Source organism: Embleya sp. NPDC005971 (assembly GCF_040629175.1).
Lineage (GTDB): Bacteria > Actinomycetota > Actinomycetes > Streptomycetales > Streptomycetaceae > Embleya.
Genome location: NZ_JBEXUX010000006.1, coordinates 1 through 56,355 on the forward strand (window position 1 = coordinate 1; position 56,355 = coordinate 56,355).

The window sequence follows — 56,355 nt, forward strand, 5'->3', positions numbered from 1 at the left end:
TCGCAGATGATGTCCCAGCTCGACGGCCAGCAGGCCGCCAAGCTGAAGCAGATCGCGGCGCAGGCCCGCGTCCTCCAGCAGGACCGCACCGAGGCGTCCGCGCAGCTCGCCGATCTGGAGAAGCTGCGCACCGAGCTGAACAAGAACAAGACCGACATCCAGGCCAAGCTGGCCGAGGCGAACCGACTTCTGAACACGCTCACCGAGCAGCAGAAGAAGGACGTCCTGGACTCGGACGAGCACGCGAACGACTCCACCTCGCGGAGCAACGACCGCAGCTCGCGGGACAAGGACAAGGAAACGCCGCCGGCGACCAACATCCCGGCCTCCGGCCGGGCCCAGGCCGCGATCAACTTCGCGTTGGCGCAGATCGGCAAGCCGTACGTCTCCGGCGCCGAGGGCCCCGGCTCGTACGACTGCTCGGGCCTGACCCAGGCGTCGTGGAAGGCCGCGAACGTCTCGCTCACCCGCACCACCTGGACCCAGATCAACGACGGTCCGCGGATCGCCAAGAGCGCCCTGCAGCCGGGCGACCTGGTCTTCTTCTACTCGGACAACCGGCACGTGGGCATGTACATCGGCAACGGCCAGATCGTGCACGCCCCGCGACCGGGCAAGACCGTGACCAAGGCCCCGCTCGACTCGATGCCGTTCCTCGCGGCCATTCGACCCGGCTAGGTCCATCGGTCGCCCGTACCATCACGACGGCGCCCTCCCGCGGATTCGTTCGCGGGAGGGCGCCGTCGTGTGTACCGGGTGTCGGTGCTCGCTCAGACCAGCCGACGGTCGGTCGCCCAGCGGGTCAGTTCGTGCCGGTTGGACAACTGCAACTTGCGCAGTACGGCGGACACATGGGTCTCCACCGTCTTGACCGAGATGACCAACCGCCGGGCGATCTCCTTGTACGCGTAGCCGCGGGCGATCAGCCGCAACACCTCGCGCTCGCGCTGGGTGAGCCGGTCCAGGTCCTCGTCGATCGGCGGTACGTCGGTGGCCGCGAAGGCGTCCAGCACGAAGCCCGCCAGGCGCGGCGAGAACACCGCGTCGCCCTCGCCGACCCGGCCGATCGCCCGGATCAGCTCGTCGCCGGTGATCGACTTGGTCACGTAGCCCCGGGCCCCGCCGCGAATCACCCCGATCACGTCGTCGGCGGCGTCCGACACCGACAGCGCGAGGAAGCGCACGGCCGGGATCAGCGACGCGCACTGGCGCAGCACCTCGACCCCGCCGCCGCCGGGCAGGTGCACGTCCAGGAGCACCACCTCGGGGCGGGTCTCGGTGACCACGGCCACCGCGCTCGCCACGTCGTCGGCCTCGCCGACCACCTCGACGGCCTCGCCGATCTCGGCGCGCACGCCGGTCCGGAACATCCGGTGGTCGTCGACCAGGACCACCCGGGTGCGGGCCGTCCCCTCGGGGTGCTCGGTGCTGCTCTCGGTGGCGTTCACGTGTTCGTCCTTCCCACAGCGGCCCGGCCGGCCTCGGCGCGGCGCATCTCCAGCTCGACCTCGGTGCCCTCGCCGGGTTCGCTGCGGATGTGTGCGGCGCCCCCGTTGCGGCGCATGCGCCCGAGCACGGACTCTCGCACACCCAGCCGGTCGGCGGGCACGGTGTCCGGGTCGAATCCGGGTCCGCGGTCTCGAACGAAGACCGTCACCGTGTCCTCGTCGGCCTCGCCGAACACCGAGATCGCCGCGCCGCCCGCGTACTTCGCCGCGTTGACCATCGCCTCGCGGGCGGCGGCCACCAGCGCGGCCAGCTTGTCCTCCACCGGACAGTCGCCGACGCAGACCACCTCGATCGACACGCCGTGCGCGTCCTCGACCTCGGCGGCCGTCGAGCGCAGCGCGGCGGCGAAGGTGCGGTCCGGCTCCTCGCCGTCGGGGCGGTACAACCACGCCCGCAGCTCGCGCTCCTGGGCCCGGGCCAACCGGGCCACCTCGCGCGGATCCTCGACCTGGCGCTGGATCAGGGTCAGCGTGTGCAGCACCGAGTCGTGCACGTGCGCGGCCACCTCGGCCCGCTCCTGGGCCCGGATCCGGGCCCGGCGCTCGGCGCCCAGCTCGCGGGTCTGGCGCAGCAGATACGGGCCGAAGATGACCAGCAGGCCGACCAGGAGCAGGCCGGCCCCGCGCATCGCGGCCAGCGCGTCGCCGATGCCGCCCCGCCCGAGCGAGAAGAACACCAGACCGGCCAGCACCAGCGCGGCGCCGACGAAGGTGCGCAGCGCGCCCGCCACCCGGCTGCGGCCGTCCAGCGAGAACCACCGGTCGCGCTGCGACTCGTCGGCCTGGCGCCACAACAGGATCACGCCGGGACCGGCCACCAGCAGCGGCCAGATCCAGTCGCCGACCTTGGTCCCGCTCGTGGTCGCGCCCACGCCGGTGAGCATGGTCGCCGCGATCAACACGATGATCAGCGCGAGCGCCTGGTGCCGCTCCCGCCCGCGTTCGCGGATCGGCGGGGCGGGAGTCGCCCGACCCTGGGGTACGAAGATCCAGAACGCCGCGTAGAGCGCGATCCCCAGCCCGGCGAAGAAGGCCAGTGCGACGAAGGCGATCCGCAACAGCAGCGCGTCGACGCCCAGATGATCGGACAGGCCGCGCGCGACGCCGCCGGCGAGCCGGTGCGACGAGGCGCGCCGGAGCCGGGGAATCGGCTGCGCGGGCCGAACGGGCGCGGCGGGCGGTGGATATACGGCGGTCACACGACCGATCGTCACACGCGGACGAGCCCGGACGCATCAGGGCCCGACCCTGATTCGTTCTCAGGGTGGAACCAGGGGTACGCCAGGGCGGAGCCCGATGGGAAGCGGACTTCGCGGGCGCCACGATGTACTCATGAACGACGACATGAAACCCGGTACCACGGCCGGCGACCGGGCCGGCGACGTCCCGGGCGGCCCTGCGGGGTCGTCCGCGGCGCCCACGACGACGATTCGTCCCCAACTCCTGCGCAGCACCGAGGACCGGATGGTCTCGGGCGTGTGCGGCGGCCTCGGTGAGCATTTCGGCCTCGACCCGGTGATCTTCCGCATCGTGTTCGCGGTGCTGTCGCTCTTCGGCGGGGTTGGCGTACTGGTGTACAGCCTGGGCTGGCTGTTGATCCCGGCCCGCGGTGAGGAGCAACCGGTGTTGCGCCGGGTGCTCTCCGGGAAGTTCGACCGTGGGGCGTCGGCAGCCACCGTGGTCGCGGTCATGGGGGTCGCCTTGTTCTTCACCTACCTGGACTCCGGCTTCGGCCCGTCCATTCCACTGCTGATGATCACCGCCGTGGTGCTGTTCATGGTGTGGTCCGACACGAAGAAGAAGCAGCAGGCCGCCGTCGGCGCGGCCGGCGTCGCGGCGATGGCGCCGGCGCCGACCCAGGTCGACGTGCGGCCGGACGGCGCGACGGTGCCCGGGCCGCCGATGTGGTGGCAGGTGCCGGGGGCCGAATCGCCGGCCGAGGGCGACGGTCGACCCGTGCCGCCGCCGGCGCCGCAGCGGCCCAGGTGTCCGCGCTCGTACGTCTCCCTGGCCACGCTGTCGGTGGCCACCATGGCCGGTGGTCTGCTGTGGGTGCTCGACCACGTCGGGGCCGTGGACGTGTCGTTCGTCGTCGCGCTCGCGATCCTGCTCGGCATCGTGGGCCTGGGTCTGCTCGTGGGCACCTGGTTCGGCCGGGCCCGGTTGTTGATCCTGCCCGCCCTCGGGCTCACCGCGTTGTTGGCCGCGATCACCGCGATCGGCGTGCCGTTGACCGGACCCTCGGGCGAGCGCACCTACACGCCCACCACGGTCGCCGCGCTGCCCGCCTCGTACCACCTGGGCATGGGCGCGATGGACATCGACCTGCGTCGGCTCGACCTCGGGCCGGGCGGCACCGCGCGGGTCCAGGCCCGGATCGGCGCCGGACAGATCCAGGTCTGGGTGCCCAAGGACGTCACGGTGGTGTTCGAGGGTTCGGCCGACCTCGGCCAGGTGCGCACGCCGGTCGGTCGGGACGACGGCTATCGGCCCAAGCGGGTGGAGACCTCGGGTGCGCAGGGCGGTGGGCCCGGACGGGGCACGATCACCCTCGACCTGAAGGTCGGCGTCGGCGACGTCGAGTTGCTGACCGGGGACGACGGGCGGGAGCCGCGATGAGCGCGTCGGTCGACCCCCGAACGACCCGGCACCGGAGTGCGATGTGGATGGAGGGCGATTCCCGATGAGGCCGAACAGGTACCGCTTCGACCCGATGGCGCTGATCGCGGGTGCGGTCTTCGTCGGCCTCGCGATCGCCTACCTGCTGCGCGCGTCCGGCACGCTGACGGTGCGTCCCGAGTGGGCCCTGGCGGCGGCGGCGATCGGCGTGGGCACGGCCGGGCTGGCCGGAGCGCTGTGGGCGATGCTGCCCGCGCGCGAGGCCGTGCCGACGGCGCCGATGGGGCGGATGGCGTTCGCGCCGACCGCGCCCCACCGCGCGGAGGAGGCCGAGGCCGAGCCGGGTACGGCGGTCGAGGAGCGGCTCACCCCGGGCGCGTCGATCGAGGGCGAGGACGAGCAGCACGCGGTCGCGGTGGTCGACGCCGAGGTCGACGCGCCGGCCGAATCGCCGGCCGGGGACGAGCGCCCGGATCGGGACCCGCCGACCGTCGACCCGACCAAGTAGCCGACGGGGGAAGGGCGGAGGGCGGGTGGGCCGACGGCCCACCCGCCCTCCGCCCGTTCAGCCCCGCCCGTGCGGGGTGAGCCACAGCGCCGGGTCCGGCCCCTTGGGCACGATGCCGGTCGGATTGATCCGGTCGTGGGTGACGTAGTAGTGCCGCTTGATGTGGTCGAAGTCGACGGTGTCGCCGAACCCCTCGGTCTGGAACAGGTCGCGGGCGTAGGCCCACAGGACCGGATACTCGGTCAACTTGCGCAGGTTGGTCTTGAAGTGACCGTGGTAGACCGCGTCGAACCGGACCAGCGTGGTGAACAGCCGGATGTCCGCCTCGGTGATCGTGTCGCCGACCAGGTAGCGCTGCCCGGTCAGCCGCTTCTCCAGCGCGTCCAGCCGGGCGAACAGCGCGTCGAACGCGGCCTCGTAGGCTCCCTGCGTGGTGGCGAACCCGCAGCGGTACACGCCGTTGTTCACGTCCCGGAACACGTCCGCGGCGACCGCGTCGATCTCGGCGCGCAGCGCTTGTGGATACAACTCCGGCGCGCCGGCGCGGTGCAGCGCGGTCCAGCGGGTGGACAGGTCGAGGGTGATCTGCGGGTAGTCGTTGGTGACGACGTGGCCGGTGGTCAGGTCGATGATCGCGGGGACGGTGACCCGGCCCGCGTAGGTGGGATCACTGGCCCGGTAGGCGTCGGCCAGGAAGGCCAGGCCGGTGACCGGGTCGCGCCCGTCCGGGTGATTGGTGAACCGCCACCCGGTCTCGTCCCGGATCGGGTCCACGATCGACAGCCCGAGTGCGTCCTCCAACCCGAGCAACCGCCGGACGATCACCGCCCGATGCGCCCAGGGACACGCGAGCGACACCACGAGCTGGTAGCGGCCGGCCTCCGCCTCGGGTCGTCCGGTGAAGCGATTGGCCTGTCGGACGAACTCGCCGCCCCGGCCCGACTCGGCGCTGAACTGCGGCTCGGATGTGGTCATGCGTCCACGGTAGATCGCCGAGTCCCGGGACGGGGGCCGCCGAGCCGAGGCCGGCTCGATCCGTCCGCCGGATCGGCCGCGCCGACCGTGCCCACCGTCAGGTCGGCTCCAGGCCCTTCGAGCGCAGCCAGGGGAGCGGGTTGATCGGTGCGCCGCCGTCGGGGCGGACCTCGAAGTGCAGGTGCGGGCCGGTGCTGTTGCCGGTGTCGCCGCTGTAGGCGATCACGTCGCCCGCCTTGACCGGTCCGGAGCGCACCTTGGCCCGGGTCAGGTGGCAGTACCAGAACTCGGTGCCGTCCTTGGCGGTCAGGATCACCATGTTGCCGTAGGCGCTGTTCACCTCGGTGCGAACCACGCCGTCCATGACCGCGTAGACCGAGGTGCTCAGATCGACCGGGAAGTCGATGCCGGTGTGGGTGTGCGACCAGCGGGAGCCGGACGAGCCGAAATAGGCGCTGAGGCCGCGCTGGGTGACCGGGAGCACGTACTTGGGCCTGAGGGACTCCTTGCGCTTGCGCTCGGCTTCCTGGGCCCGCTGAGCCTCTTCCTGGCGCTCCTGGAGCGAGATCCGGCTCTGCGCGCGACTGGCCCGCTCGGCGAAGTCCTCGGCGCCGACCTGGAGGTCCAGCAACTGCTTGTCCATCGACGACATCAGCGGCAGGTCCTCGCCGCCCGCCACCGGATCCGCGTCCTTGGTCTCGGCGCCCGCCGTGTGCAGGCCGCCGACCGCGGCGACGGCCATCGCGGCCGCGCCCATCACCGCGAGCGGTGCGCCGGCGGTGAGCGGGAACCCGCGTTTGCGCTTGACCCGGACCTTGTCGGCGGCTTCCTTGGGCTTGGGCGCCTTGGCGGGCCGGCCCTTCTGCCCGACACGTTCGGCCGGCTCGACCCGCACCTCGGCCGGCGCGGCCTCGTTGTCGGTGGGGGCCGGCACGCTGTCGTCGTGGTCACCGGGATCGAATGCGGGCTCGACCGGCGCGCGGGTCGCGCCGTCGTCGAACAGGTTCGTCGTGGAGCGATTGCCGCCGGACCACATGTTCGCGTCGTCGCGCGCCGGGGCGGGGGCGAACCAGGTGTCGGATTCCCATGCGGCGGTGTCCGAAGCGGCGTACCACATACCGGTGTTCGAGCCGCTGTCCCAGGACGGGTCGACGTACGGCGCGGTCTGCACCGCGGTGTCGGTGCCGGCCCGGTTCCCGGCCTGCGCGCCGTAGGCGTCGTACACACCGCTGTCGGCCCCGTCCGCGTAGCCGACGGCCGGGTAGCCGTACGTGCCGGTCGCGTCGTAGCCGCCCGTGACCGCGGTGTGCGCCCCGCTGTCGTATCCGGTCGGCGACCCGTAGCCGTACGCGTCGTAGGCCGGAACGGCGGTGTATCCCGAGGAGTCGTAGGCGGGTTGATACCCGGAGGCGTCGTAACCCGAGGAGCCGTGGCCCGGCGCGTCGTAGCCGACGGCGGTGTGGTTCGAGGTGCCGTGGTCGACAACGGCGTAGGTCCCGCTCGCGTCGTAGCCGTCGTAGGACGGCGTCGGCACGCCCCACCCGCCCGAGGAGTCGACCGCCTGGTAGCCGGAACCGCTCGCGTATGCGTTCGCGTCGTAGCCGGCGACTTGGCCGTACCCCTGGTCGTAGCCGCCCTGGATCGAACCGGACGAGCCGTAAGGGGAGTACGCACCCTCGGCGTCCGGCACGTAGCGACCCTGCTGATCCTCGCTCGGATAGCGAACGTCCGTCACCTACGTCGCCTTCGTCTCGGGGGCTGGTCGGAATCGGACTGTAGTGCTCTTGACGTTCACAGGACAATCCTCGCGAGAAGAACCGCAGGTCGGGCCGCCGAGCGGGTGACGGGCCCGGGCGGCCCGCGGCGGGCGCGGCGCAGGCGCCCGGGCCGGGCGGGGACCACCTTCGGCGAGCCGTCCCGAGCGCGGGTTACGCTCCCGGCGAGGGCTTCGCTAGGTACATGGAGGCAGTGATGGGTGTTTCCGGACCGATCCGGATCGTGGTGGCCAAGCCCGGACTCGACGGGCACGACCGGGGCGTCAAGGTGGTCGCGCGCGCACTGCGCGACGCGGGCTTCGAGGTGGTCTACACCGGCCTGCACCAGACGCCGATCCAGATCGTCGAGACGGCCATCCAGGAGGACGCCGACGCGATCGGTCTGTCGGTGCTCTCCGGCGCGCACATGACGCTGTTCGCGAAGGTCATCGAACTGCTCAAGGAGCGCGAGGCCGAGGACATCCTGGTGTTCGGCGGCGGCATCATTCCGGAGGAGGACGTCCCGGAGCTGAAGCGGATCGGCGTCGCGGCGGTCTTCACCCCGGGCGCGCCGACCACGGACATCGTCGACTGGGTGCACGCGCACGTGGCGACCACCCCTGCCTGAGCGGGCACTTCGCCCGGTTTCGGACAACCGGCGGGCGGGCTCGGCCGGCTCGTACACACGTGTCGGTGTCGGCCCGTACCGTGACCGTCATGCTGGAACGGTGGACCGCGGAACAGGTGCTGGCACTCGCGCCCGACGCCGCCTCACGCAAGGCCGGGAGCAGGTTGGCGGTGCCCCGACCGTGGTCGGCCGCGGGCAGCGCGGAGCTCGCCGGCGGGACCGCGGTGTGGGGGGTGTGCGCGGGTGGCGGCGCGACGCCGTACCGCACCGTGGTCGACCTCACCGGCCCCGCGTCGCAATGCTCGTGTCCCAGCCGCAAGTTCCCCTGTAAGCACGCGCTGGGTCTGCTGCTCCTGTGGGCCGCCGACCCGGTGGCCGTGCCGGTCGGCGGGACCGCCCCCGACTGGGCCGACGCTTGGCTGACCGGGCGCCGCGAGCGGGCCGACAAGGCCGCGTCGGCCTTGTCCGCGCCGGCCGACCCGATCGCGGCCCGGCGGCGGGCCGAGCGGCGCGAGGCCCAGGTGGCCGAGGGCGCCGAGCGGTTGCGCCGCTGGCTGGCCGACCGGGTCCAGCAGGGCCTGGCGGGCACCGAGCGCGAGGGATACGCCATGTGGGACGGCATCGCCGAGCGCATGGTCGACGCCAAGGCGCCGGGCTTGGCGGCCCGGCTGCGGGCGGCCGGGGCGATACCCGCGTCCGGGGCCGAGGGTTGGCCCGGCCGGCTGCTGGAGGACTACGCCGAGTTGTGGCTGCTCCTGCGCGCCCACGAACACGCCGACGATCTGGACCCGTCCCTGGTGGCCGGGTTGCGGGCCCGGATCGGCTGGACCGTGGACGCGGAGGACGTGCTGCGCAGGGCACGCGACGCGGGCACCGTGGTGCACGACCGGTGGCTGGTGCTGGGCAGCCGGGACAGTACGGACGGCAATCTGACCGAGCGGCGGATCTGGCTGCGCGGCGCGCGGTCCGGCCGGCCGGCGCTCGTGCTGGCCTTCGGGCCGCAGGGGCGCGCGCCACAACTGGCCCTGCCGGTGGGCCGATCGATCGAGGCGGACGCGGCCTTCCACGACGACGCGGTGCCGCTGCGGGCCGCGCTCGGCGAGCGCACCGGCGCGCCGATGCCGGGCGAGGAGCCGGTGGGGGTCGGCCCGGAGGAGGCCACCCTGGGCTACGCCGAGGCGCTGCGCAGCGAACCGTGGTTGGAAGCCTGGCCGGTGGTGCTGGCCGGCGTGGTCGCGGTGCCGGAACCGATGGGATGGCGGATCGCCGGCGCGGACGGGTTCTGGCTGCCGGTGGATCGGGCGCGGACCGGTGAGCAGGCGTTGTGGCGGTTGTCCGCGATGTCCGGGGGCGCCGGGCTGACCGTGTTCGGCGAGTACGGCGCGCGCGGATTCGTCCCGGTGACCGCGTGGCACGAGGGACAGGCCGTGCAGCTCTAGCCGGAGCCCGGGCCGCTCGCCCCGCCTCGGCGTGGGGCGGGATCGGCCGTCGGCCCGGAAGGGCCCGAAAACCATCACCGGCGCCGGTCGACACCATCGATCGGCCCGTGCGGAAAGGGAGTTCGGATGCGGGTGGCGGATCCGGTATGGGACGACCTGGTCTCGGCGGCGTTGGTGGGTACCGGCCGGCGGCCGGCCGCGGAGGTGCCCGCGCGGGACGCGCTGGGGGCGCTGGCCGCGCGGGTGGACCGGGCGGACGAGGCGGTGCGCTTGCTCGACCTGGCCGCGATCGTGATGGTGCACCGGCGGGCGGGCCGGCGGGCCCCGGCGGGTGCGCCGCCGGCGCCGTGCGGCGAGGTGGACTCCCGGCCGTCGGTGCCGGAACGGGCCCGGGTGCGGTTGCGGATCCTGCTTGAGGGCGACGGGATGGACTTCCTGCCCGAATGGCTCGCGCTGGCCCACGCGGCCGGACTGCGGGCGCCCGAGTCGGAGTTGCCCGCGTTGTTGACGGCGGCGCGCTCACGGACCGATCTGCGCGAGATCGTGGCCGACCTGGCCGGCCCGCGCGGCCGTTGGCTGGCCGGGCTCAACCCGGAGTGGGCGTGGCTGACCCGGGTCGCGGTGCCGGGCCCGGAGGATCCGGTCGAGTTGTGGCGGCACGGGCGCTTCGGCGAACGGCTGGCCGCGTTCGAGGCGTTGCGCACCGGCGATCCGGACGCGGCGCGGGGGCTGCTGGCCCGGGTCTGGAGTGCCGAGCCCGCGGAGGATCGGGCGGTGTGGGTGGCGGCGCTGCGCACCGGGTTGGCGGCGGGCGACGAGCCGTTCCTGGAGGAGGCGCTGGACGATCGGGCCAAGGTGGTCCGGGTGGCCGCCGCGCGGCTGTTGACCGAACTGCCCGGCTCGGCCTTCGCGGCCCGGATGCGCGAGCGGGCCCTGGCCTGCCTGCGGCCCGGCGCCGCGGGACGGGTGCTGGTGGTGCCGCCGAGCGGGTGCGATCCGGCGATGCGGCGGGACGGCATCGCGGAGACGTCGCCGACCGGGCGCGAGGACCACTCGTGGTGGCTGGGCGAGATCGTCGCGGCGACGCCGCTCGCGGTGTGGCGGGAGGTGTTCGGGGCCGGCCCCGAGGAGATCGTGGCGCGGGTGCTGCCGCGCCGATTCGCCGAGGACGTCCGGGAGGGCTGGGCCCGTGCGGCGGTGCTCCAGCGCGATGTCGACTGGGCCCGGGCGCTGGCCGGGCGGGGCGCGCCCACCCGGCTGCTGACCGTGCTGCCGGCGGCCGAGTGCGCCGAGCACGTGGCCCGGCACATCGCCGCGCACGGGCTGTCCGAGGCACTGCAACTGCTGACCAACTGCCCGGTACCGTGGCCGACGGCGCTGGGCGACGCGGTCCTGGACGCGCTCGCGGCGGCGGCCGAGGGCGGCGGCTACCCGTGGAGCTTCAGCGGCGCCCGGGACGTGGCCGGCCGCGGTCTGCACCCGGCCGTGGTCGACCGCGTGGAGCACCTGGCGCAGGGCGAGGGCGAATGGCCCAAAGCCTTCCGCGCCCTCGCCGACACCCTGCACTACCGGGCGACGATGCGCGCGGAGCTCCTGGGCGGCTGAACCCGGGTGCCCTCGGGCCGGACGGCCGGGCGGTCGATCGGGTGGTCCAATCATCCGTCCGGGTGGACCACCGGATGTCCCCCGCCCGGCGGACCTCGGCGCGCGAGAATGGGCGGATGGCCGACCACGCGGATCGGGACGATCCACTGGCGAGCCTGCGCCTGACCGCCCTGCGGATGTTGCGCGACTGCGGCGAGTTCCCCGAGAGCGTGTGGTGGGAGGCTTCTCCGGCCGGCCTGGTCATGCGGGCGTCGCCGGACTGGAAGCATGCCCGGATCCTCACCGGCCTGCGCCATCTGCTCGAACCCTCGCTGCCGGCCGAGATCCCGGTGTTGGAGGGCGTTGCTTTCGTGGTGGGCGTCGGCACCAACGCACGCCCGACCTCGTCGTCCTCGATCCCCGAAAGAAGGCCGAATTCCGGGACGGGCACGCGACGTCCGCGTCCGGCGTCCGGATGTTCGTCGAGATGACCTCGAACAGCACGCGCCGCGTCGACCTGCGGGAGAAGCCCGGCGAGTACGCCCGAGCCGAGGTGCCGGTGATGCTGATCGTGGACCGGGAAAAGCACGAGGTGATCGTGCACTTCGAGCCGGTCGACGGGCGTTACACGTTCACCGGGCGAGTACGGGCCGGCGCCCCGGTGCGCCTGCCCGAGCCGTTCGACGCGACCGTCGATACCGGGTTCCTGCTCGATCACCTGTGAGATCGGCACCCCCGAACGTGTCGGACCCGGGCGGCAGGATGGGTTCTGTTCGGGTTTGTTCGAGCCTTGGGGGAGCGCCGTGACTGTGTCCGCTGAACCGGTTGAGCAGAGTGTGCTCCGGGCGCATGCCGAGGACGCCTTCGCCGACGAACTGGCCGCGCTCGCCGCCGCCGACGAGCGTCCCCGACCGCCGCACTGGAAGCTTTCGCCCTGGGCGGTGGCCACCTACCTGCTGGGCGGCACGCTGGCCGACGGCACGGTGATCTCGCCCAAGTACATCGGCCCCCGGCGGATCATCGAGGTCGCCGTCACCACGTTGGCCACCGACCGCGCGCTGCTGCTCCTCGGCGTGCCGGGCACGGCCAAGACGTGGGTGTCCGAGCATCTGGCCGCCGCCGTGTGCGGTGACTCCACGCTGCTGGTCCAGGGCACCGCCGGCACTCCCGAGGAAGCCATTCGCTACGGGTGGAACTACGCGCAACTGCTCGCGCACGGCCCCAGCCGCGCGGCCATGGTGGCCGGTCCGGTGATGCGCGCGATGAGCCGCGGCCTGGTGGCCCGGGTCGAGGAACTGACCCGGATCCCGGCCGACGTGCAGGACTCGTTGATCACCATCCTGTCCGAAAAGACGCTGCCGGTACCGGAGTTGAACGACGAGGTCCAGGCCGTGCGCGGGTTCAACCTGATCGCCACCGCCAACGACCGCGACCGCGGGGTCAACGATCTGTCCTCCGCGTTGCGCCGCCGGTTCAACACCGTGGTGCTCCCGCTGCCGGCGACCGCGGACGCCGAGGTGGACATCGTCAGCCGCCGAGTGGCCCAGCTCGGCTCCTCGCTCGACCTGCCGCCGGTGGCCGCCGCCGAGGCCGAACTGCGGCGCGTGGTGACGGTGTTCCGCGAACTGCGGGCCGGTCTGACCGAGGACGGGCGGACCAAGCTGAAGACCCCGTCCGGGACGTTGTCCACCGCCGAGGCGATTTCCGTGGTCACCGGCGGCCTGGCGCTGGCCGCACACTTCGGCGACGGCGTGCTGCGCTCGGCGGACGTGGCCGCGGGCATCCTGGGCGCGGTGGTCAAGGACCCGGCGGCGGACACCCTGGTCTGGCGCGAATACCTGGAGACCGCGGTGCGTCCGCGCGCCGACTGGCAGGACTTCTACCGGGCCTGCCGCGACGCGGACCGGGCCTGATGGCGCCCCCCGCGGTCGACCCGCCGATCCTGCTCGGCGTGCGGCACCACGGCCCGGGGTCGGCCCGGGCGGTGGCCGCCGCGCTCGCGCAGGTCGCGCCGGACATCGTGTTGGTCGAGGGCCCGCCCGAGGCGGACGTGCTGCTGTCCTTCGCCGCCGATCCCGACATGCGACCCCCCGTCGCGCTGCTCGCGCACGCGGCCGACGATCCCGCGCAGGCGGGCTTTTGGCCGTACGCCGACTTCAGCCCCGAGTGGGTGGCGATCCGGTACGCGGGCGCACACGGCGTGCCGATCCGCTTCGTCGACCTGCCGGTCGCGGTGTCCTTCACGCTCGACCGGGCCCGCAGGGAGCGCGCCGAGACCGACCCGCCCCGGGACGAGGAGGCCGCGCCCGCGCCGTCGCGCGTCGACCCGATCGCGGAACTCGCCGGGCTGGCCGGCCAGGACGACCCGGAGCGCTGGTGGGAGGACGTGATCGAGCACCGGCTGCCCACCGGCGGCGACGCGCTGACCCCGTTCGCCGCGCTCGCCGAGGCGATGGCCGCGCTGCGCGAGGACGAGCCCGCGCCCGACCCGGCGGCCGAACCCGACGTCGAGCGGCTGCGTGAGGCACACATGCGCCAGGGCATCCGGTCCGCGCGCCGCGCCGGCCACCGGCGGATCGCCGTGGTGTGCGGTGCCTGGCACCTGCCCGCGCTCGCCCGGCTCCCCTCGGCCGCCGCCGACCGCGCGCTGCTGGCGCCGCACCGGGCCAGGGTCAAGGTGGAGACCACCTGGGTGCCCTGGACGCACCGCCGACTCGCGCAGAGCTCCGGCTACGGCGCGGGCGTCGCCTCGCCCGGGTGGTACCGACACCTGTACACGAACACCGACGAACACGAGTTGTTGCCCCGCTGGTTCGTCCGGATCGCCGCGCTGCTGCGTGACGCGGGTCATCCGGTGTCCTCCGCCCACGTGATCGAGGCGACCCGGCACGCGAGTGCGCTGGCCGCGCTGCGCGGGCGCCCGCTGGCGGGCCTGGACGAGACGATCGAGGCGGTCCGCGCGGTGATGTGCGACGGGGTGACCGGCCCGCTCGCACTGGTGCACGACGCCCTCGTGGTGGGCGACGTGATCGGCGAGGTGCCCGACACGGTGCCCGCCGTACCGCTCCAGCGCGACCTGTCCCGCGAGCAGCGCCGACTGCGCCTGAAGCCCGAGCCCGCGCCCCGCGAACTCGAACTCGACCTGCGCAAGGAGTCGCACGCCGACCGCAGCCGGCTGCTCAACCGACTCGCCCTGCTGGACGTCCCGTGGGGTGTGCCGGCCCGGGCCCGGGAGAGCAAGGGCACCTTTCGCGAGACCTGGCGCCTGGACTGGCAGCCCGAGCTGGCCATCCGGGTCGCCGAGGCGGGCGTGTGGGGGACCACCGTGCTCGCCGCCGCCGCGGCGCGCACGGCCGATCTGGCGATCCGGGCCGAATCGCTGGCCGATGTCACCGACGTGGCCGAGCGCTGCCTGCGTGCCGACCTGCCCGACGCGCTGCCGCTGATCATGCGCGTCCTGGACCGGCGCGCCGCACTGGACACCGACGTGGGCAAACTCGCCGAGGCGCTGCCGGGGCTGGTGCGCGCGCTGCGCTACGGCGACGTGCGCGGCACCGACACCTCCGCGCTGGGCACCGTGGTGGCCGGCCTGGTGGTCCGGATCTGCGTCGGACTGCTGCCCGCCTGCGCGGGCCTGGACGACGACGGCGCCAAGGCGATGCGCCGACACCTGGACGCCGTGCACGCCGCCGTGCAACTGCTCGGCGACGAGCAACAGCAGGACTGGTACACGGCCCTGGACCGGCTCGCCGACCGGGAAAACCTGCCCGGCCTGCTCACCGGCCGGGCCACCCGGCTGCTGCTCGACCTGGGCCGGCTCGACCCGCGGGAGGCCGCCCCGAAGCTGGCCCGGGCGCTGACCCGAGGCGTTTCGCATCGCGAATCGGCCGCCTGGATCGAGGGATTCCTGGCCGGCGGCGGCATGCTGCTCGTGCACGACGAACGGCTGATGGCGCTGGTCGACGAGTGGCTCACCGACACCCCCGCCGACCTTTTCACCGAGATCCTGCCGCTGCTGCGACGCACCTTTTCCACCTTCGCGGCGGCCGAGCGGCGGATGCTCGGCGAGCGGGTGCGCACCCCCGCACAGCCGGCCGCCGCGGCCGCGACCGCGGATTTGTTCGACGGCGGGCGGGCGGACGCCACGCTGCCGCTGCTGGCCGACATCCTCGGCCTGCGACACCCGAAGGTGGCCATCGGATGAGCGAGAGCACGACCGAGGAACGTCTGCGCCGCTGGCGACTGGTGCTGGGCGGCGACGCGGACGGCACCGGCTACGGCCCCACCGGCGAAGACCTGCGGATCGACCAGGCCCTGGCCGCGCTGTACCGCCCGGAGACGCCGGCCCCGCGCGGCAGCAGGCGCGGCAGCGGCCCGCGCGCGGCCGGCCTGGGTGCCTCCGCGCCCTCGGTGGCCCGCTGGCTCGGTGACATCCGCGAGCACTTCCCGGCGGGCGTCGTACAGATCCTCCAGCAGGACGCGATCGAGCGGCTCGACCTGACCCGGCTGCTCCTGGAGCCGGAGATGCTGGCCGCCGTCGAGCCGGACGTGCACCTGGTCGGCACCCTGCTCGCGCTCAACAAGCTGATGCCCGAGGCCACCAAGGAGGCGGCCCGCGCGGTGGTCCGCACGGTGGTCGACGACCTGGAGCGCCGGGTCGCGCAACGCACCACGAGCCTGGTCCAGGGCGCGCTGGACCGGGCCACCCGGATCAACCGCCCGCGCCACCACGACATCGACTGGAACGCCACGATCAAGGCCAACCTCAAGCACTATCAGGCCGAGCACCGCACGATCGTGCCGGAGCGCCTGGTCGGCTACGGCCGGCAGCGGCACGGGGTGCAAAAGGACGTGATCCTGTGCATCGACCAGTCCGGCTCGATGGCGGCGTCGGTGGTCTACGCGTCGGTCTTCGGCGCGGTGCTGGGCTCGATGCGCTCGCTCCGGACCTCGCTGGTCGTCTTCGACACGAGCGTGGTCGACCTCACCGAACGACTGAGCGATCCGGTGGACGTGCTGTTCGGCACCCAACTCGGCGGCGGCACCGACATCAACCGCGCCCTGGCCTACTGCCAATCGCTGATCACCCGACCCGCGGAGACGGTCGTCGTGCTGATCAGCGACCTGTACGAGGGGGGCGTCCGGGACGAGATGCTCCGCCGCGCGGCGGCCATGCAGGCGGCCGGCACCACCTTCGTCACCCTGCTCGCCCTCTCCGACGAGGGCGCTCCGGCCTACGACCACACCAACGCGGCCGCCCTCGCCGCCCTCGGCAGCCCGGCCTTCGCCTGCACCCCCGACCTGTTCCCGGAGGTGATGGCGGCGGCGGTCCAGGGCCTGCCACTACCGGTACCGGAGTCGTGACGGATCAGGTGAACGCGGCCGTGTCGATCGCGGGGAGGTCGTCGGGAAGTTCGAGCTTTGTTCCCAGGCCGACCTGGTGGGCGATGTTGTATCGGGGGTCCTCGCCGTTGTCGACCGGCTCGGAGTAGGCGATTGCCACCCCCTTTTGACGGTCGATCAGCAGGTAGACGGGGATCCCTGCTCGGGCGTACGTCCGATACTTTCCCCCCGGTCGACATCGGCGTCACCTGGCGAAGTGATCTCGCCGACGAGACGAAGCATGGTCGAGGGGTACCAGCCGTCGTGGTTCCTGCGGAACTCGATGTCCGAAGCGTCGGCAAGGCGATGTTGCACCGCGAAATCCGGGACGAACGCGCCGGTCACATGGGCGTCGCCGACCGCTTCGGGACAGTAACCGACTCCCGCCACCGCGTGTGGGACGCCTGCGTTGCGCAACATGACCAGGATGTCGATCGCCCAGAAATTGTGCTGCTCGTCGGCGGGCGGTGCCATGCGGTAGATCCCCTCGATGAACTCCACGCGGATTCCCCGGGGAGCCGGTAGCGAGGCGATGAACTTCGTCGGGTCGCCGAAAGCGCCCGTGACCGTGGTCGGCGGAGCCTCCTTCCTTCGTCGGGACCGGGTTGCGTGACCATCGTGACCGTCCGTTCGTTCGTGCGCCGGGAATCCGGATAAGTGTGATTGTCGAGCGCGGCTGCTGGCGTGGGATCGGCCACATCGAGGCATCACGGTCTGTGCGGGTGTGTTCCCTGTGTCACGGTGGAACAGGCGTAAACGGGCGGATCTCGGCGCGCGGTGACGGCGTGTCCGGGGAACGACCCGGGGCGGGAGCGAGACCCTGATTCGGGGTCGGCACTCCTGCCCGATAGCCTGCAAGGCGGATCAGCTACGCGTGCGGACGCCGTCCACCAGAACTGGGGGCGAGCCTGCCGGACCTGTGCGACGACGGACGCGGCTGCGCATCTTCCGCATATCCGATCGCGATCACAAGGACGGACCCGCGTGGACCTGTTCGAGTACCAGGCGAGGGATCTCTTCGCTAAGCACGGTGTGCCGGTTCTGCCCGGTGAAGTCGTCTTCACGCCGGAGGAGGCACGGGCCGCCGCCGAGCGCATGGGCGGCAAGGCCGTCGTCAAGGCCCAGGTGAAGGTCGGTGGCCGCGGCAAGGCCGGCGGCGTGAAGCTGGCCTTCAGCACCGACGAGGTCGTCGAGAAGACCGAGCAGATTCTCGGCCTCGACATCAAGGGCCACATCGTCAAGAAGGTCATGCTGGCCGGTCTGGCCAAGCCGGTGGACGAGTACTACGTCTCGTTCCTGCTCGACCGCACCAACCGCACCTTCCTGGCGATGGCGTCGGTCGAGGGCGGCGTCGAGATCGAGGTCGTCGCCGAGGAGAACCCCGACGCGCTCGCCAAGATCCCGGTCGACGCGATCGAGGGCGTGACCGAGGCCAAGGCCCGCGAGATCGTCGAGGCGGCGAAGTTCCCGGCCGAGCTGCACGACCAGATCGTCGCGACCCTCAAGACGCTGTGGACCGTCTTCGTCGAAGAGGACGCCACGCTCGTCGAGGTCAACCCGCTGATCAAGTCCGAAGAGGGCAAGATCATCGCGCTGGACGGCAAGGTCTCGCTGGACGAGAACGCCGACTTCCGGCACCCCGACCACGCGGAGCTCGAGGACAAGGACGCGGCCGACCCGCTGGAGGCGGCGGCCAAGGCCAAGGGCCTCAACTACGTCAAGCTCGACGGTTCGGTCGGCATCATCGGCAACGGCGCGGGTCTGGTCATGTCCACGCTCGACGTGGTCGCGTACGCCGGCGAGAACCACGGCGGCGTGAAGCCGGCCAACTTCCTCGACATCGGCGGCGGCGCGTCCGCCGAGGTGATGGCGAACGGCCTGGAGATCATCCTGGGCGACGCCGACGTCAAGTCGGTGTTCGTCAACGTCTTCGGCGGCATCACCGCGTGCGACGCGGTCGCGAACGGCATCGTGCAGGCGCTCGAACTGCTGAAGCAGAAGGGCGAGGCGGTCACCAAGCCGCTCGTCGTGCGTCTGGACGGCAACAACGCGGAGCTGGGTCGGCAGATCCTCACCGACGCGAACCACCCGCTGGTCCAGCAGGTGGACACCATGGATGGCGCGGCCGAGCGGGCCGCCGAGCTCGCTGCCGCGAAGTAAGGGAGACCGACCCAACATGGCTATCTTCCTGACCAAGGACAGCAAGGTCATCGTCCAGGGCATGACCGGCTCCGAGGGGATGAAGCACACCCACCGGATGCTCGCCTCCGGGACGAACATCGTCGGTGGCGTGAACCCGCGCAAGGCCGGCACCACGGTCGACGTGGACGGCACCGAGGTACCGGTATTCGGCACCGTGGCCGAGGCCATGGCGGCCACCGGCGCGGACGTCACCGTGGTCTTCGTGCCGCCGAAGTTCACCAAGGACGCCGTGGTCGAGGCCATCGAGGCCGAGATCGGCCTCGCCGTGGTGATCACCGAGGGCGTGCCGGTGCACGACACCGCGCAGTTCTGGGCGCTCGCCGGCGCCAAGGGCAACAAGACCCGGATCATCGGGCCGAACTGTCCCGGCCTGATCACCCCGGGTCAGTCCAACGCGGGCATCATCCCGGCCAGCATCACCAAGCCGGGCCGGATCGGTCTGGTGTCCAAGTCGGGCACGCTGACCTACCAGATGATGTACGAGCTGGCCGACATCGGCTTCTCGACCGCCGTCGGCATCGGTGGCGACCCGATCATCGGCACCACGCACATCGACTGCCTCCAGGCGTTCCAGGACGACCCGGACACCGACGCGATCGTGATGATCGGCGAGATCGGCGGCGACGCCGAGGAGCGTGCCGCGGCCTACATCGCCGAGCACATCACCAAGCCGGTCGTCGGCTACGTCGCGGGCTTCACCGCCCCCGAGGGCAAGACCATGGGCCACGCCGGCGCCATCGTCTCGGGCTCCTCGGGCACCGCGCAGGCCAAGCAGGACGCGCTCGAGGCCGTCGGGGTCAAGGTCGGCAAGACGCCGTCCGAGACCGCGCGGCTGATGCGCGAGATCATGGCGGGCTGACCTCCCGGTCACCCGTGACCCACGACGCCCCGCGAGCCGCCGTCCAGGCGGCCCGCGGGGCGTCGTGGTTTTCCGGTGTGGGCGCACCGGCTCGTCGGCGCTACGACGTGCGGGGCAGCCCGTTGTCCACGCAGCTCGTGTCCAGGGTGAAGCCGGTCTCCGGGGCCAGCAGCGCGGCCGGACCGTGCGCGAGCGTGCCCCGAGGCGGCGAGGAGGGACCCCACCGCCGGTCGGCGGCGGGCGCCACCGGCCGTACCAGCGGCGTGATCGGCTCGGGGTGCGCGGCGGTGGGCTTCGGCGCGGGTGGTTGCCCGGCCGCCGGGGTCGGCTCGGCGGTCTCGGGGGCGGCCTCGGGGGTGGTCGAGGGCGGCTTTGCGGCGACGGTCTCCGGAGCGGGCGGGGCCGCGGCCGGTGCCGGCGGGGTCTCGAGGTCGGCGGGTACCGGCGGCACCCTGCGGGCCGCCTCGGACCCGGTGATCGGTCGGATCCGGTCGCCGCCCCGCGAGTCGCGCGAGGTGCCCGGAACGAGCAGCCGCGGCAGCGCGGCGATCAGCAGCGCGAGGATCGCCGCCGCGACCACCGTGATCAGTACCGCGGTCCGGGCCCGGCTGCCCACCCGGGAGGCGTGCGGACCGGGCACGCGCGGTTCGTGGCGGGCCGCGAGGTCGCGGGTGAGCGTGGTCAGGAAGTCGTGCGCCTCGGGGCAGTTCGGCGACGGGCCGGTCAACGCGGGCACCAGCTCGGCGAGGTCCTCGTGCGCGTGCAGGAGCCGGACCCGGGTGGCGTCGGTGGTCGCCTCGGTCTCGACCGCGACCTGCTCCGGCGACATCCCGAACAGGTGGCGCATCACGAACACCCGCCGACGATGGCTCGGCACCCGCTGGAGCGCGCGCAGGAGCGCGATGTCCTGGTCGCGACGCGCGTCGTCCTCGGCGTGCGGGACGACCCGGTCGGTGTGATCCGGATGCGGCACCAGCCGCCAGAGGGCGCGCCGCAGCAGGAACCGGCGACCCAGCGCGAGATCACCCGCAAGGGTGCGTACATAGGCGGCGTCGGCGGGGGTGTCGCCGACCTCCGGCAGGTCCCGCCAGACCAGCGCGAACGCGTGCCGGGTCACGTGTGCGGCCCGGGCCGGGCTCGCGGTCAACACATACGCGTAGCGCGCGATGTCGGGGGCGATCGCCGCGTACAGGGCGTCGAAGCCCGGGGTGGGTTCGCGCGGGTCGATCCGCTCGTCATCGAGGCCCATGGGGGCGTGAGGTACCCGAGGGTCGATCGATAATGCATATTAAATGTGTTCAATCGATCAAATGGGGTGTTCTGTCACGTCTGGTGGTCATATGCGGCTCGGATCGTAGCCACGTGGGCAGCATGGGAATCGTGACCGAAACGCCGGAAACCGAGCACGGCCCGTCGGCGCCCTGGACGGTGGTCGGGTCCACTCCGTGGGCGGGAGTCGAGCGTTTTCCGGCTCTGCCGCCCGGGTCCCTCGGCGAGGCCCTGGGCCGGACCCCCGCGCCCGGGACTCCACAGCCCGAGACCCCTGAGCCCGACATCCCCGAGCCCGACAGCCCCGAGTCCGACAGCCCCGAGTCCGAGACCCCTGAGCCCAAGACCCCTGAGCCCGAGTCCGTCGAGCCCTATGTGCCCGAGCCCGAGTCGGTCGAGCCCGAGACTTCCCAGGCCGAGTCCCTCGAGTGCGAGAGCCCCGAGGCCGAGTCCGTCGAGTCGCCGGCCGCGCCGCCTTGCCCCGACGCACCGCCGATCGTCGTTCCGCCCAGGCCCGATCGTCCGCCCGTCGCGCTCCCGGCGTCGAACCCGGTCGAGACCGCGGGTCGACCCGCTCCGGGCGCAGGGCGGCCGTGGGGACCGCCGCCGCCCGGTCGTCCGCCGCTCGCCGTCCTGGCCGCGCTGCCGGGTCGGGCCGCCTTGGCCGGCTTCGCCCGTCGCCGTCCCGACACCGCCCGGATCGCGCAGGCCCTCGCCCGAGGCGTGGCGTCCGCGCTGCTCGCGGTCGGCGCGGGGCTCGGCACGGTGGCGATGCTCGTACTGATCGTGGCCATGTGCGGGGCCACCTCGGGCGGCTTCGATCACCCGCAGGCGCTGCTGCGGGTGATCGGCGGCATCTGGCTCGCGGTGCACCACGTCGGCTTCGAGTTCGTCGAGATCAGCCACACCGCGACCGGCTCGGTGGAACCGATCGTGACCGTCGTACCGCTGCGGCTGGCCCCGCTCGGCCTGACCGTGCCGTTGATCTGGCTGCTGTGCCGGCTCGGCCGCCGGCTCGCGGACGGCCTCGCCGGGACCGCGATCGTGCTCGGGTCGCAGGTACTGGTCTACACCGGGCTGATGTACACGGTGGCCGCCGGCGTCGGCACCGCGAGCGTGCGGCCGGTGTCCGGCACCGTCGCGACGGCCGCACTCGGTGTCCTGGCCGCGGGGGTGCTGGGCGCGTTCGGACCCGCGCTGGTGCGGATGCCGGCCGTGCGGGCCGGTCTGGCCTCGGCGGCGGTGCTCGCGGCGGGCGGGGCGCTCCTGGTGCTCGCGTGTCTGTTCGCGCACGCCGGCCAGGTCCGCGTGGCGCTGGCGCTGACCACGCACGACGCGGTCGGCTTCGCGGCGCTGGCCGTGTTGTGCGCGGTGCTGGTGCCCAACGCGATCGTGTGGGCGGTGTCCTACGCGGCCGGCACCGGGTTCGCGCTCGGCGCGGCCACCACGCTCGCGCCGACCGGCAGCACGTTCGGCCCGTTGCCCACCCTGCCCCTGTTCGCCGCGCTGCCCGGGCCCGCCACGGTGCCCTCGACCGCGTGGGCGCCCGCCGTGCTCCCGTTGCTCGCGGGCATCGCGGCGGGCCTGTTCGCGGCCCGGGCCGAGCCGCCCCGGGCCTGGCTCGCGGTCACCTCGCACGCGGCCGGCGCGGGTCTGGGCGTCGGCCTGCTCACCCTCGCCTCGACCCGCCTGGCCTCGGGCACCGCGGGCCTGGCCAATCTCGCCGAACTGGGCCCGAACGTGTGGCGCACCGCCGCCGCGCTGACCGTCGAGATCGCGCTGATCGCCGCCCCGACCGCGCTGATCACCACCTGGTGGCGCGGCCGGGACAACGCGAAGGCCGCCTCCGCCGAAGCGGAGACGGCCTTGGGGACGACCGGACCGACCTAGATCGTGCCGTCCACGAGGAAGTGGTAGCGCTCGGGCAGCTTGTCCAGGCAGCGCTGCTCGCCGGTCTTGGTGAGCGCGCTGTCCATGCAGTCGTAGTAGTCCTTGTTGGCCGCCTCGAACGTCCACACGCCCAGCACGTAGACCACCGCGATGGCGCCGGTGACCAGGCCCGCGAGCGCGGCGCCGGAGCGGGCGCCCGCCGGTCGGCGCACCCGCGGCCGGTGGGCCGGCCCACCCGGGGCGTGCCCCGGGTGCCGGGCGGTGCCGCCCGGACCCTCCTCGATCCGCGGCCCGGCCGTGGCCGGCGTCGACCCGCGCACCGTGCGGATGCCGAGCACCAGGGCGACCACACCCAGCACCACGCCCAGCACCAGACCCAGGTCGGACGGCAGGAACAGCGCGAAGAACACCGCCCACACCCCCGACCACAGCGCCAGTCGGCCATTGCGGACCCGGATGTCCTTCGGGTCGGGCTGTTCCCGCGGCTCGCGCGGTGCCCGCTGCGGCCGGTCCTCGCGGCCGTGCCGATCGCCCCCGTCGCCGCCGTCCCCTCGCCCGTTGCCGGGCACGTTCCACGGGGCGGCCGGCGGGCGATCGGGCGTACCCTCCGGCGGCGGGGCGTAGGGATCCCGCTCGTCGGTCTCGTTGCCGGTACTCATCCTCTGCCTGCCCTCGTCGTGCCGGATCGCGGGATTCCCTTCCCAGGATCGTACGTGTGCGGGGTGCACCGTAGTCGGGCGGCGGCGCCGTGTGGCCCCAAGGGCCTGCCGCCGGCCCCGTCGCCGGCATCCCACCCCGCCGGTTCGGTACTGCCTACCCCCTGACGCTATCGTTGCCGACGTACGGGCGCCGCTCCGTGTTCCCGCCTCCTGTCGGGGAACGCCCGCCGGACCCGTGCGAGATCCCGGCGAGAGCCCGAATGCATTCGGTGCCCCTCCCGCCCTTCCCTTCCGGAAAGAGCCGAAAAGCAGTGGCCGTTCACGCCCCGCGTACCCCTGGGCCGGCCCGGCTCGTCGTGCTGGTCTCCGGCTCCGGTACCAACCTCCAAGCCCTGCTCGACGCGTGCGCGGATCCCGCGTACGGCGCGCGGGTGGTGGCCGTGGGCGCCGATCGTGAGCGGATCGCCGGGCTGACCCGGGCCGAGCAGGCCGATGTCCCCACCTTCGTGGAGCGGGTCGGCGACCACCCGGACCGGGCAAGCTGGGACGCCGCGCTCGCCGACGCGGTCGCCGCGTACGAGCCCGACCTGGTGGTCTCGGCCGGCTTCATGAAGATCCTGGGCCCGCGTTTCCTGGCCCGGTTCGAGGGACGCACCGTCAACACCCACCCCGCACTGCTGCCCTCGTTCCCCGGCGCGCACGGCGTCCGGGACGCGCTCGCGTACGGCGCCAAGGTGACCGGTTGCACGGTCCACCTGGTGGACGCCGGCGTGGACACCGGGCCGATCATCGCTCAGGGCGTCGTCACGGTCGAGGACGGCGATCACGCCGACGGCGGCGAGGCGTTGCACGAGCGCATCAAGACTGTCGAGCGCACCCTGCTCGTCGAGGTCGTGGGCCGGCTGGCCCGCGAGGGCTACCGCATCGAAGGAAGAAAGGTCCGGATCCCCGCATGACTTCCGCCGCCCCCACCCCCACCGCCACCGAGGACGAGGCACGCCGCCCGATCCGTCGCGCGTTGATCAGCGTGTACGACAAGACCGGCCTGGAGGAGCTGGCCCAGGGCCTGCACGCGGCCGGCGTCGAGCTGGTCTCCACCGGCTCCACCGCCGGGCGGATCGCCGCCGCCGGTGTTCCGGTGACCAAGGTCGAGGAACTGACCGGATTCCCGGAGTGCCTGGACGGCCGGGTCAAGACCCTGCACCCGCGCGTGCACGCCGGCATCCTGGCCGACCTGCGCCTGGAGTCGCACCGCGCGCAGCTCGAAGAGCTGGACGTACGGCCGTTCGACCTGGTCGTGGTCAACCTGTATCCGTTCTCCGCCACCGTCGAGTCGGGCGCGTCCGACGACGAGTGTGTCGAGCAGATCGACATCGGCGGCCCGTCGATGGTCCGCGCCGCGGCCAAGAACCACCCGTCCGTCGCGGTGGTGACCAGCCCGGACCGCTACGCCGACGTGCTCGCCGCGATCGAGGTCGGCGGCTTCGACCTCGCGCAGCGCAAGCGGCTCGCGGGCGAGGCCTTCGGGCACACCGCCGCCTACGACGTCGCGGTCGCCTCCTGGTTCTCGAACGGCTACGCGCCGGCCGACCAGGAGAGCTTCCCGGCCTTCCTCGGCTCGGTCCGCCGCCGGGAGAACGTGCTCCGCTACGGCGAGAACCCGCACCAGGCCGCGGCCCTGTACGTGGACGGCACCGGCGGCCTCGCGGGCGCCGAGCAGTTCCACGGCAAGGAGATGTCCTACAACAACTACATGGACACCGACGCGGCCCGGCGCGCCGCGTACGACCACGAGCAGCCGTGCGTGGCGATCATCAAGCACGCCAACCCGTGCGGGATCGCGATCGGCGCCGATGTCGCCGAGGCGCACCGCAGGGCGCACGCGAGCGACCCGGTCTCCGCCTACGGCGGCGTGATCGCGGTCAACCGCCCGGTGAGCGTGGCGATGGCCGAGCAGGTCGCGGAGATCTTCACCGAGGTGATCGTCGCGCCCGACTACGAGGACGGCGCGGTCGAGGTGCTCGCCCGCAAGAAGAACATCCGGGTGCTGCGCGCTCCCGAGGCGCCGCGCACGCCCGCCGAGTTCCGCCAGATCGACGGCGGGCTGCTGCTGCAGAACGCGGACCGCTACCAGGCGCCCGGCGACGACTCGGCGGCCTGGACGTTGGCCACCGGCGAGCCCGTCGACGCCGAGACGCTGCGCGACCTGGTGTTCGCCTGGCGCTCGGTGCGCGCGGTCAAGTCCAACGCGATCCTGCTCGCGTCCGGCGGCGCCACCGTGGGCGTGGGCATGGGGCAGGTCAACCGGGTCGACTCGGCCAAGCTGGCCGTGCAGCGCGCCGGCGAGCGGGCGGCCGGCTCGGTGGCCGCGTCCGACGCGTTCTTCCCGTTCGCCGACGGCCTGGAGGTGCTGATCGCGGGCGGCGTGCGCGCGGTGGTCCAGCCCGGCGGTTCGGTCCGCGACGAACAGGTGATCGAGGCGGCGCGGGCGGCCGGGATCACCATGTACTTCACCGGAACCCGGCACTTCTTCCACTGAGTCCGCACCTTCCACCGAGCCGCACCGGGCCGACGGCCCGGACCCGAAACACACGCGAGGCGCGACCCCGACGGGGTCGCGCCTCGCGCGCTCGGTGCGGTGGTGCTCAGACCTTGACCACGACCGTCGAGCAGACCTTGTCCGCGAACGTCTGCTTCTTCGAGTCCCACAGCGGCCACAACCAGCCGACGTAGCAGGCGATCGAGTCCAGGAAGTGCGCTATCTGGCGGACGAAGGCCATGCCGAAGCCGGTGGGCATGCCGTCGCGCTCGCGCAGCACCTTGATGCCCACGGCGCCCTTGCCGATGGTCTGGCCGGTCTTGCCCTGGCGGTAGAGCTGCCAGAGCCCGAAGACCAACAACCCCAGGCCGCCGACGACCATCACCACGATCGGGCCGGCCCCGCCGTCGTAACTGGTCGTCTCGCTGCCGTCGAGGTGCTCGGTGACGGTGCTCTGGCTCAGGAACCAGAAGAACCCGCCGTAGAACGGGATCGCGGCCAGCATCATGACGAGCCCGTCGAGCAGGGTCGCGCCCACGCGGCGGCCCCAACTCGCGCAGTAGTCGCCCAGATTCTGCGGCGGCCCGTAGCCGTAGGGCTGGCCGTAACCGGCCTGCGGACCGTAGCCGGGCTCGCCGTACGCCGGCTGGCCGTAGGCGGGCTGGCCATAGCCCTGACCCTGGCCCTCGGCGCCGTAGCCGGGCGGCGGGCCGTACGGGCCCGGAGGTTGGGACATGCGGAACTCTCCCCTGAGAACGCGCACACACCTGGTGCACGACGCCGATGACCCCGGGTTTCGTCGACACGCGAGCGCCGTGACGGGCCCGGCGTCGCCCCCACCACCCGAGAGCCTGTTGGAGGCGGCACCCTATCCCGAGGCGGTTGGCGCTCGGTAGGTCTTTATCGGACTGGTGATCGGGATCATGCGGCAGGACCCGGCGAGCGGGCCGGGCGTCGCGGCGCAGGCGGGACTTGGCATTCCCGGTGAAAGGTGCGTTGCATAGGAGGATGCAGGATCAGGCGACTCCGGGACCCCAGGGCCAACGCACACCACTCGCGTTGCCGCCGGGGCCCTCGGCGGCCTCCGCCGACCCGCCCACGCTGCCCCCGTTCCCGGCGGTGCACCCGGCCGAGCTGGGCCCGCAGAACCAGATCAAGCCGCTGGTCACGCTCAGCGGCAAACGTTTCACCTGGGCGGCCGGGGTGCGTGCCGCGCTCGGCGTGGGCATCCCGTTCGCGATCGTCACCGCGGCGCTCGGCGTCGGCTACGGCACGTTCGCCGCGCTGGGCGGCTACACCGTCCTGTACGCGGCCAAGGAGCCGTACGCGCGCCGGGCGATCACCCTCGCGCTGGTCGGCCTGGGCCTGGCCCTGTCGCTGGCGCTGGGCTCGCTCGCGGCCGGCACCGCGCTCCTGTACGTCCCGGTGATCACCCTGGTCGCCACCGTCGCCACCTTCCTGTGCGGCGCGTTGCAGGTGGACCGCCCGGGCGGGTACATGTTCACCCTGGTCTGCGCGATGGGCGCCTTCCTGCCGCACCAACCCGACCTGGTCCCGCAGCGGGCCGCGCTCGTGCTCGTGGGCGCCGCCGGCGCGTGGCTGGTGTCGATGTCCGGCTGGCTGGTGCGACCGCGCCACCCCGAGCACATGGCGCTCGCGGCCTGCTTCGAGGCGCTCGCCGACTTCTTCGCCTCGATCGGCGACCAACCCAGCGACGCCGCCCGGCACCGCGCGTCCGAGGCCGTGCACACCGCGTGGGTGACCGTGTTGCGCGCGGACACCAAGCGCAATCGACGCACCGGTGAGGCCCGTCGGCTGCGGGTGTTGTGCCGGCGCGCGCTCGACCTGTTCCAGGCCGCGCAACTGCTCGCCGTCGAGCGCACCCGGCCGCTGCCGCCGGAGATCACCGACACCGTGCGCGCGCTGGCCGGCGCGGTCGGGCAGCCGCGGCTGGTCCCGGTGATGCCCGCGGTGCTCGCCGACACCGAGACCGCCGCCGAACGGCTGCTGCGCACGGTGCTGCGGTCCGCCGCCGAGGCGGCCGGCCGGCCGGCGGTCAAGGAGGGCGAGATCATCCCGGGCCGCCGGCCCACCGCCGGCGAGCGCCTGCGCGCCGCGTTCGACCGCTCGTCCCTGGTCCCGCCGACCGCGCTGCGCACCGGCCTGGGGGTCGGCTCGGCGACGCTGGCCGCCGTGCTGCTGCCGGTGGTGCACCCGGTGTGGGTGGCCATCGCGGCCGGCGCCGCACTCCAGGGCGGCAATGTCGTGCTCGACTTCGGCCGGGTGTTGCAACGGGCGATCGGCACCCTCGTGGGCGTCGCGGTGATCGCGCTGTTCTTCCACGACCTGATGCCCAACCAGTGGCTCGTGGTGATCGCCGTCGCGCTGCTGTTCGGCGCGACGCAGACGGTGATCGCCCGCAACCTGGCCGTGGGCGCCGCGTGCGTGACCCCGGTCGGCCTGTTCCTGGCCGCCACCGGCCAACCCGGTGCGCACGTGGGCGATCTGGCCGCCACCCGGGTGATCGACACCGTCCTGGGTCTGGCCGTCGGCCTGACCGCGAGCCTGGTGTTGTGGCCGCGGGCGTCCGCGACCCGACTGCCGCGCCAACTCGGCCGGGCCGTCCGCGCCGAGGCGATGTTGCTGCGGGCCACGGTCACCGGGCAGATCGTGGACGATCCCGCGTGGGGCAGCACCCGCCGGGCGGCCCGGCGCGAACTGCTCGATTTGTGGAGCGTGTACGAGGCGGCCCTGGGCGAGTTCACCGGCCGTCGACTGGACGCCGAGCGCCTGTGGCCCGCGATCGTGACCGCCCAGCGGCTCGGCTACCGGCTGATGACCACCCCCGAGACCTACCGCGCCGAGCCACCCGAACCGATCCCCGCCGACGACCTCGACCGGCTGGACGCCTACCTGGCCGAATCGGCCTCGGCCGCCGAGGACCGACGCCCCCCGACGCTGCCCGAGCTGCCGGACCTGTGGGGGTATCCGGTGCTGCGCCAACACCTGAAGCGCCTGGGTCGCACCATCGCCCGGGCGAATGAACCACTGCCCGCCCGGCAGTTGCCCGCGTTCGTCCAGCGGCGCATCCTGGCCCCACCCGCCCGGTTCCTGTACGGGGCCCGCCGCGCGTCCGTCGCGGATACGGAACAATCGCAGCCGGGACAATCGCAGCGACCGGCCCCAAACCGCGGACCAGGAGACAGAACTTGAAGGCGCAGATCCTCGACGGCAAGGCCACCGCCACCGCCATCAAAGCCGAACTGGCCGTTCGGGCCGAGGCACTGAAGGCCCGCGGCATCACGCCGGGTCTGGGCACCGTGCTCGTCGGCGACGACCCCGGCAGCCACTCGTACGTGCGCGGCAAGCACCGCGACTGCGCCCAGGTGGGCATCGCCAGCATCCAGCGCAACCTGCCCGCGGACGCGACGCAGCAGCAGGTCGAGGACGTGGTCCGCGAGCTCAACGCGGATCCGGCCTGTACCGGCTACATCGTCCAGCTCCCGCTGCCCAGGCACCTGGACGCCAACCGGGTCCTGGAGCTGATGGACCCGGACAAGGACGCCGACGGCCTGCACCCGATGAACCTGGGCCGGCTGGTGCTGGGCCAGGAGGCGCCGCTGCCGTGCACCCCGCGCGGCATCGTCGAACTGCTGCGCCGGCACGACATCGAGATCAACGGCGCCGAGGTGTGCGTGATCGGCCGAGGCGTCACCGTCGGCCGCCCGATCGGCCTGCTGCTCACCCGCCGCACCGAGAACGCCACGGTGACCCTGTGCCACACAGGCACCAAGGAACTGCCGTTCCACGTGCTCCAGGCGGACATCGTGGTCGCCGCCGCCGGCGTGCCCGGCCTGATCAGCGCGGACATGGTCAAGCCCGGCGCGGTGCTGCTGGACGTGGGCATCACCCGCACCGACCAGGGTCTGGTCGGCGACGTGCACCCGGAGGCGTACGAGAAGGCCGCCTGGGTGGCGCCGATGCCCGGCGGCGTGGGTCCGATGACCCGCGCGATGTTGCTCACCAACGTCATCGAGGCCGCCGAGCGGCAGGTCACCAGCCTGTGATCGAACCGCGTCGGGCCGCGGGCCGCGCGTTCGTGGGCGCCCGCCGGCGACCCGCGCTCGCCGGGCCCGGGCCCGGCGCGGTGTCGCTCGTGCCGGGATGAGGAGAGGTGGGACCTGTGGCAACCGCTCGGGGGCGACGCAAGGACGGCAGGAAGAAGGAGCCGGGCACCTACCTGCCCGAGGGTGGTGCCTCGCCGGCCGGACCGGGGCCGCTGCGGGAGTGGCCCGCGATGGTGGTCTTCGGCTGCCTGATCGCGGCCCTGCTGACCGCCGCGCTCGATGGCTTCCGGATCGCCGCGGTCCTGATCGCGGGCACCTTCCTGATCGCCGCGATACTGCGGCTGTTCGTAGCCGACGTGGGGGTGCTGGCGGTTCGCAGCCGGTTCACCGACGTGGGTGTGCTGCTGTTCTTCGGCGCCGCGGTACTGCTTCTGGGGCTGAGCATCCCCGAACCGCTCGTCGATCTGCCGTGGGTGCCCAAACGCACCGGTTCGTAGGCGCGCGGGCCGAGGGGAGGTCGCCTCCCCTCGGCCCGCGTCACATCCGTACCAGCGGCCTCAGTACAACCGGCGCGCCTCGGCGGCGATCTCGGCCGGGGTCATCTCGGCGGCGCGGGCGATCTCGGCCCGGCGGACCGCGGTGATCGCGTCGAACAGCGTCTCGCCGAGGGCCTCGCGCAGCACCTCGCTCGCCTCCAGGGCGGCCAGCGCGGCGGCCGGCGAATCCGGCAGCCGGGGCACGCCGGCCACGGCCGACGGATCGCCCGGCACCTCCGCCGGCAGCCGCAGGCCGTCCTCGAGGCCGGCCAGCCCGGCCGCGATCACCGTGCCGACCACCAGGTACGGATTGGCGGTCGCGTCGAAGCACTTGAGCTCCGCGTTCGCCGTGTGTTGCCGCTCGCCGGTCATCCCGGTGACCAGCCGCAACGCCGCCTCCCGGTTCTCCAGACCCCAACAGTGGTACACGCCCGCCCACCGGTCCGGCTCCAGCCGCAGGTGACTGGCCGCGCCCGGCGCGCCGATGGCCAGCAGCGCGGGCAACTCGCGCAGGACGCCCGCCAGGAACGCCTCGCCCTCGTGGGTCAGTCCCTGGGGCCCCTCGCCGCCGTGGCACAGGTTCGTCCCGTCCCGCCACGGCGAGAAGTGCAGGTGGGCGCCGTTGCCCACCTCGCCGGGCAGCACGCACGGCGCGAAGCTGACGGTGTGCCCGTGCCGGGCGGCGACCGCGCGGATCGTCTCGCGCACCAGGATCGTGGTGTCCGCCGCGCCGACCGGATCCTCCGGCGCCACGGACACCTCCAACTGGCCCGCCGCGTATTCGGGGTGCACCTGCAACACACTCACGTGCTGGGCGGCCAGCGCGCGGACCAGCTCGCGCAGTTGGCCGGACACCCGGACCACCCGGGTCATCCCGTACGCGGCCTTGTGGAAGGCGGGCAGGAAGCGGCCGGCCGGGTCCTCGGTGCCGGTGATCCACTCCACCTCGAAGCCCATCCGCAGCGACAACCCGCGCAGCCCGGCGCGGGCGGTCATCCGCCGGGCGAAGGTGCGCTGGCAGCCCGCGTACGCCACGCCGTCCTGGGTGTAGCGGTCGCCGGGCGCCCAGGCCCAGCCCGGTTGCGCGGCCAGCGGACGCAGCGCCGCCAGGTCGGGGATCAGCCGCAGATCGCCGGTCGGCCCGCCGACCAGCGTGCCGGCGGTGATCGAGTCGTCGGCCAGGAACACGTCGAACACGGGGGAGAAGCCCACGCCGTGCGTGGCGGCCGCGTCCAGGCGCCCGTACGGGATCGTCTTGACCCGGGTGATGCCGGCGTTGTCCACCCAGCCGAGGGCGATCACGTCGATCGCCTGGGGCGCGGCGGCATCGGCCGACACCGACGCGCCCAGCGGGTCGAGGGTGGGCCGGTGGGTCGACTCGGTCGGGACCGACGCGAACATGTAGTCACCCTCCGGGGTCAATCGACTTCGACAAGTGACGAACCTACCGGTCGGTTCCGCCGAAACGAAAACCCGGCGGACGGAAACCGGTTCGGGGCGAACCTCACACCGGTGGTTGGCCGAGCGGCCCCGGGGGCGGGAGTAATGTGGCGGCGAAAAGTATCTCGATGCCGAGCTACCGGCACACTGCCATCGGCGTCGGATCCCGCCGCAGCAGAGGAGACCCGCGCGCAATGTCCCGTACCCCCGTCAACGTCACCGTCACGGGCGCGGCCGGTCAGATCGGCTACGCGCTGCTGTTCCGCATCGCCTCCGGTCACCTGCTCGGCCCCGACACCCCCGTGCGCCTGCGCCTTCTGGAGATTCCGCAGGCGGTCAAGGCCGCCGAGGGCACCGCGATGGAGCTCGACGACTGCGCGTTCCCGCTGCTCGACGGGATCGACATCTTCGACAACCCGACCGACGGCTTCGCGGGTGCGAACGTGGCCCTGCTGGTCGGCGCCCGTCCGCGTACCAAGGGCATGGAGCGAGGCGACCTGCTGGCCGCCAACGGTGGCATCTTCAAGCCGCAGGGCGAGGCGATCAACGCCGGCGCCGCGGACGACATCAAGGTGCTCGTGGTCGGCAACCCGGCCAACACCAACGCGCTGATCGCGCAGCAGCACGCGCCGGACGTACCGGCCGAGCGCTTCACCGCGATGACCCGCCTGGACCACAACCGCGCGCTGACCCAGCTCGCGAAGAAGACCGGCGTCGCGGTCACCGAGATCGCCAAGCTGACCATCTGGGGCAACCACTCGGCCACCCAGTACCCGGACATCTTCCACGCGCAGATCGCCGGCAAGAACGCCGCCGAGGTGGTCGACGACCAGACCTGGCTCGCGGACACCTTCATCCCGACCGTCGCCAAGCGCGGCGCGGCGATCATCGAGGCGCGCGGCGCGTCCTCGGCGGCGTCCGCGGCCAACGCGGCGATCGACCACGTGCACACCTGGGTCAACGGCACCGCCGACGGCGACTGGACCTCGATGGGTGTCGTCTCGGACGGCTCCTACGGTGTGCCCGAGGGCCTCATCTCGTCCTTCCCGGTCGTCTGCAAGGACGGCACGTGGGAGATCGTCCAGGGCCTGGACGTCAACGAGTTCTCCCGCGGCCGGATCGACGCGTCGGTGCGGGAGCTGGCCGAGGAGCGCGACGCGGTGCGCGAGCTGGGCCTGATCTGATCCCGAGCCGGGCGCCGTCGATCGGCGCCCGGTGCCGATCAGTCGGTGCCGACCGGGGGCGGGCCGAACGGCCCGCCCCCGGCGTGTTCCAGGAGCCTGCTCGGCACGATGGTGGTGCGGGTGCCGAGCACCAGGGGTTCGTCCCGGAGCCGGTCCAACACTTCCTCCAGGTGCCGTACGTCGGTCGCGGTTGTCCGCAGCACCGCGTCCGTGTCGCCGGCCACGCTGTCCGCGCCGATCACCTCGGGATGCCCGCGCAGGCAGGCGAGCAGTCGGCCGGGAGAGGTGCGCGGCGCGCAGGTGATCCGCACGAGTGCCTCGGTGGTCCAGCCCAGTGCGTGCGGATCCACCCGCGCGTGGAAGCCCCGGATCACCCCCGCCGCCCGCAGCCGGTCCACCCGGCGCTTGACCGCGGGGGCGGACAAGCCGATCTCGGCCCCGATCCCGGCGAAGCTCGCCCGGGCGTCGAGGACGAGGTGAGCCACGATTTGTTTGTCCAGGCCGTCCAGTCGCACGCCCCCATCGTGGCCCGCGGGCGCGGGGTTACGGGCGGGTTTGCTCGTGCTGCCTGATTCGACCGGATCATCCGACCCCTCGCCACGATCGACACCCTCGACCGGGTCGGCATCGCCACCCGCGCCCGGACGGGTCGGCACCCGACGCCCGGACCCGGTCCGCCGACGGGGTCGGCGGACCCGCCGTCACGTCGGTCGGCCCGGTGCGAGGCCGCCCGTGTGGACCCAGTTCGGAAGGGGTTCGCGGGCGGCGAGCCAGGAGGCGGGGATGTCGGTCGGGTCGGTGCGGGCGGCCACCACGCCGGCCGTGATCGCGCAGGTGGTGTCGACGTCGCCCAGACCGCGGGCGGTTTCCCACAGCGCGTCGTGGAGGCTGTCCGGGTGGTGGGCCGCGGTCCACAGGGCGAACGGGACCGTGTCGGGGGCGCTGATCCGCGATCCGTTGCCCAGCACGCTCACCGCGTGCCGGACCGAGCTGCCGGGGGGCAGCCGGGAGGCGGTGCGCAGGCCGGCGGCCACGTCGCTTTCCGGGGTGTGCCCGGCCACCTCGGTCAGGAACTCGACCGGATCCGGGGCCGGTTCGTCCCGCCCCCGGGTCGCCAGGGCCGCCGCGACGGCCACCGCGACCGCGCCCGCGATCGCCTCCGGGTGGGCGTGCGTGGTCGCGGCGGAGCGCTCGGCCTCGGTCACGACGTGGGTGAGGTCCCGGTCCGCGTGCCAGGCGCCCAGCGGCGCGACCCGCATCGCGGCGCCGTTGCCCCACGAACCCTGGCCCCCGAATTGGCGGCGCGTCACCTCGCGCCACGACTCGCCCTCGTGGATCGCGCGCAGCACGCCATGCATCGACGGGCCGTAGCCGCGATGCGGGTCGGCCGTGTAGGACGCGGCGAAGTGGGTGGCCAGCGCGTCCTGGTCCACGTCGTCGCACAGGTGCAGGATGCGCAGTACGGACAGCGCCATCGCGGTGTCGTCGGTCCAGTGCCAGAACCCGGCTTCCGGTGCGATCCGGCGGGTCTGCCGCTCGGTGAGTTCGGCGCCTCGGTAGGCGAACCACTGTTCGCCGAAGGCGTCGCCGAGGGCGAGTCCATGCAGGGCACGGGCGGCGTTCGCGACGCGTCGGGTACGGTCCGGGTGGCTGGGGTTCATGCGCTTCACCCTGCCGGCGCCGGCTCGATCGGGTCCACGGCTTTCCCGGGCGCCCGAAGTCGGTCGCATCCGAAGGAAAGTGTCGGATATTGCTCAGTCTTATCTCGATATCAAGAGGCTCGGCATCGAACGACTCGCTAGAATGATCCCATGAAAGACGAGGTCGACCGGCTTGTCGCGGCATGGAAGCGGGAGCGCCCGGACCTCGACGTCGAACCCCTCGAAGTACTGAGCCGGGTCACCCGACTGGCGAGGCATCTGGACCGGGCCCGGCGTACCGCGTTCTCCGCGCGCCACCTCGAACCGTGGGAGTTCGACGTGCTCTCCGCGCTGCGCCGGGACGGCGCGCCGTACCAGCTCTCGCCCGGCCAACTGCTCACCCAGACCCTGGTGACCTCCGGGACGATGACCAATCGCATCGACCGCCTCGCCGCCAAGGGTCTGGTGTTGCGGCTGCCGGACCCGGACGACCGGCGCGGTGTGCTGGTCCGGCTGACCGAGGACGGTCGCGACCGGGTCGACGCGGCGATGGCCGAGCTGCTCGGCCAGGAGCGGGCCATCCTGGCCGGTCTGACGGTCGATCAGCAGGCGGCGCTCGCCGGGCTTTTGCGTTCGCTTGTCGCGCCGTTCGACAACCACGCCTGAAACAAACCTCTTTGACCATTTCATGGCCATGATTCACTCTTGGTGATCAAATGTGTCAAGCACCCGTTGTGTGTCGGGAACGGCTGCCTGTAGACAAGTCCCTGTTGGGAGCGCAACCGCAAGGGTTCGCCTCGGGGAACAGGAGCAAGGCATGACATGCATCAATCGGCCGGTCGGCGGCCCGCGTCGGGAGCGACGCGCCGCGAGTGACCGGACCGGCCGACCCACTTTTGCCGAACTCGTCGCACTGACCGGACACGACTAGCCCCGGCCTCTCGGAGGTGGGGGGAACGGCCCCGCTCACGATCCGCGAAGGCGTCTTGGGGAAGTAACGCCGGAGCGGTCGGAAGGCGGCGACCGAGGAATGACACGTGGGGGCGCGGGGGTGGCCGGCCCGGGGGGAATTGTGGGGGGACTCGGGGGAGGGGCCGGGAAAAGTGGGGGAACGGGACGAGCACCGGGGTAAAGCGGGGCGGGGAAGCACGGGGCGGGGAACGCGCGCAGGGGGCGATGAAACGAGGGGGTCGGGGGGCGACCCGGGGAGAAAGTCGGCGGGGGTGCACACGGCGGCGGGCCGGTGGATGACGATCCACCGGCCCGCCGCCGTGTCCGCGTGCCCGGCTTCGGACACCGACCCGGCCGCTCGGATCCCGGCCGGTGGATCGGCTCAGTTCGCCGGCGATCCCGTGTCCGCGGGGCCCGCCTCCGGGGTGAAGGTCACCGGCAGCCGCTGCAGGCCCCGCATGATCAGCCCACCGCGCCACCGCAGTTCGTCCTCGGGCTGGGCGAGCCGTACGTCCGGCAGCCGACTCAGCAGTGTGCCGATCGCGATCTGGCCCTCCAACCGGGCCAGCGGTGCGCCGATGCAGTAGTGGATGCCGTGTCCGAACGCGAGGTGCTGGTTGTCCGCGCGGGCCGGATCCAGCAGATCGGGCTCGGCGAACCGGCGCGGGTCCCGGTCGGCCGCCGCGAGCACGACGAGTACCGGCTCGCCCGCCGCGATTTCCTGATCGCCGATGGTCAGCGAGCGGGTGGCGTAGCGCCACGTCGCCAGCTCCACGGGTCCGTCGTAGCGCAGCAGTTCCTCGATCGCGGACGGGAGGGAGGTCGGATGCGATCGGATTTCGCGAAGCTTCTCCGGGTTCGAGAAGAGTGCGTGCATTCCATTGCCGATGAGGTTGATCGTGGTTTCGAAACCCGCGAACAGAAGCACGAAGCACATGGCGGCGACTTCCGCTTCGGTCAAGTGGTCGTCATGGTCGCTCGCCCGGATCAGATCGGAGATCAGGTCGGTGCTCGGCGCAGCCCGCTTGCGATGGATCAACTCGGCCAGGTAGCCCCGGATCTTCTTGACCGACCGGGCGACGCCGCCACGCGGGCCGCCCCCGTGCCGCACCATCATCCCGGCCCAGGTCCGGAAGTCCGCCTGGTCCTCCTCGGGCACCCCGAGCAGATCGCAGATCGTGTGGATCGGCAGCGGAAATGCGAAGTCGTGGATCAGGTCGGCCTCGCCGTTGCGTGCGAAGTCGTCGAGGAGGGAGTCGGTCAATTCCTGGATACGGGGCCGGAACTCCTCGATCCGTCGGGGCGTGAAAGCCTTCGCGACCAGCCGGCGCAATCGGGTGTGGTCCGGCGGGTCGAGGTTGAGCAGGTGCGCGCCCACGCCCGAACGTTCGCCGGGGATGCCGACCTTGCCCTGCTTCCACGCCGCCTCGGACCAGCGTGGGTCCTTGCTCAGCCGCTGGTCGGCGAGTGCCTGCTTGGCGTCCGCGTACCGGGTGACCAGCCACGCCTCGACTCCGCTGGGCAGCGTCGTCCAGTGCACGGGCCGGTGCTCGCGCAAGTGTGCGTAGGCCGGGTACGGGTCGGCGACGAACTCGCGCGAGAACAACTCGGGTCCGGCCGGCACCGCGTGCGCCGGGCACCGGGCGGGGTCGTCGGTCACGACTGCGGGGTCCGCGTCGCGCGCAGGCCCTTGACGCCGAGCCAGCCGATCGCGTTGCCCGCCACGAACGAGACGATCGTCAGGGCCAGATGGATCAGGAAGAACGTGGTCGCGCCGTCGTTCCAGGACCGGTCGTCGGCCCAGATGTTCTTGAGGAAGTTCGGCCACAGGATCCAGCTCCAGACGCCGAACAACACCAGACAGGTGGAAATACCTCGGCCGATCCTCAACGTGAAGCACCTGTTCCTCGGTCGAAACCCCAGCAAATTTGTCCCGGTTCAGTATGCGGCGGCGCGGTCGACCAACCGCAGCCGGGGGCCGCCAGTACGCTCATCACATGTCTGATTGGTTCCGGGCTTCTCGCAAGCCGGCCGTGTTCTGTGCTGCCGCGCTCGTTTTCGCGTTCGTTCCTGCTCCGGCCGCACTGGCCGCAGGTTCCACGCCGGAGCCCCAACCACCGACGCCGATGTCCGACATCGGCGGACCGCGCCTGGCCCAGGCCGGTGTACAGAGCGACCTGCCGCCCGGCACACCGCCGTTGCCCGCCGTCGAGGGCTGGTCCTGGGTGGTCGCGGACGCGGACACCGGCAAGATCCTGGCGGCGAAGAACCCGCACTGGAAACTGCCGCCGGCCAGCACGCTCAAGATGTTGTTCGCCGACACGGTGCTGCCGAAGATCGACCGCAACACCACCCGTCTGGTGGCGCCCGCCGATCTGCAGAACCTGGGCGAGGGCAGCAGCCTGGTCGGGATAAAGGAGAACGAGACCTACAAGGTCGAGGACCTGTGGCGGGGTGTGTTCCTGCGCTCGGGCAACGACGCGGTGCATGTGCTGTGCGCGATGAACGGCGGCGTGCCCGCGACGGTGCAGCAGATGAACGAGCGGGCCAAGCAGCTCCAGGCGGGCGACACGAATGTGGTCTCGCCGGACGGCTACGACGCGCCGGGTCAGGTCTCCAGCGCGTACGACCTCGCACTGTTCGCCCGTGAGGGACTCAAGAACAACGACTTCCGGTCCTACGCGAGCACGAAGGTCGCCGACTTCCCGGGTGTGGCGGGGGCCAAGTTCCAGATCCAGAACACCAATACGATGCTCGGCCAGTATCCGGGGATGATCGGCGTCAAGAACGGCTACACCACCAACGCCGGCAACACCTTCGTCGGCGGTGCGCAACGCGGCGGCCACACGCTGCTGGTGAGCCTGATGCACGTCGAGGGCAAGGGCAAGACCTACGAGGACACCGGGAAGTTGCTCGACTGGGGCTTCGCCGCGCTGGCCCAGGCGAAGCCGGTCGGTGCGTTGGTCGAGCCGCTCGCGGTGCCGGGCGGCGATAAGAAGGACAAGAGTTCGAAGTCGGCCCAGGCCGGGTCGGGCGACGCGAAAACCGCTCACGCGGCGTCTTCCTCGAAGGACAAGGGCTTCAACTGGGGGCTGTGGGCGGGGCTGGGGGTGCCGGCGGCGCTCGTGTTGGGCGGCGGTGTGTTGTTCGCCCTTCGGCGGCGCGAGGGGAATACCGGGGTTCGGTTCGAGGACATGCAGCCTTAGCGGTTGCCCGGGTCGAGGTGGCCTCGAACGCCGGCCGGGTCGCATCGGCTGTGGACGCCGGTCGGCCGAAGTGGGCCGGGTTTACCGGGGGTTTCGGGTGAAGCGCTCCAGGAGGATGCCCAGGGCGGCGGTGCCGGCGATCGCCAGGCCGTAGGTGCGGGCCGGGTGGGCGGTCTTCGCGGTGTAGCGGGACAGGTCCAACACGGGTTCCGCCGCCGCCTTTTCCGCCGCGGCTTCGGCGTTCTCCGCGATGTCCGCGGCCTCCTGGGCGTTGGCCGTCCAGGCCGCGCAGAACAGCAGCAGGCGGGTCACGAAGTAGATCCACAGGAGCAGTGCGACCGGCACCCCGAAGGCGCCGTACGCGCTCTTCCCCGCGACCCCCGCGATGTACGAGGACACCAGCAGCTTCAACAACTCGAAGCCGACCGCGCCGATCAGCGCGCCCTGGATCGCGACCGACCGGTGCATGGTCAGCCGGGGCATCCCGACCAGCAGGTAGAGGAACAACACCACGCTCGCGCCGACCGCGACCGCGAACGCGGCGATCTGGAGCAGGATCCGGCCGACCGGCTGGTGTTCGAGTCCGATCGAGTCGGAGATCTCCCGGATCACGACGGTCGCGAACGTGGACGCGCCCACCGACAGCGCGAGCGCCAGCCCCAGGCCGATCAACACGCCCACGTCGGCGAACTTGCGCACGAACACGTTGCCGGGTTCCTCGTCCACGTCCCACAACGCTCGGATGGAGGAGCGGGTCGCGTCGACCCATCCGGTCCCGGACACGAGCAGCAGCGCGCCGCCGATCACCCCGACCGCGCCGGCGTTGCGCACCAGCGCGTCCAGGTCGAGCTTGTCCGCGATGCCGGGGATCTGCTCGGAGATCTTGTTCTGCATGCGTCGGACCTGGGACGCGTCCAGCGCCGCGGCCACCACCGCCGCGGCGAGGGTGATCAGCGGGAACAGCGACAGGAAGCCGTAGTAGGTCACCGCTGCGGCAAGCCGATTGCCCTGTCGGTCGCCGTAGCGTGAATACGCCCGCCAGGTGGGGCCGATGATCGGGATCCGCGCCAATCGTTCCTTGATCGCCACGGATGACGGCTGCCCCTTCGATGCCCGACCCACACCCGACTCCGCTCTGTGACGTCCCGAGTGGCCACGGCGGCGTCACACGGGCAAGGGACCTGGCAACGACTGGCCGAACGCGAAGTCACGTTGCGGACGCCACACCCCGTCGGCGCCGTGCTCGTAGAGGCTGAAGCCCCAGATCGGGAAGACCGCGTCGTAGTCCACGAGTTCGGCGAACGCGAGGTCGAGCATATGGTCCGGCAGGTGGTGCGCGACGGTCACATGCGGGTGGTACGGGAAGTGCAACTCGCGCTCCAACGGCCCCGAACGCACCGCGGCCTCGATCCGCTCACACTCCGGGATGCCACGCGCGACCTGGACGAACACCACCGGCGAGGTCGGCCGGAAGGTGCCGGTGCTGCGCAGGTGTATGTCGAACGGGGCCTCGTCGGCGGCGACCGCGCGTAGATGTTCCTCGACGTCGGCCATCGCCTCGTCGGCCACCTCGGTGGGCGGCAGGAGGGTCACGTGGGTCGGGATGGCGTTCGCGAGCGGATCCCCGAACCCGGCGCGGCGAGCCTGCAGCTCGCTGCCGTAGGGCTCGGGAATCGCGATCGACACCCCGATGGTGCGCTTCGCCATGTGCTGCGCCTCAGGCTCCCGTCCGGCCGGTCACCGGGGGCAGGAAGCCGACACGGTCGTAGGTCTTGGCCAGCGTCTCGGACGCCACCGCGCGAGCCTTCTCCGCACCTCGGGCGAGCACCTTGTCCAGCTCGCTCGGGTCGTCCAGGTAGGTGCGTACGCGCTCCTGGAAGGGCTCCACGAATTCGACGAGCACCTCGGCCACCTCCTTCTTCAGGTCGCCGTAGCCCCTGCCCGCGAATCGCTCCTCCAACGCGGCGATCGAGGTGCCGGACAGCGCCGAGTGGATGGTGAGCAGGTTGGACACGCCCGGCTTCTCGGTCTCGTCGAAGCGCACCTCGGTGCCGGTGTCGGTGACCGCGCTGCGGATCTTCTTCGCGCTGACCTTGGGGTCGTCGAGCAGGTTGACGATGCCCTTGGGGGCCGAGGCCGACTTGCTCATCTTGATCGTCGGGTCCTGGAGGTCGACGATCTTGGCCGTCTCCTTGACGATGAACGGCTTGGGGATGACGTAGGTCTCGCCGTAGGTCGAGTTGAAGCGCTGCGCGACGTCGCGGGTCAGCTCCAGGTGCTGGCGCTGGTCCTCGCCGACCGGGACCGCGTCCGCCTGGTAGAGCAGGATGTCCGCGACCTGGAGCACCGGGTAGGTGAACAGGCCGACCGTGGTGCGGTCGCTGCCCTGCTTCGCGGACTTGTCCTTGAACTGGGTCATCCGCGCGGCCTCGCCGAAGCCGGTCACGCAGTTCATGATCCAGGCGAGCTGCGCGTGCTCGGGCACGTGGCTCTGGACGAACAGCGTGCAGCGCTCGGGGTCGAGGCCGACCGCGAGCAGTTGCGCGGCGGAGATCCGGGTGCGCTCGCGCAATTCCTTCGGGTCCTGGGGAACCGTGATCGCGTGCAGGTCGACCACACAGTAGAAGGCATCGTGGCTGTCCTGGAGCGGCACCCACTGACGGATCGCACCCAGGTAGTTGCCCAGGTGGAATGAATCCGCAGTGGGCTGGATTCCGGACAGAACACGGGGACGCGTCGATGCCATGACGCCATTCTCTCAGGCGCGTGAGGCGGATCCGGTCAGGGGAGCCGCACGACGTCCGCGCCGGGCGCACAACAAAGCGGGTGAGCGCCCCGGGGAACACGCAACGATCGTGCGGTGGTGCACAACGCAGGTGGCTTTACCGCTCCTTCCGGCGCAACCTAGGCTGTGGACGGCCGATACACAGGGTCGTCGACCGCACATCCACGGTGACGATCGCCTCCGGCCCCGGCCTGCCGCCATGCACGGCTACACCAACGGCACGGCACGTCGACGTGGGTCGCGGAAATCCCGTGTACCCGTGCGCTGCCGCCGTCCGCGAGAAGGGGATATCGCGTGCGCCTCACCTCGTGCTGCGGTCGATCGGGTCGCTCCGTGCTGCGGGCGGAGCGCGTATCGCCCGGAGCCGAGCGAGCGCGGATGCCTCGACAGCGGCGCCGCGGGTTCGTCGCGCCGCGGGCGGCCGAGCTGCGGCACTACGTGATGTGCCCGCCGGTGTTCTTGGATCCGGCGGTGGCCGGGTCCGCGGCGCGGACCACCGCCGCGATGGGGCAGTGGGAGCGGTTGCGCGGGACGCTGATCGCGCTGGGGCATCGGGTGAGCCTGGTGCCGGGCCGGCCGGGGCTGCCCGGCATGGTGTTCGCCGCGCGGGCCGCGACCGTGGTCGGCGGGCGGGTGTTGGGGGCGCGGCCCCGTGCGGCGGATCGCTCCGCCGAGACGCCGGTCTACCTGGAGTGGTTCGATCGGCACGGCTTCCGGGCGGGTCTGGAACCGGTGTTCGCGCACGAGGGCGAGAGCGATCTGATCCCGGCCGGACCGCGACTGTTGGCCGCGGCGGGACCGTCGACGGAGCCGGCCGCGCATGCCGAGGCGGAGGCGTTCTTCGGCCTGCCGGTGCTTGCGCTCGAACTCGCCGACCCGCGCTTCGAGCGGCTCGGGTCGGCGCTGACCGTGCTGGGCGAGCACACCGTGGCCTTCTACCCGGGGGCGTTCACACCTCGGGCGCAGCGTCGCTTGGCCCGGGTGTTCCCGGAGCGGATCGAGGTCGACGAGGCGGACGCGCTCGCGCTCGGCCTGGACGCCGTCTCCGACGGGCGCAGCGTGTTATTGGGTGACACGACACCGGCGCTCGCGGCCCGGCTCGCGGGCCGGGGTTTTCGTACGATCGAGCTTGATATGTCGGCATTCGCGGCCCACGGTGCGGGCGTGCGCAGTTGCGTACTGGAACTGCGCGCCGGTCGTTGATCGCACGCCTTCGCGGGGTATCCCGTCCGTGCGCACTCGGGTGAGTTCATCCTTCTTGCCGCTGTTGTGCGTTTTCCTGGTTTTCGTACCTTCATTTGCCCTCGTACCACGGATCCCTCCCACCACATCCCGAGCGATCTCCACCGTTGCGAAAGGACGTCATGAGCACGCAGCACTCGCCCGTCCCCTCCTCCGAGCACCAGTCCGGGATCGGCCGTCAGGCCGGCCCGGGAGTCGAGAGCACCCGACTGATCGAACAGGCCGAGGAGTTCAGCGCGCACAACTACCACCCGCTGCCGATCGTGGTGGCCCAGGCGCACGGCGCCTGGATGACCGATGTCGAGGGTCGCCGCTATCTGGACATGCTGGCCGGGTACTCCGCGCTCAACTTCGGGCACGGCAACGCGCGCCTGATCGACGCGGCCAAGCGGCAACTGGATCGGGTCACGCTGACCAGCCGGGCGTTCCACAACGACCGGTTCGCACCGTTCTGCGAGCAGCTCGCGGAGCTGGCCGGCATGGAGATGGTGCTGGTGATGAACACCGGCGCGGAGGCGGTGGAGACCGCGGTCAAGACCGCGCGCAAGTGGGGCTACGAGGTCAAGGGTGTGCCGGACGGGCAGGCCAGGATCGTGGTCGCGGCCGGCAACTTCCACGGCCGCACCACCACCATCGTGAGCTTCTCCACGGACGAGGAGGCGCGCCGGCACTTCGGCCCGTACACCCCGGGCTTCGACGTGGTGCCCTACGGCGACGCGGCGGCGCTGCGGGCGGCGATCACCGACGACACGGTGGCGGTGCTGATCGAGCCGATCCAGGGCGAGGCCGGCGTGCTGGTCCCGCCGCCGGGCTATCTGGCCGAGGTGCGTCGGGTCACCGCGGAGCGCGGGGTGTTGTTCATCGCCGACGAGATCCAGTCCGGGCTCGGGCGCACCGGTCGCACCTTCGCGTGCGAGCACGAGGGTGTGGTGCCGGACATGTACATCCTGGGCAAGGCGCTCGGCGGCGGCATCCTACCGATCTCGGCCGTGGTGTCCTCGCGCGCGGTGCTCGGCGTCTTCGCACCGGGCGAGCACGGCTCGACGTTCGGCGGGAATCCGCTGGCCTGCGCGGTGGGCCTGGAGGTGCTGGAGATCCTGCGCTCCGGCGAGTTCCAGCAGCGCTCCGCCGACCTCGGCGACCACCTCCACCGCGAACTCGCCGCCCTGGTGGGTCACTCGGTGGTCACCGTGCGCGGTCGCGGCCTGTGGGCGGGCGTCGACATCGATCCGGCCCACGGCACCGCGCGCGAGGTCTCCCAGGCCCTGATGGACCGAGGCGTCCTGGTCAAGGACACCCACGGCCAGACCATCCGCATCGCCCCACCCCTGGTCATCTCCAAGGACGACCTGGAGTGGTCATTGGACCAACTGCGAGCGGTGTTGGGCTGACACACTCGCGCCTACGCGAAGACGGCCCCGGCGCCGAAGGCTCCGGGGCCGTCGGCGGGTGACCCCGCGCGCGGCGGAACGGGCCCACATCGTCGGGGTAGCCAGTGGTAGCGCCGGAGATACTATCGGTGGCGACAGTATCTCCGGCGGTAGTCTCCCGGCCGAAGGAGCCGCCGGACGTCGTTCGCCGGCGAGGGCGGCATCACACCGGGCGCGTCAGCCGCGAAGCGCGTGCGCGAAGGCCTTCCACGCTGCCGACGTGATGGTCAGGTGTCCGACGCTCGGGTCCTTCGAGTCGCGGACCGGGACGAAGCCCGGGAGATCATCGCGGACCTCGACACAGTCTCCTTGAGCCCCACTGTGCGTGCTCTTGCGCCAGGCATCGCGCGGATGGCTACTCATTACTTCAGGTCCTTAGCGATCGTGTGCATCAAATCACGCGAGGGTTCGACGTCCGCTGCCGCAGCACGTAGGAGGTCGAAGGTGCTCGAGTATGTCTTCAGATCGTCATCCCGTTCGATAAAGAGATTACTGGTCTGCTCTTCGACATACACGACGTCGAGATCGCCGGGAATCGGGAACTCCAGAATCACGAATGATCCGAGCAGGCCCGCATGCGCCCCGGACGCGAACGGCAGCACCTGCAGGGTGATGTTCGGCTGCTCGGACACGGTGAGCAAGTGCTGTAGTTGTCGCCTCATGGTGGCCGGTCCTCCGATGGCGCGCCGCAACGCCGACTCGTCGACGATCGCCCAGAGTTCCAGAGGAGTCGAGCGCGACAGCGTCGCGGCCTGACGGGCCAGGCGAACGTCCACCAAGGCGTCGACCTGGGACGGAGTGCTGACCGGCGAGAGGCTGCGCGTGACGGTGCGGGCATAGTCGGGTGTCTGGAGCAGGCCGGGGACAAGCGTCACCTGATGGCTCCGAGCCGACGTCGCTTCGGCCTCGAACGCCAGGTAATCCGCGTAACGCCTCGAAACGACGTCGCTGTACGGCGCCCACCACACGCGAAGTCTGCTGTGCCGGGCGAGTTCCGTCAGAGCCTCTTTGGTTGCGACATCCACGACTCCGTAGATGTCGAGCACCCGAGCGAGATCATGAGGCTTGAGTCCGGTGCGCCCGTACTCGATGCGGCTCATCTTCGTCGGATGCCAGCCCATCCGGTCGGACGCTTCTTCGGCCGTAAGTTCTGCTGCGCATCGGAGTTTGCGCAACTCCAAGCCCAGCATGCGCCGCCGCACGGTCGGGATCGCCGCCATGGTTCGCCTCCTTCTTTGCATACCGATGCGCGCCAAGTCTGGATGCCCACGAGCCTGTCAACACGCGAATCAATAAGTGCATGTCGAGATCTGAAGAGTGTGTTGCACTTTCGCCAGGATAGGAGCAGGCTACAGATAGCGACATGAATCGCACGGATGGTGAGATTTGTTGCTCTGTGGAGACAGTTTGGCCTTCGGCCGCTCTGCGCCGACTCGAATCGCGCGGCGGTTCGAGACCCGCCAGTGCGAGGGCCCTCGGAGCGCACCCGGGCGGTCGTCGGATGTGAAGGAGGAACGCGCCACCTGGAGGGGCCGAATTCCGCACGACCACAAGGCGGTTGGCTTGCAAGCCGCCGCCCAACCGATGTAGGGGGCGAGCAATCGCCTTGGACAGCAGCTCGCCCCCTACGTGCCCAATGGAGAGGACAGTACCCACGATGCCAGATGCCAACGAAGTGGACGTCATTTCGCCGGCCGACGCCACGACCGCCGACGCCTTCCAAAACGCCCGACTCGCCTACCTCGTACGGCAGGCCGCGCTCGTCATGCGACGCCAAGAGGCGGCCCGACCCCGCCGGGAGGTGGTCTCGCACAGCGGGGACGACCTTCGCGTCGGCACGGAGTTCTTCGAGCGTCACCGGCACGCGCTCTGCCGGGATGCCGTCTCCGAGCGGGACGGGACGTTGATGGACGTCATCGGCACATGCATCTATCTACGCGGCCGTGACGGGCTCGAATTCGTCTGCCGCATCCACGACTTGGTGATCCTCGCCCCGCCGCCGCCGATTCTGTACCGACGCGTGCGCTACGTCGGCCCGGAGGACCCCACGCACCGCCCGGACGGCGAACTCACCGAACTGTGGGCTGTCGACCAAGGCAAACTCGCCACCGTGCAACCCGCCAACGGCCACGCCTGGTTCGCCCTGCTTTCCGACCTGGAACGCACCGGCTTCACCCTCGGCCCGATCGCCGACTGGCCGAAGCCACCCTTTCCGCCGAACCGCCCCACCTGACCACACACCACTACGCACACGGCAGCGGCCGCCCCGGGAGACCTCCCGAGGCGGCCGTCGTCCGTGGCGGAAGGCTTCGGCCGGACCTCTTCGTCACGGATGTAGAACCACCGCAACGCCACTCGTCGTCGAGGTCGTCCAGCGGCCCACCCAGGTGCCCGCCGAGGCCGCCGTTCCCTCGGGCTCCGCCGCGCCGGCATCCGTTGCGACAGGTTCTCCCGGCCCGGAGCGTGCCTGGGAAGGCCACTTGCCGTGATCAGGTGATGCCTACGACCGTCACAGTCACCGAGACGACGAAGGGGCCGCCCTCGGTGGGGCGGCCCCTCCTTGTCGGGTGTCTCGGACACCCCTTCTCACGAGCTGCGGCGGCCGACCAGCCTCGGTCTGGGTTCTATGCCGGAGAGGCCGTTCCAGGCCAGGTTGACCAGGTGGGCTGCGACGTCGGCCTTCTTCGGGCGGCGGACGTCGAGCCACCACTGGCCGGTCAGGGCGACCATGCCGACCAGCATCTGGGCGTACATCGGGGCGAGCTTCGGGTCGTAGCCGCGCGACTTGAACTCCAGGCCGAGTACGTCCTCGACCTGGGAGGCGATGTCGCTGATCAGCGATGCGAAGGTGCCGGTGGATTGGGCCACCGGCGAGTCCCGGACCAGGATCCGGAAGCCGTCGGTGTTGTGGTCGATGTAGTCGAGGAGGGCGAAGGCCGCCTGTTCGAGCAGTTCCCTGGGGTGCCCGCCGGTCAGTGCGCCGGTCACCCCGTCCAACAATGCGCTGGTCTCGCGGTCCACCACGACGGCGTACAGACCTTCCTTGCCGCCGAAGTGTTCGTAGACCACCGGCTTCGAGACACCCGCCTTGTGCGCGATCTCCTCGACACTCGTCGCGTCGTAGCCACGCTCCGCGAACAGTGTTCGACCGATGTCGATCAACTGCTCGCGACGCTCTTTCCCGGTCATGCGCACACGACCGCCGCCGCGCGGTGCACTCCGCCTGCTGCTCTCGGTCACTGGCCCATCATGCCGCGCGGCGAGCCGCGACCCGTTCCCGGTCCGGCCAACGTACGTCCCGGACCCAGCCGAGCTTCTCCATCCAGCGGATCGTCCGGGCGCTGCTGTCGAGCTGGCCGCGCAGTACGCCGTGTCGTGCGCTGGTCTGATCCGCGTGGTGCAGGTTGTGCCAGGACTCGCCCATCGAGGGGATCGCCAGCCACCACACGTTGCCCGAACGGTCCCGGGACTTGAACGGCTGGTCACCGACCGCGTGGCAGATCGAGTTGATCGACCAGGTCACGTGGTGCAGCAGTCCCACCCGGACCAGGCCGGCCCAGAAGAACGCGGTCAGCGCGCCCTGCCACGACCATGCCCACAGGCCGCCGACCAGCGCGGGAACGGCCAGCGAGACCGCGACCCACAGCGGAAACTGCCGGGAGACGCGCACCATGTCGCGGTCCTTGAGCAGGTCCGGCGCGTACTTCTCCTGCGAGGTCTGCTCGACGTCGAACAGCCATCCCATGTGCGCCCACCACAGACCCTTGGCCAGCGCGCCGACGCTGGTGCCGTAGCGCCACGGCGAGTGCGGGTCGCCGTCCTTGTCGGAGAACCTGTGGTGCTTGCGGTGGTCGGCGACCCACCGCACCAGCGGCCCCTGCACCGCCATGTTGCCCGCGATCGCGAGCATGATCCGGACCCAGCGTTTGGCCTTGAACGACCCGTGGGTGAAGTAACGATGGAACCCGATCGTGATTCCGTGGCCGGTGATGGCGTACATCACGACCGCGATCACCACGTCGTGCCAGGACAGCCCCCAACCCCATGCCGCCGGCACCGCTGCCACCAGCGCGAGGAACGGGATGCCGATGAAGAGCGCCAGGGCGATCTGCTCGGCGAAGTGCTTGCGCTCGCCGCCGAGGGTGCCGCGCGGTGCGGTGTCGGTGGCGGACTTCCGTTCGGCTTCGAGCACGCCGGCGCCGGGGGAAGGGGTCATGAGGAGTCCCTCAGGTCGGGGGCGGACAACGCTACGGCGACGTAACCTACGGAGCCGTAAGTTCCGTCAGTATGGCAGGTCATGAGCGGAAAGTGAGGTGTCTGTACCCTCTCCGATTCTTCCGGTGAATCCCACGTCGGAGAGGCTTTCCGCGCCCGCTCGACGGCATGCGCGCGGCGTCGGACCGGGCTCGCGCGGGTCCGCGGCGCGCGCTCGTGGCGATGTTCCGTCGGGCCGACGGGGGGTTATTCGCGCACGAAGAGCCGAGGGGCCGGCATAGTGGGTGCCGTGAAAACGGGACGCACCCGCCTGCCAAGCGGAATGCCCGATTCATTCCGCTATGGTGTAACTCGGCAGCACACGGGGTTTTGGTCCCCATGGTCCAGGTTCAAATCCTGGTAGCGGAGCCTTTCGGCGGCATCGCCGGCACTGGCGCGTGGAGCCTTCTCCCGACGGCGCTATCCTCGTAGGGCCCGGTTTGTTCGGCTCGGCTTCGTCGTGCCGTCATTTCGTTTCTCCGGAGTCGGCCTCCGGAGTCGTCGGGCATCCCCCGCCAGCGATGCCGAGGAGCCTTGCTCTGTGAGCCCCATCCGCCCGGCTGCCGTCGTCGTACTTGCTGCGGGTGAGGGCACCCGCATGCGTTCCAAGACCACCCCGAAGGTGTTGCACGCCCTGGCCGGTCGGGCCATGGTCGGGCATGTGGTCGAGGCCGCCAGACGGCTGGATCCCGAGGACCTGATCGTCGTCGTCGGCCATGGCCGCGACCAGGTGGCGAGCTACCTGTCCGCGCTCGACCCGGCCGCCCGGGTGGTCGTCCAGGAAGAGCAGAACGGTACCGGTCACGCCGTGCGGGTCGCCCTGGACGGGCTCGCCGCGGGCAGCCGGGAGCCGGACGGCGTGGTCCTGGTCACGTGCGGGGACACCCCGCTGCTGACCACGGAGAGCCTGGCCGCGCTGGTCGCCACCCACGAGCGCGAGGGCAACGCCGTCACCGTGCTCTCCGCGGTCGTGCCCGACCCGACCGGCTACGGCCGGATCGTCCGGGAGAACACCCCCGACGGACGCGGCGCGGTGACCGCGATCGTCGAGCACAAGGACGCCTCCGCCGCCCAGCGCGCGATCGCCGAGATCAACTCCGGCGTGTACGCGTTCGACGGCAAGCTGTTGCGCGAGGCGCTCGGCCAGATCACCCCGCACAACAGCCAGGGCGAGGAATACCTCACCGACACGCTGCACGTGCTGCGCGAGGCCGGACACCGGGTGGGCGCCGCCGCGGCCGTGGACCACCGGGAGATCCTGGGTGTCAACGACCGGGTGCAGCTCGCCGAGGCCCGGCGGGTGTTCAACAACCGCCTGATCGAGGCCGCGATGCGCGCCGGGGTCACCGTGATCGACCCGGCGACCACCTGGATCGACGTGGACGTCACGTTCGAACCGGACGCCGTGCTCCACCCCAACACCCAGCTCCACGGTGCGACCAGCGTCGCCGCCGAGGCCGTGGTGGGCCCCAACAGCACACTGCGCGACACCGTCGTCGGCGAGCGGGCCCACGTGTACAACACCACGAGCGAGGGCGCCGAGATCGGCCCCGAGGCCACCGTGGGTCCGTACACCTACCTGCGACCGGGTACCCGGCTCGCGCGCGGGGCCAAGGCCGGCGGCTTCGTGGAGATGAAGAACGCCGTGGTGGGCGAGGGTTCCAAGGTGCCGCATCTGACCTACGTCGGGGATGCGACCATCGGGGTGGGCGCCAATATCGGTGCGGCCACGATCTTCGTGAACTACGACGGCGTGAACAAGCACCACACGGTGGTCGGGGACCACGTGCGGGTGGGCAGCGACACCATGCTGATCGCCCCGATCGAGATCGGCGACGGCGCTTACACCGCCGCCGGATCGGCGATCACAGAAGATGTCCCGCCCGGTGCGATGGCGGTGGCGCGGGGGCGCCAACGCAACATCGACGGGTGGGTCGCACGCAAACGCGCGGGAACGGCCTCGGCGCAGGCCGCCGAACGCGCGCTCGCGGTCACGCAGGGCGACTCGGGTGACGTGCACACAACGGCCGGGCCGAACGACGGTTCGACCGAGGCGAATGGCAAGGAGACGGTGCTGTGAGCGGGATCAAGGTGACGCCTGAGCGCAAGCTCATGCTCTTCACGGGCAGGGCCCACCCCGAACTTGCGAAGGAGGTGGCCTCGGAGCTCGGTGCGGATCTCGTTCCCACCAAGGCCTTCGAGTTCGCCAACGGGGAGATCTACGTACGGTTCGAGGATTCCGTACGGGGTGCCGACGCGTTCGTGATCCAGAGCCACACGGCTCCGATCAACACGTGGATCATGGAACAGCTCATCATGATCGACGCGCTCAAGCGGGCCTCCGCCAAGCGCATCACGGTCATCGTGCCGTTCTACGGCTATGCCCGGCAGGACAAGAAGCACCGCGGTCGCGAGCCGATCTCGGCCCGGCTGATGGCGGACCTGTTCAAGACCGCGGGTGCCGACCGGCTGATGGCCGTGGACCTGCACACCTCGCAGATCCAGGGCTTCTTCGACGGCCCGGTGGACCACCTGTTCGCGCTGCCGCTGCTGGCCGACCACGTCGGCAAGCGGGTGGACCGCGAGCGGCTGACCGTGGTCTCCCCGGACGCCGGTCGGGTCCGGGTGGCCGACCAGTGGACGGACCGCCTGGGTGCGCCGCTGGCGATCATCCACAAGCGCCGCGACCCCAACATCGCCAACGAGGTCACCGTGCACGAGGTGGTCGGTGACGTCACCGGCCGGACCTGTGTCCTGGTCGACGACATGATCGACACCGGTGGCACGATCTGCGCCGCCGCCGACGCGCTGTACGACAACGGCGCCGCCGACGTGATCGTGGCCGCCACCCACGCCGTGCTGTCCGGCCCCGCCGTGGACCGGCTCAAGAACTCGCGGATCAGCGAGGTCATCGTGACCAACTCGCTGCCGATCGAGGAGGAGCGTCAGTTCGACAAGCTGACCATCCTGTCGATCGCCCCGATGGTGGGCCGGGCGATCCGCGAGGTCTTCGAGGACGGTTCGGTCACGAGCCTGTTCGAGGGCCACAGCTGACCCACGGCTTCGGTCACCTCGGCCCGGATGGGCCGTTGAGTTGTAACTTGCGTACGCCGCCCGGTCGTTCGGCCGGGCGGCGTACGTGTGCCCACCTGCTTTTCAAGGTATGTTGCCCCGCATGGGGAGCGCACTGTCACTCGTTCGAGTGGTGCTCGCCGCGACCCGATTTCGGGGTGACCGAGAAGAGCGGGTAGGCTAACGGGGTTGCCCGGCGAGGGATGCGCGCTACTTGCTCCGTGATCGACGCGGTAGTTGTGTGTCGTGTGCTCCTCCAAGGCTTTTGCAGGGGACCCGGTGCCACTCGGGCACCTACGAACCGGCTCCGGCGATCATCGTCCGCAGTCGGTCCGCACCATGGGGACCCCGCCCCGCCATCCGCCACCGCGTCGTTCGAGGAGTACCCGTCGTGTCCGAGGTCCGTATCGTCGCCGAGCCGCGTTCCGAGTTCGGCAAGGGTGCCGCCCGTCGCGCCCGTCGCGCGGGTAAGGTGCCGGCCGTCCTCTACGGTCACGGCTCCGCTCCGCTCCACCTTGCGCTTCCGGGCCACGAGCTCATGCTCGCGCTCAAGACCCCCAACGTGCTGTTCTCGCTGGACATCGACGGCAAGGCGCAGCTCGCCCTGCCCAAGGATGTACAGCGGCACCCGATCAAGCGTCACCTCGAGCACGTCGACCTCCTGATCGTCCAGAAGGGCGAGACGGTCACGGTCGAGGTCCCGGTCAGCACGGTCGGCGACATCGCCCCGGGCGGCCTGCTCGAGACCGTCGTCCCGGCGCTCCCCGTCGAGGCCGACGCCACCGCGCTCCCCGGCACCATCGAGATCGACGTGACCGGCCTGGAGCCGGGCGCCTCGGTGCACGCCAAGGACATCAAGCTGCCGAAGGGCACCGCGCTCGCGGGCGACCCGGACGCGGTCATCCTGCACATCCTCACCCCGTCGGCTCCGGAGCCGACCGCCGAGGAGACCGCGGCCGACGAGGCCTGATCGGTCGTTGTCGTCAAGGCGAACGCGGGGATCACAACATCATGAGTGAGTCGCAGGCCCACGCCGGCACGGAGAACAGTCCGTGGTTGGTCGTGGGCCTCGGCAATCCCGGGCCCGAGTACACCGGGAATCGCCACAACGTCGGATTCATGGTCGTTGACCTGCTCGCCGAGCGGGATCGCTCGAAGTTCAAGGCGCACAAGTCGCGCGCCCAGGTGGTGGAGACCCGGATCGGCCCGCACCGGGTGGTGCTGGCCAAGCCGATGTCGTTCATGAACCTGTCCGGTGGTCCGGTGACCGCGCTGCGCGACTTCTACAAGATCCCGGTCGCGAACATCATCGCGGTCCACGACGAGTTGGACGTCGACTTCGGCGTGCTGCGGCTCAAGCGCGGTGGCGGCGACAACGGGCACAACGGCCTGAAGTCGATCACCAAGTCGCTCGGACCCGACTACCTGCGGGTGCGGTTCGGCATCGGTCGCCCGCCCGGGCGGATGGACGTCGCCGCGTTCGTGCTCAAGGACTTCTCCGCGACCGAGCGCAAGGAACTCGCGTTCGAGGTGGACCGCGCGGCCGACGCGTGCGAGGCGCTGGTGCGCGAGGGCCTGGAACGCGCGCAGAATCAATTCAACACCTGATCGTGGCGGATCGGGGCGGACGAACGAGGGCGGGCTCCCCACGGGGACCCGCCCTCGGCCGTACCCGCTCGGCTACCAGCGCCCGTCGTCGCGGATGCGCACCGGTGCCAGCCCCAGGACCAGCGTGCTGATCGCGTTGTCCATCGACGAGCCGATGAACCACTCGCCGGTGTGGTCCAGGCCGAACACCCGACCGCTCGGGTCGATCGCCAGATAGCTGCTGCCGTCGTCCTCGTCGCCCAGCGGGGCCAGCGGGGTGCCCAGCGCGCGACCCACGTCGGTGAGCGTGCGCGGCAGGTGCAGCCCGCGGGTGGGGTCGATGGTGAACGGTCGACGGAGCACGTCCTTGCCCGCGCCGGTGATGGCGAAGTGCAGCGTGCCGAATTCGGCCCAGGCCACCAGCGCCGCCGGGAACACGCTGTGCCGGTGCCCGTCGGGCGACTCGTGGTCGCTGATCTGCCGGGCCCAGGTCTCGGCCTGGGCCAGCCGGCGGCGGCCCACGGTCCAGCCGGCCCGCTTGAGCTCGTGCACCACGTCGGTGGAGAAGCGGGACACGTCAGCCGCTTTCCGTCGACGCGACGCCGAAGTGTTCGAGCATCGGCGCGCAGGATCGACACGGCGGTTGATACGTGTCGTGTCGTGGGTCGCCGTCCTCGCGGATCCGGCGCAGGGTCAGCTTGGCCCCCTTGAGCGAGCGCCGTGCCTCCTGCACGGTGAACGCCCGCCGGGCCGCCCGCTTGGTGCGCGCCGCCTCCGCCTCGAAGAGATGCTCGGACACCAGCTCGACCTCGGGGCAGCGGCCCCGCCAACGTTCGCGTGCCTCGACCGGGAGAGCCATCAGGAAGTCCCGGACCAGCGGATGCGCCGTCGGCACGGTGTCGCCCTTGGCGCCGGCCCGGGTCCGGACGCGCTTGCCGATGAACAGCGCCGCGGCCACGGCCGGGAGGATGCTCTCCCGGGTGCTCCCGGGGGCATCCCGCTCGTGCGGGTCGGGATCCACCGGTTCGAGGTCCGGATCCACTTCCGCCGTACGTTCCTTCGCCAGTGTCGTCGTCGGAGTACCCGCGGCCACGTGGCGTTCCCTTCTCGTTCATGTGCTGCTGCAATCGACGCGGTTGTGTCGACGGATCGATCATGCCGCGCCCGGATCGGTGACTGTGCGTGTAACAGCGTGCCAAACGTCTCGGCGACCCGTGCAACCGGGACTCCCGCAAAGATCTTTGCAGTTCGGACCGACCGCGGATTTCCCGGTTGACCCGCGGCGGAGCGGATCGGGCGCTAGCTTCGTTCGGGTGGGGGTGCCGTGCGGCGGCTGGGCCCGCGCGGCCGGGGGGTTGCAGGGGAGTTGACGCTTCGTCATGTCGAATTCCGGGTCTGGGCGGGCCATCGGGCTCGCCGTCATAGGGGCCGGCTATTGGGGACCCAATCTGGTGCGCAACGCGCAGGCCACACCGGCCCTGCGGGTGGAATGGCTGTGTGATCTGGACGAGGCGCGGGCGCGCACGGTGCTGGGGGAGTACAGCACGGTGCGGGTGAGCACGTCGTACCGGGAAGTGTTGGCCGATCCCGCGGTGCACGCGGTGGCGATCGCGACGCCGGCCGCGACGCACTTCGAGCTGGTCGCGGCGGCGCTGGAGGCGGGCAAGCACGTCCTGGTCGAGAAGCCGATCACGGCCGCGCACGCGGACGCGGTCAAGCTGGTCGAACTGGCGGAGCGCAACGGGCTGACGCTGATGTGCGATCACACGTTCTGCTACATGCCGGTGGTCCGACACATCCGCGAGCTGATCCACGGCGGCGAACTGGGCGACATCCGCTTCTTCGACTCGGTGCGGATCAACCTGGGCCTGGTTCAGCCGGACGTGGACGTGTTGTGGGACCTGGCGCCGCACGATCTGTCCATCCTGGACTTCATCCTGCCGCCCGGGGTGCGCCCGGTGTCGGTGACGGCGCACGGCGCGGATCCGCTGGGCACCGGCCGGGCCTGCCTGGCCTATCTGGTGTTGCGGCTGAGCAACGACGCGATCGCGCACGTGCATGTGAACTGGCTCTCGCCGACCAAGGTGCGCACCACCATCATCGGCGGCTCGCGGCGCACCGTGGTGTGGGACGACACCAATCCCGCGGCCCGACTCCAGGTGCACGACAAGGGGGTCGACCTCACCGCGGACGCCGAACTCAGCCGGGAGGCCCGGCGGGAGAAGCTGATCTCCTACCGGGTGGGCGACGTGGTCTCGCCCGCGCTGCCCGAGCGGGAGGCGCTGCGCGCGGTGATGGCCGAGTTCGCCGACGCGATCGACACCTCCCGGCCGGCGCTGACCGACGGGCGCGCGGGTCTGCGCGTCCTGGAACTGTTGGAGGCGGCCTCGCGCAGCCTGGAACTGGGCGGCGTCACCGTCGCGGTGGGAGAACTCTGATGGGTGTCGAGATAGCCGGTTCGCGCTGCGTGGTCACCGGCGGCGCGGGGACCATCGGGTCCACCATCGTCGACCGGCTGCTCGCCGCCGGGGCGGCGCACGTGGTCGTCCTGGACAACCTGACCCGAGGGCATCGGGGCAACCTGGCCCGGGCATTGGCCGACGAGCGGGTCGAGCTGGTCGACGGCGACATCCGGGACCGGCCGCTGCTGGCCCGGCTGATGCCGGGCACCGACGTGCTGTTCCACCTCGCCGCGATCCGGATCACCCAGTGCGTCGAGGAACCCCGGCTCGCGCTGGAGGTGCTCGTGGACGGCACCTACGACGTCATGGAGGCGGCGGTCGCCGCCGACGTGCGCAAGGTGGTCACCTCCTCCTCGGCGTCGGTCTACGGCCTCGCCGAGGAGTTCCCGACCACCGAGCTGCACCACCCGTACGACAACGACACGTTCTACGGTGCGGCCAAGCTGTTCAACGAGGGCCTGCTGCGCAGCTTCCGGGCGATGTACGGCCTGGACTACGTGGCACTGCGCTACTTCAACGTCTACGGCCCGCGGATGGACGTGCACGGCTTGTACACCGAGGTGTTGATCCGCTGGATGGAGCGGATCGGCAAGGGGGAACCCCCGTTGATCTTCGGCGACGGCCTGCAGACCATGGACTTCGTGTACACCGAGGACATCGCCCGCGCCAACCTCCTTGCCGCGC

At 71.6% G+C, this 56,355-nt stretch carries 53 protein-coding genes and 1 tRNA gene (1 of these 54 only partly in view); 31 read left to right on the top strand and 23 right to left on the bottom strand.

Going from position 1 to position 56,355, the window contains the following annotated elements; translation table 11 throughout:
- Positions 1-678 (top strand): NlpC/P60 family protein (locus ABZ374_RS07850; RefSeq protein ID WP_360307801.1); only part of this gene is annotated, 678 nt, incomplete at its 5' end.
- 92 nt (positions 679-770) lie between these two features.
- On the opposite strand, the gene ABZ374_RS07855 is transcribed toward ABZ374_RS07850, so the two are convergent.
- Together ABZ374_RS07855 and ABZ374_RS07860 are read right to left on the bottom strand one after the other, a co-directional pair.
- Complete coding sequence (locus ABZ374_RS07855) at positions 771-1,448, bottom strand: response regulator transcription factor (protein ID WP_360307804.1); 678 nt, start codon at positions 1,446-1,448, stop codon at positions 771-773.
- Positions 1,445-2,707: a PspC domain-containing protein gene (locus tag ABZ374_RS07860; RefSeq protein ID WP_360307807.1), complete on the bottom strand. Its 1,263-nt coding sequence runs from the start codon at positions 2,705-2,707 to the stop codon at positions 1,445-1,447. The genes ABZ374_RS07855 and ABZ374_RS07860 overlap by 4 nt, the downstream gene beginning before the upstream one ends.
- Positions 2,708-2,840: 133 nt before the next feature.
- Here ABZ374_RS07860 and ABZ374_RS07865 point away from each other — a divergent pair, with 133 nt between their 5' ends.
- On the top strand, positions 2,841-4,127 hold the full coding sequence (locus tag ABZ374_RS07865) for a PspC domain-containing protein (RefSeq protein WP_360307810.1): 1,287 nt from the start codon (positions 2,841-2,843) through the stop codon (positions 4,125-4,127).
- A gap of 64 nt (positions 4,128-4,191) precedes the next feature.
- Positions 4,192-4,635, top strand: coding sequence for a hypothetical protein (locus tag ABZ374_RS07870; protein WP_360307813.1), 444 nt, complete (start codon positions 4,192-4,194; stop codon positions 4,633-4,635).
- Between the two features lie 57 nt (positions 4,636-4,692).
- On the opposite strand, the gene ABZ374_RS07875 is transcribed toward ABZ374_RS07870, so the two are convergent.
- Both ABZ374_RS07875 and ABZ374_RS07880 read right to left on the bottom strand, forming a co-directional pair.
- Positions 4,693-5,610, bottom strand: a complete 918-nt coding sequence (locus tag ABZ374_RS07875) for a glutathione S-transferase C-terminal domain-containing protein (RefSeq protein WP_360307816.1) — start codon at positions 5,608-5,610, stop codon at positions 4,693-4,695.
- A 97-nt stretch (positions 5,611-5,707) separates the two neighbouring features.
- On the bottom strand, positions 5,708-7,345 hold the full coding sequence (locus ABZ374_RS07880; protein ID WP_360307819.1) for a M23 family metallopeptidase: 1,638 nt from the start codon (positions 7,343-7,345) through the stop codon (positions 5,708-5,710).
- Between the two features lie 236 nt (positions 7,346-7,581).
- Here ABZ374_RS07880 and ABZ374_RS07885 point away from each other — a divergent pair, with 236 nt between their 5' ends.
- From ABZ374_RS07885 to ABZ374_RS07915, 7 genes are all read left to right on the top strand, one after another.
- Positions 7,582-7,992 (top strand): cobalamin B12-binding domain-containing protein, encoded by a 411-nt coding sequence (locus ABZ374_RS07885; protein WP_360307822.1) that lies wholly within the window; start codon positions 7,582-7,584, stop codon positions 7,990-7,992.
- Positions 7,993-8,081: 89 nt separating this feature from the next.
- Positions 8,082-9,431 (top strand): SWIM zinc finger family protein, encoded by a 1,350-nt coding sequence (locus tag ABZ374_RS07890; protein WP_360307825.1) that lies wholly within the window; start codon positions 8,082-8,084, stop codon positions 9,429-9,431.
- 126 nt (positions 9,432-9,557) lie between these two features.
- Positions 9,558-11,036, top strand: a complete 1,479-nt coding sequence (locus ABZ374_RS07895) for a DUF5691 domain-containing protein (protein WP_360307827.1) — start codon at positions 9,558-9,560, stop codon at positions 11,034-11,036.
- Between the two features lie 214 nt (positions 11,037-11,250).
- Positions 11,251-11,739: a Uma2 family endonuclease gene (locus ABZ374_RS07900; RefSeq protein WP_360307830.1), complete on the top strand. Its 489-nt coding sequence runs from the start codon at positions 11,251-11,253 to the stop codon at positions 11,737-11,739.
- A gap of 112 nt (positions 11,740-11,851) precedes the next feature.
- Positions 11,852-12,928 carry an AAA family ATPase gene (locus ABZ374_RS07905; RefSeq protein WP_360308375.1) on the top strand — a complete coding sequence of 359 codons (1,077 nt, stop codon included), beginning with the start codon at positions 11,852-11,854 and terminating at the stop codon, positions 12,926-12,928.
- Entirely contained in the window at positions 12,928-15,219 is a 2,292-nt protein-coding gene (locus tag ABZ374_RS07910) for a DUF5682 family protein (protein WP_360307833.1), read from the top strand. The genes ABZ374_RS07905 and ABZ374_RS07910 overlap by 1 nt, the downstream gene beginning before the upstream one ends.
- On the top strand, positions 15,216-16,379 hold the full coding sequence (locus tag ABZ374_RS07915) for a VWA domain-containing protein (RefSeq protein WP_360307836.1): 1,164 nt from the start codon (positions 15,216-15,218) through the stop codon (positions 16,377-16,379). Before ABZ374_RS07910 ends, ABZ374_RS07915 begins: the two co-directional genes overlap by 4 nt.
- A 4-nt stretch (positions 16,380-16,383) precedes the next feature.
- On the opposite strand, the gene ABZ374_RS07920 is transcribed toward ABZ374_RS07915, so the two are convergent.
- A complete protein-coding gene (locus tag ABZ374_RS07920; protein ID WP_360307839.1) occupies positions 16,384-16,518 on the bottom strand; it encodes a hypothetical protein in 135 nt (44 codons plus the stop codon).
- A 17-nt stretch (positions 16,519-16,535) separates the two neighbouring features.
- Positions 16,536-16,898, bottom strand: coding sequence for a hypothetical protein (locus ABZ374_RS07925; RefSeq protein WP_360307842.1), 363 nt, complete (start codon positions 16,896-16,898; stop codon positions 16,536-16,538).
- Positions 16,899-17,381: 483 nt separating this feature from the next.
- Between ABZ374_RS07925 and sucC the strand changes: the two genes are divergently transcribed.
- On the top strand, positions 17,382-18,557 hold the full coding sequence (sucC, locus tag ABZ374_RS07930) for an ADP-forming succinate--CoA ligase subunit beta (RefSeq protein ID WP_360307845.1): 1,176 nt from the start codon (positions 17,382-17,384) through the stop codon (positions 18,555-18,557).
- 16 nt (positions 18,558-18,573) lie between these two features.
- The gene (gene sucD, locus ABZ374_RS07935) at positions 18,574-19,458 is read left to right on the top strand and encodes a succinate--CoA ligase subunit alpha (protein ID WP_360307848.1); all 885 of its coding nucleotides are present in this window, start codon (positions 18,574-18,576) and stop codon (positions 19,456-19,458) included.
- 100 nt (positions 19,459-19,558) lie between these two features.
- Here sucD and ABZ374_RS07940 read toward each other — a convergent pair whose 3' ends face one another.
- Positions 19,559-20,707, bottom strand: a complete 1,149-nt coding sequence (locus ABZ374_RS07940; RefSeq protein ID WP_360307851.1) for a sigma factor-like helix-turn-helix DNA-binding protein — start codon at positions 20,705-20,707, stop codon at positions 19,559-19,561.
- A gap of 131 nt (positions 20,708-20,838) precedes the next feature.
- Between ABZ374_RS07940 and ABZ374_RS07945 the strand changes: the two genes are divergently transcribed.
- A complete protein-coding gene (locus ABZ374_RS07945; RefSeq protein ID WP_360307854.1) occupies positions 20,839-22,617 on the top strand; it encodes a DUF6350 family protein in 1,779 nt (592 codons plus the stop codon).
- Here ABZ374_RS07945 and ABZ374_RS07950 read toward each other — a convergent pair.
- A complete protein-coding gene (locus ABZ374_RS07950; RefSeq protein WP_360307857.1) occupies positions 22,614-23,276 on the bottom strand; it encodes a hypothetical protein in 663 nt (220 codons plus the stop codon). The two genes, ABZ374_RS07945 and ABZ374_RS07950, sit on opposite strands and share 4 nt — an antisense overlap.
- A gap of 311 nt (positions 23,277-23,587) precedes the next feature.
- Between ABZ374_RS07950 and purN the strand changes: the two genes are divergently transcribed.
- Positions 23,588-24,232, top strand: a complete 645-nt coding sequence (purN, locus tag ABZ374_RS07955; protein ID WP_360307860.1) for a phosphoribosylglycinamide formyltransferase — start codon at positions 23,588-23,590, stop codon at positions 24,230-24,232.
- Positions 24,229-25,815: a bifunctional phosphoribosylaminoimidazolecarboxamide formyltransferase/IMP cyclohydrolase gene (purH, locus tag ABZ374_RS07960; RefSeq protein WP_360307863.1), complete on the top strand. Its 1,587-nt coding sequence runs from the start codon at positions 24,229-24,231 to the stop codon at positions 25,813-25,815. Before purN ends, purH begins: the two co-directional genes overlap by 4 nt.
- A gap of 106 nt (positions 25,816-25,921) precedes the next feature.
- Here purH and ABZ374_RS07965 read toward each other — a convergent pair whose 3' ends face one another.
- Positions 25,922-26,551, bottom strand: coding sequence for an RDD family protein (locus tag ABZ374_RS07965; protein WP_360307866.1), 630 nt, complete (start codon positions 26,549-26,551; stop codon positions 25,922-25,924).
- A gap of 272 nt (positions 26,552-26,823) precedes the next feature.
- Here ABZ374_RS07965 and ABZ374_RS07970 point away from each other — a divergent pair, with 272 nt between their 5' ends.
- The 3 genes from ABZ374_RS07970 to ABZ374_RS07980 all read left to right on the top strand — a co-directional run bounded on the left by ABZ374_RS07970 (position 26,824) and on the right by ABZ374_RS07980 (position 30,379).
- Positions 26,824-29,028: an FUSC family protein gene (locus ABZ374_RS07970; protein ID WP_360307869.1), complete on the top strand. Its 2,205-nt coding sequence runs from the start codon at positions 26,824-26,826 to the stop codon at positions 29,026-29,028.
- The gene (locus ABZ374_RS07975; protein WP_360307872.1) at positions 29,025-29,882 is read left to right on the top strand and encodes a bifunctional methylenetetrahydrofolate dehydrogenase/methenyltetrahydrofolate cyclohydrolase; all 858 of its coding nucleotides are present in this window, start codon (positions 29,025-29,027) and stop codon (positions 29,880-29,882) included. The genes ABZ374_RS07970 and ABZ374_RS07975 overlap by 4 nt, the downstream gene beginning before the upstream one ends.
- A 116-nt stretch (positions 29,883-29,998) precedes the next feature.
- Positions 29,999-30,379: a DUF3017 domain-containing protein gene (locus ABZ374_RS07980; RefSeq protein WP_360307875.1), complete on the top strand. Its 381-nt coding sequence runs from the start codon at positions 29,999-30,001 to the stop codon at positions 30,377-30,379.
- Positions 30,380-30,439: 60 nt separating this feature from the next.
- On the opposite strand, the gene ABZ374_RS07985 is transcribed toward ABZ374_RS07980, so the two are convergent.
- The gene (locus ABZ374_RS07985) at positions 30,440-31,819 is read right to left on the bottom strand and encodes a glutamine synthetase family protein (RefSeq protein ID WP_360307878.1); all 1,380 of its coding nucleotides are present in this window, start codon (positions 31,817-31,819) and stop codon (positions 30,440-30,442) included.
- Positions 31,820-32,052: 233 nt separating this feature from the next.
- Between ABZ374_RS07985 and ABZ374_RS07990 the strand changes: the two genes are divergently transcribed.
- Complete coding sequence (locus tag ABZ374_RS07990) at positions 32,053-33,042, top strand: malate dehydrogenase (RefSeq protein ID WP_360307881.1); 990 nt, start codon at positions 32,053-32,055, stop codon at positions 33,040-33,042.
- A 38-nt stretch (positions 33,043-33,080) separates the two neighbouring features.
- On the opposite strand, the gene ABZ374_RS07995 is transcribed toward ABZ374_RS07990, so the two are convergent.
- On the bottom strand, positions 33,081-33,557 hold the full coding sequence (locus tag ABZ374_RS07995) for an Lrp/AsnC family transcriptional regulator (protein ID WP_360307884.1): 477 nt from the start codon (positions 33,555-33,557) through the stop codon (positions 33,081-33,083).
- Between the two features lie 186 nt (positions 33,558-33,743).
- Positions 33,744-34,703 carry an ADP-ribosylglycohydrolase family protein gene (locus ABZ374_RS08000; RefSeq protein WP_360307887.1) on the bottom strand — a complete coding sequence of 320 codons (960 nt, stop codon included), beginning with the start codon at positions 34,701-34,703 and terminating at the stop codon, positions 33,744-33,746.
- Between the two features lie 150 nt (positions 34,704-34,853).
- Here ABZ374_RS08000 and ABZ374_RS08005 point away from each other — a divergent pair, with 150 nt between their 5' ends.
- Positions 34,854-35,348 carry a MarR family transcriptional regulator gene (locus ABZ374_RS08005; protein ID WP_360307890.1) on the top strand — a complete coding sequence of 165 codons (495 nt, stop codon included), beginning with the start codon at positions 34,854-34,856 and terminating at the stop codon, positions 35,346-35,348.
- A gap of 667 nt (positions 35,349-36,015) precedes the next feature.
- Here the strand turns inward: ABZ374_RS08005 and ABZ374_RS08010 are convergent.
- Both ABZ374_RS08010 and ABZ374_RS08015 read right to left on the bottom strand, forming a co-directional pair.
- Entirely contained in the window at positions 36,016-37,293 is a 1,278-nt protein-coding gene (locus ABZ374_RS08010; protein ID WP_360307893.1) for a cytochrome P450, read from the bottom strand.
- Positions 37,290-37,523 (bottom strand): hypothetical protein, encoded by a 234-nt coding sequence (locus tag ABZ374_RS08015; protein WP_360307896.1) that lies wholly within the window; start codon positions 37,521-37,523, stop codon positions 37,290-37,292. Before ABZ374_RS08015 ends, ABZ374_RS08010 begins: the two co-directional genes overlap by 4 nt.
- A gap of 107 nt (positions 37,524-37,630) precedes the next feature.
- Here ABZ374_RS08015 and ABZ374_RS08020 point away from each other — a divergent pair, with 107 nt between their 5' ends.
- Positions 37,631-38,839 (top strand): serine hydrolase, encoded by a 1,209-nt coding sequence (locus ABZ374_RS08020; RefSeq protein WP_360307899.1) that lies wholly within the window; start codon positions 37,631-37,633, stop codon positions 38,837-38,839.
- A gap of 81 nt (positions 38,840-38,920) precedes the next feature.
- On the opposite strand, the gene ABZ374_RS08025 is transcribed toward ABZ374_RS08020, so the two are convergent.
- The 3 genes from ABZ374_RS08025 to trpS all read right to left on the bottom strand — a co-directional run bounded on the left by ABZ374_RS08025 (position 38,921) and on the right by trpS (position 41,585).
- Positions 38,921-39,928, bottom strand: coding sequence for a YihY/virulence factor BrkB family protein (locus ABZ374_RS08025; protein ID WP_360307902.1), 1,008 nt, complete (start codon positions 39,926-39,928; stop codon positions 38,921-38,923).
- Positions 39,929-40,003: 75 nt separating this feature from the next.
- Complete coding sequence (locus ABZ374_RS08030; RefSeq protein ID WP_360307905.1) at positions 40,004-40,546, bottom strand: 2'-5' RNA ligase family protein; 543 nt, start codon at positions 40,544-40,546, stop codon at positions 40,004-40,006.
- Positions 40,547-40,556: 10 nt separating this feature from the next.
- Complete coding sequence (gene trpS / locus ABZ374_RS08035) at positions 40,557-41,585, bottom strand: tryptophan--tRNA ligase (RefSeq protein ID WP_360307908.1); 1,029 nt, start codon at positions 41,583-41,585, stop codon at positions 40,557-40,559.
- 417 nt (positions 41,586-42,002) lie between these two features.
- On the opposite strand from trpS, the gene ABZ374_RS08040 reads away from it, so the two are divergent.
- Together ABZ374_RS08040 and rocD are read left to right on the top strand one after the other, a co-directional pair.
- Positions 42,003-42,827, top strand: a complete 825-nt coding sequence (locus ABZ374_RS08040; RefSeq protein ID WP_360307911.1) for an amidinotransferase — start codon at positions 42,003-42,005, stop codon at positions 42,825-42,827.
- A gap of 161 nt (positions 42,828-42,988) precedes the next feature.
- Positions 42,989-44,257, top strand: coding sequence for an ornithine--oxo-acid transaminase (gene rocD / locus ABZ374_RS08045; RefSeq protein WP_360307914.1), 1,269 nt, complete (start codon positions 42,989-42,991; stop codon positions 44,255-44,257).
- Positions 44,258-44,473: 216 nt separating this feature from the next.
- Here the strand turns inward: rocD and ABZ374_RS08050 are convergent, their stop codons facing one another.
- Together ABZ374_RS08050 and ABZ374_RS08055 are read right to left on the bottom strand one after the other, a co-directional pair.
- A complete protein-coding gene (locus tag ABZ374_RS08050) occupies positions 44,474-44,659 on the bottom strand; it encodes a DUF397 domain-containing protein (protein ID WP_360307917.1) in 186 nt (61 codons plus the stop codon).
- Positions 44,659-45,516: a helix-turn-helix transcriptional regulator gene (locus ABZ374_RS08055; protein ID WP_360307920.1), complete on the bottom strand. Its 858-nt coding sequence runs from the start codon at positions 45,514-45,516 to the stop codon at positions 44,659-44,661. Before ABZ374_RS08055 ends, ABZ374_RS08050 begins: the two co-directional genes overlap by 1 nt.
- A 437-nt stretch (positions 45,517-45,953) precedes the next feature.
- Between ABZ374_RS08055 and ABZ374_RS08060 the strand changes: the two genes are divergently transcribed.
- Positions 45,954-46,529, top strand: a complete 576-nt coding sequence (locus ABZ374_RS08060; RefSeq protein ID WP_360307923.1) for a hypothetical protein — start codon at positions 45,954-45,956, stop codon at positions 46,527-46,529.
- Positions 46,530-46,882: 353 nt separating this feature from the next.
- Here the strand turns inward: ABZ374_RS08060 and ABZ374_RS08065 are convergent, their stop codons facing one another.
- A complete protein-coding gene (locus ABZ374_RS08065) occupies positions 46,883-47,536 on the bottom strand; it encodes a TetR/AcrR family transcriptional regulator (protein WP_360307926.1) in 654 nt (217 codons plus the stop codon).
- Between the two features lie 7 nt (positions 47,537-47,543).
- Entirely contained in the window at positions 47,544-48,512 is a 969-nt protein-coding gene (locus ABZ374_RS08070) for an acyl-CoA desaturase (RefSeq protein WP_360307929.1), read from the bottom strand.
- 334 nt (positions 48,513-48,846) lie between these two features.
- Between ABZ374_RS08070 and ABZ374_RS08075 the strand changes: the two genes are divergently transcribed.
- The 5 genes from ABZ374_RS08075 to pth all read left to right on the top strand — a co-directional run bounded on the left by ABZ374_RS08075 (position 48,847) and on the right by pth (position 53,230).
- A tRNA-Gln gene (locus ABZ374_RS08075) sits at positions 48,847-48,919 on the top strand.
- A 172-nt stretch (positions 48,920-49,091) separates the two neighbouring features.
- Positions 49,092-50,630 (top strand): bifunctional UDP-N-acetylglucosamine diphosphorylase/glucosamine-1-phosphate N-acetyltransferase GlmU, encoded by a 1,539-nt coding sequence (glmU, locus tag ABZ374_RS08080; RefSeq protein WP_360307932.1) that lies wholly within the window; start codon positions 49,092-49,094, stop codon positions 50,628-50,630.
- Entirely contained in the window at positions 50,627-51,604 is a 978-nt protein-coding gene (locus tag ABZ374_RS08085) for a ribose-phosphate diphosphokinase (protein WP_360307935.1), read from the top strand. The genes glmU and ABZ374_RS08085 overlap by 4 nt, the downstream gene beginning before the upstream one ends.
- Positions 51,605-52,013: 409 nt before the next feature.
- Positions 52,014-52,592 carry a 50S ribosomal protein L25/general stress protein Ctc gene (locus ABZ374_RS08090; RefSeq protein ID WP_360307938.1) on the top strand — a complete coding sequence of 193 codons (579 nt, stop codon included), beginning with the start codon at positions 52,014-52,016 and terminating at the stop codon, positions 52,590-52,592.
- A 41-nt stretch (positions 52,593-52,633) separates the two neighbouring features.
- Positions 52,634-53,230 (top strand): aminoacyl-tRNA hydrolase, encoded by a 597-nt coding sequence (gene pth, locus ABZ374_RS08095; protein ID WP_360307941.1) that lies wholly within the window; start codon positions 52,634-52,636, stop codon positions 53,228-53,230.
- 72 nt (positions 53,231-53,302) lie between these two features.
- Here the strand turns inward: pth and ABZ374_RS08100 are convergent, their stop codons facing one another.
- Both ABZ374_RS08100 and ABZ374_RS08105 read right to left on the bottom strand, forming a co-directional pair.
- On the bottom strand, positions 53,303-53,785 hold the full coding sequence (locus ABZ374_RS08100; RefSeq protein ID WP_360307943.1) for an SUKH-3 domain-containing protein: 483 nt from the start codon (positions 53,783-53,785) through the stop codon (positions 53,303-53,305).
- A 1-nt stretch (position 53,786) separates the two neighbouring features.
- Positions 53,787-54,302, bottom strand: coding sequence for a YwqJ-related putative deaminase (locus tag ABZ374_RS08105; RefSeq protein ID WP_360307946.1), 516 nt, complete (start codon positions 54,300-54,302; stop codon positions 53,787-53,789).
- A 286-nt stretch (positions 54,303-54,588) separates the two neighbouring features.
- Here ABZ374_RS08105 and ABZ374_RS08110 point away from each other — a divergent pair, with 286 nt between their 5' ends.
- Entirely contained in the window at positions 54,589-55,647 is a 1,059-nt protein-coding gene (locus ABZ374_RS08110; protein WP_360307949.1) for a Gfo/Idh/MocA family oxidoreductase, read from the top strand.
- Positions 55,647-56,355 carry the 5' portion of an NAD-dependent epimerase/dehydratase family protein gene (locus ABZ374_RS08115; protein ID WP_360307952.1) on the top strand. It continues 257 nt past the right edge of the window, so the window shows 709 of its 966 coding nt (coding positions 1-709); its start codon is at positions 55,647-55,649; its stop codon lies off the right edge, out of view. The genes ABZ374_RS08110 and ABZ374_RS08115 overlap by 1 nt, the downstream gene beginning before the upstream one ends.

Excerpts from the sequence above, each read along its gene's own strand:
- ABZ374_RS07890 (WP_360307825.1), top strand. The coding sequence starts at position 8,082 with ATGCTGGAACGGTGGACCGCGGAACAGGTGCTGGCACTCGCGCCCGAC.
- ABZ374_RS08000 (WP_360307887.1), bottom strand. The coding sequence starts at position 34,703 with ATGAACCCCAGCCACCCGGACCGTACCCGACGCGTCGCGAACGCCGCC.
- pth (WP_360307941.1), top strand. The coding sequence starts at position 52,634 with ATGAGTGAGTCGCAGGCCCACGCCGGCACGGAGAACAGTCCGTGGTTG.
- ABZ374_RS07910 (WP_360307833.1), top strand. The coding sequence starts at position 12,928 with ATGGCGCCCCCCGCGGTCGACCCGCCGATCCTGCTCGGCGTGCGGCAC.
- ABZ374_RS08040 (WP_360307911.1), top strand. The coding sequence starts at position 42,003 with ATGCCTCGACAGCGGCGCCGCGGGTTCGTCGCGCCGCGGGCGGCCGAG.
- purH (WP_360307863.1), top strand. The coding sequence starts at position 24,229 with ATGACTTCCGCCGCCCCCACCCCCACCGCCACCGAGGACGAGGCACGC.
- ABZ374_RS07985 (WP_360307878.1), bottom strand. The coding sequence starts at position 31,819 with ATGTTCGCGTCGGTCCCGACCGAGTCGACCCACCGGCCCACCCTCGAC.
- ABZ374_RS08070 (WP_360307929.1), bottom strand. The coding sequence starts at position 48,512 with ATGACCCCTTCCCCCGGCGCCGGCGTGCTCGAAGCCGAACGGAAGTCC.
- ABZ374_RS08110 (WP_360307949.1), top strand. The coding sequence starts at position 54,589 with ATGTCGAATTCCGGGTCTGGGCGGGCCATCGGGCTCGCCGTCATAGGG.
- ABZ374_RS08055 (WP_360307920.1), bottom strand. The coding sequence starts at position 45,516 with ATGGCGGCGATCCCGACCGTGCGGCGGCGCATGCTGGGCTTGGAGTTG.
- ABZ374_RS08060 (WP_360307923.1), top strand. The coding sequence starts at position 45,954 with ATGCCAGATGCCAACGAAGTGGACGTCATTTCGCCGGCCGACGCCACG.
- sucD (WP_360307848.1), top strand. The coding sequence starts at position 18,574 with ATGGCTATCTTCCTGACCAAGGACAGCAAGGTCATCGTCCAGGGCATG.
- ABZ374_RS08050 (WP_360307917.1), bottom strand. The coding sequence starts at position 44,659 with ATGAGTAGCCATCCGCGCGATGCCTGGCGCAAGAGCACGCACAGTGGG.
- ABZ374_RS08020 (WP_360307899.1), top strand. The coding sequence starts at position 37,631 with ATGTCTGATTGGTTCCGGGCTTCTCGCAAGCCGGCCGTGTTCTGTGCT.
- trpS (WP_360307908.1), bottom strand. The coding sequence starts at position 41,585 with ATGGCATCGACGCGTCCCCGTGTTCTGTCCGGAATCCAGCCCACTGCG.
- ABZ374_RS07990 (WP_360307881.1), top strand. The coding sequence starts at position 32,053 with ATGTCCCGTACCCCCGTCAACGTCACCGTCACGGGCGCGGCCGGTCAG.
- ABZ374_RS07875 (WP_360307816.1), bottom strand. The coding sequence starts at position 5,610 with ATGACCACATCCGAGCCGCAGTTCAGCGCCGAGTCGGGCCGGGGCGGC.
- ABZ374_RS07885 (WP_360307822.1), top strand. The coding sequence starts at position 7,582 with ATGGGTGTTTCCGGACCGATCCGGATCGTGGTGGCCAAGCCCGGACTC.
- ABZ374_RS07915 (WP_360307836.1), top strand. The coding sequence starts at position 15,216 with ATGAGCGAGAGCACGACCGAGGAACGTCTGCGCCGCTGGCGACTGGTG.
- ABZ374_RS07865 (WP_360307810.1), top strand. The coding sequence starts at position 2,841 with ATGAACGACGACATGAAACCCGGTACCACGGCCGGCGACCGGGCCGGC.
- ABZ374_RS07895 (WP_360307827.1), top strand. The coding sequence starts at position 9,558 with ATGCGGGTGGCGGATCCGGTATGGGACGACCTGGTCTCGGCGGCGTTG.
- ABZ374_RS07970 (WP_360307869.1), top strand. The coding sequence starts at position 26,824 with ATGCAGGATCAGGCGACTCCGGGACCCCAGGGCCAACGCACACCACTC.
- ABZ374_RS07940 (WP_360307851.1), bottom strand. The coding sequence starts at position 20,707 with ATGGGCCTCGATGACGAGCGGATCGACCCGCGCGAACCCACCCCGGGC.
- ABZ374_RS08030 (WP_360307905.1), bottom strand. The coding sequence starts at position 40,546 with ATGGCGAAGCGCACCATCGGGGTGTCGATCGCGATTCCCGAGCCCTAC.
- ABZ374_RS07950 (WP_360307857.1), bottom strand. The coding sequence starts at position 23,276 with ATGAGTACCGGCAACGAGACCGACGAGCGGGATCCCTACGCCCCGCCG.
- rocD (WP_360307914.1), top strand. The coding sequence starts at position 42,989 with ATGAGCACGCAGCACTCGCCCGTCCCCTCCTCCGAGCACCAGTCCGGG.
- ABZ374_RS07965 (WP_360307866.1), bottom strand. The coding sequence starts at position 26,551 with ATGTCCCAACCTCCGGGCCCGTACGGCCCGCCGCCCGGCTACGGCGCC.
- ABZ374_RS08005 (WP_360307890.1), top strand. The coding sequence starts at position 34,854 with ATGAAAGACGAGGTCGACCGGCTTGTCGCGGCATGGAAGCGGGAGCGC.
- ABZ374_RS07870 (WP_360307813.1), top strand. The coding sequence starts at position 4,192 with ATGAGGCCGAACAGGTACCGCTTCGACCCGATGGCGCTGATCGCGGGT.